The sequence below is a fragment of the Streptomyces sp. NBC_00388 genome, from assembly GCF_036061255.1.
Classification (GTDB): domain Bacteria; phylum Actinomycetota; class Actinomycetes; order Streptomycetales; family Streptomycetaceae; genus Streptomyces.
This window is the reverse complement of sequence record NZ_CP107948.1, coordinates 4,229,889-4,287,559: the sequence shown is the minus strand read 5'-3', so window position 1 is coordinate 4,287,559 and position 57,671 is coordinate 4,229,889. Positions and strand designations below refer to the sequence as shown.

The following is a 57,671-nucleotide window of genomic DNA, read 5'->3' as shown; positions in this document are numbered from 1 at the left end:
CACCGTGCCGGGCCCCACAGGACCGCAGGGCGTGCCGGGCCCCGTGGGGCCGGCCGGCCCGGTCCGGTCGGTCAACGGCCACACCGAGGCGGCCGTCATCCTCACCGCCGGCGAGGTCGGCGCCCTGGCCACCACCGCAGCCGGGCAGGCAGGCGGGGTCGCCCAGCTCGACGCCAGCGGCAAGGTCCCGCCGGCCCAACTGCCTGACGCCACCGGCGAGGGCGTCACCTCGGTCAACGGCAGGACCGGCGCCGTCACTCTGGCCGCGACCGACGTGGGCGCCCTGACACAGGCCGCCGGAGATGCCCGGTACCTGGCGGTGGATGCCGCGCCCGTCCTCTCCGTCAACGGGCAGACCGGCGCGGTCGCCCTGACGGCAGCCGACCTGTCCGCGGTCTCCGCCGACCAGGCGGTCCTGCTCACCGGCGCCCAGACCATCGCGGGGGCCAAGACGTTCTCCACCGTCCCCGCGGTCGGCGCCGACCCGGCCAACGGCAACCAACTGGTGCGCCGCTCCTACGTGGATGCCGTGGCCTCGTCCGGGGCCTGGACGCCGGCCGCCGTGGGCTTCAAGTCCTGGGCGTTCGACCCGGCGGTGTCCTCCGTGACCAGCCCGCAGTACTGCATCAACGGCACCGTCTACCTGATCGGCGTACCGCTGACGACCGGCGCGACCCTCACCAATGTCGTGTTCTACGTGCCCGGTTACTCGGGCGGCACGCTCGCCGCCACCTCCTACGCGGGTCTCTACAACAGCGCCGGTGCCCGGGTCGGCGTCACCGGCACCCTCGACAAACTGATCACCGCGACCGGGGGTACCACCGTCGTCCTGAAACTGACGACTGCGTACACGGCCGTCGCGGGTAACTACTGGGTGGCGCTGCTGGTCAACGGGCCCGACCCGAAGACCAACGGCCCGGCCTTCATGGTGGGCGCGAGCGTCGGCAACTTCCCGGGCGGCAGCGCGCGGATGCCCGGCGCGTTCGTCCGGCACGCGCGGCTCGCCGCCACCGGACAGACCTCGCTGCCCGCCTCCTTCACCCCGTCCACCATCGTCGCGGACGCCAACGCCATCTGGGCCGCCGTCTCCTGACCGGGAGGCGCCCGCCCCGTACATCCCCCGCCGTGGGCCCGCGCCCCGCGAACTCGCGGGCCCGCGGCCCCCACCACCCGTTTCCCACCCCGAGGAGCTACCGCCATGGCCACTCCGCTCACCGCCGACACCCTGGTCGACGCCCTGACCGCCGAAGGCGTCCGGGTCGTCGAGTACGACGACTGGCGCAACCACAACCGGAACACGAAGGGCGACTGGGGCCCCGTCAACGGCGTCGTCATCCACCACACCGTCACCTCCGGCACGGACAGCTCCGTCGCCTACTGCTACGACGGTGACGCCGACCTGCCCGGCCCGCTCTGCCACGGGGTCATCGCCAAGGACGGCACGGTCCACCTGGTCGGCAACGGCCGGGCCAACCACGCCGGGCGTGGCGACGGCGACGTGCTGACCGCCGTCATCAACGAGACCGCCCTGCCGGTCCCGAACGACGAGGACACCGACGGCAACACCCACTTCTACGGCTTCGAGTGCGTCAACCTCGGTGACGGCTCCGACCCGTGGCCCGAGGCACAGCTGGAGGGCATCGCCCGGGTGGCCGCCGCGATCTGCCGTACGCACGGCTGGCACGCCGCTTCGGTCATCGGCCACCTGGAGTGGACCAGCAGGAAGATCGACCCGAAGGGCTTCAGCATGGCGTCGCTGCGCACGCGGGTGGCCGCCCTGCTTGCGGGTGCGCCGGGCGCGAGCGCCGCGCACTACCAGCCGTTCCCGGGCGCCGCCTTCTTCACGTCCGCGCCCCGCTCCACGATCGTGGCCGCGATGGGCGGCCGACTGGTCGCCGAGGGCTGCTCCGCCTATACCGAAGGCCCGGGCCAGCAGTGGAGCGAGGCGGACCGCGCGTCGTACGCCAAGTGGCAGCGCAAGCTCGGCTACACCGGCACCGACGCCGACGGCTGGCCTGGCACCACCTCGTGGAACGCCCTGAAGGTCCCGTACACCGCCTGACCCCTGCCGGGCCGGGCTCTCTCCCCGTACTGCCGGACGCCCCGTCCTCTCCCGCTGCCCCGTCCGGGCACCCGGCGGGGCGGGGCCGGCCCCGCCCGGCCGCACCATCGCGCGAAAGGCACCTCGCATGACCCCAACCACCATCCGTGCCCTGCGCACGGTCGTCCAGACCGCCGCGGGGCTCGCCATCGCCCTGCCCGCCCTCGTCGACAGCGGCACCCTGCCCCGCTCGCTGCCCTGGGTGGGCGCGGCCCTCGCCGTGTCGGGCCTGCTGTCCCGCGCGATGGCCGTCCCCGCCGTCCAGTCCCTGCTGCCGGCCTGGCTGACCGCGTCCGACGCCGACGTCCGCGAGCCGGCGGCTCCGGTGCACGAAGCCCCGGGCGCGGTACTGCCTCCGGACTTGGGACTGCCGTCGGACTCGGCGGAGACCACCACCTCGGCGCCCGCCCCGGCCGCTCATGTCGCTGACTGACGCGAACGACCCGGTCGCCATCGCCCGCGAACTGGAGCGGCTCAGGGGGACCATGGAGGCGGGCTTCGCCCGCGCCGACGGTTCCCTGGCGCTGCTGGTGCAGCGCAGCGACCAGACCGACCGGCAACTCGCCGACCACGAAAGCCGTCTCGACGCCCTGGAACGCGCCCGCTGGCCACTGACCAGCATCGGCGCCTTCACCGGCGTGGCGGTCGCCACCCTCACGCTGTGGGAGGTCCTGGCCCGCTGACCGACCGCCGCCGCGGACCGCCGTCCTCCCCCGGGACGACGGCGGTCCCCCGCGCGCCTGCCCCTCTCCTCCTCTGCTCCTCTGCTCCTCTGCCCGCGAGCTTCCCTGTTGCCTCTCTGGAGGAATCCGATGGCCACCCCTCTCTCCGCCGACGCTCTCGTCGCGGCTCTCAAGAAGGAAGGCGTCACCGTCGTCGAACACGCCGGCTGGCGCACCCACAACCGCAATGCGAAGGGCGCCTGGGGCCCGGTGAACGGCGTGATGATCCACCACACCGTCACCTCGGGCACCGCTGCCACCGTCTCCCTCTGCTACAACGGCCGCTCCGATCTGCCGGGCCCCCTCTGCCACGGGGTCATCGCCAAGGACGGCACCGTGCACCTGGTCGGCAACGGCCGCGCCAACCACGCCGGGCTTGGCGACGCCGACGTACTGGCCGCCACCGTCGCCGAGAGGAGCACGCTGCCGTCGCCCCGCAGGCAGAGCACCGACGGCAACACCCACTTCTACGGCTTCGAGTGCGAGAACCTCGGCGACGGCCGGGACCCCTGGCCCGAGGCACAGCTCACCGCCATCACGAAGGCGTCGGCCGCGATCTGCCGGGCCCACGGCTGGAGCGCCGCCTCCGTCATCGGGCACAAGGAGTGGACCAGCACCAAGATCGACCCGGTCGGCTTCACCATGGCCTCCCTGCGCACCCGGATCACTTCCCGTCTGGCGTCCGGGGCATCCGCCGGGTCGCCGTCCCCGGGCTCCCCGGGCGCCGCCCACCAGCCGTTCCCGGGCGCGGACTGGTTCAGGAAGAAGCCGAAGTCGGCCATCGTCACCGCGATGGGCAAGCGCCTGGCCGCCGAGGGCTGCTCCGCCTACAGCTCCGGCCCGGGGCCCCAGTGGACCGACGCGGACCGTGCGTCGTATGCGAAGTGGCAACGCAAGCTCGGCTACACCGGCACCGACGCCGACGGCTGGCCTGGCACCACCTCATGGAACGCCCTGAAGGTCCCCGCCTCCCGCTGAGGGTCCGGGGCGGGCCCGGCCGGGGGGTCACGACGCGTCACGCAGCCGGGCCGCCCAAGAGGACAGCGGCCCGGTCTCCCGGTACGGCCCCGCGCCGTCAGAGGGGAGGCCGCCGCGTCGAGGCGGGTACGGGCGGCGGGACGTTCCGGGGCATGAAAAAACCCCAGGTCACGGCGAGTGAGTCCTGGGGTAATTCCGGGCCGCCTTCGGGATTCGAACCCGAGACCTACGCATTACGAGTGCGTTGCTCTGGCCAGCTGAGCTAAGGCGGCACGCTGTCCGGACCATGGTGCGGTCAGCAGCGACGCCAAGTCTACACAGTTTCCCGGGGTGCTCAGGACACCCCCTGCCCGAGCCCGTCTGCGCAGGTCAGGAGCACTTCTTACCGTTCTTCGGCGGTGTGCCGTCCAGAAGGTACTTGTTGATCGCCGTGTCGATGCAGTCGCTGCCGCGCCCGTACGCGGTATGGCCGTCGCCGTCATAGGTGAGCAGCGTGCCGGAGGAGAGCTGGGAGGCCAGGGACTTCGCCCACTTGTACGGGGTCGCCGGGTCCCGGGTCGTGCCGACCACCACGATCGGGCCCGCGCCCTTCGCCGTGATGCGGTGGGCGGTGCCGGTGGCGTGGAGCGGCCAGTACGAGCAGTTCAGGGCCGCCCAGGCGAAGCCGCGGCCGAAGACCGGGGACGCCTTCTCGAAGGACGGCAGCGCCTTGGTGACGGCTGCGGGGCTCTTGAAGGCCGGGGGCAGGTCCAGGCAGTTCACCGCCGCGTTGGCGAACATCAGGTTCGCGTACTTCCCCTTGCTGTCACGCTCGTAGTACGAGTCGGACAGCGCGAGCAGGCCCGCACCGTCACCGGCCATCGCGTGGGTGAGCGCGGTGCGCAGCTGGGGCCAGGACCCCTCGTCGTACATGGCCGAGATCACGCCGGTCGTGGCGAGCGACTCGGTCAGCTTCCGGCTCTGTCCGGTCGGGACCGGCTTGGCGTCCAGACGGGAGAAGAAGGCCTCCAGCCGGTGCGAGGCGTCGGCGGTGGAGGTGGTGCCGAGCGGGCAGTCCTTGTGCTTGACGCAGTCGGCGGCGAACGACTTGAAGGCCGTCTCGAAGCCCGCGGTCTGGTCGCGGTTCATCTGCAGCGACGTCAGCGACGGGTCCATCGCCCCGTCCAGCACGAGGCGGCCCACCCGGCTGGGGAAGAGCCCCGCGTAGGTCGCACCGAGGAAGGTCCCGTAGGAGGCGCCCACGTAGTTCAGCTTCTTGTCCCCGAGGATGCCGCGCAGGATGTCCATGTCACGGGCCGCGTCGGGCGTGGAGACATGCGGAAGGATCTTCGCCGAGTGCTTCTCGCAGCCCTGCGCGAAGCCCTTGAGCGACGAGGTGAGCTTATTGGTCTCGCCCGAGTTGTCCGGGGTCTGGTCGACCTCCGTGTAGGCGTCCATCTGCTTGCCCGTGAGACATTCCACCGGCTCACTGCGGGCCACCCCGCGCGGATCCACGGCCACCATGTCGTAGCGGGCGCGGACCGGCGCCGGGTAGCCGATGCCCGCGTACCCCTGGAGATAGTCGATGGCCGAGCCTCCGGGGCCGCCCGGGTTGACGAGCAGCGATCCGATGCGCTTGCCGGGGCCCGCCGCCTTCTTGCGGGAGACGGCCAGCTTGATGTCGCCGTCCTTGGGCTTCGTGTAGTCGAGCGGCGCCTTCATCGTGGAGCACTGGAATCCGGGCGCACCGCAGGAGCGCCACGTCAGTTTCTGGCCGTAGTACGCGGACAGATCCGCCGACGGCGCGGACTCCGGCGCCCCGCCGGACGCAGAGGCCCCGGCCGCCGCGGGCCCGGCGGACGAGCCACCCGATGAACATCCCGAAACGAGGAGGCCGGCCAGGGCGAGCGCAGTGACCGGGGTGGAGAGCAGACGCCTGAAGTCCATTCCCGGAGCGTAGTCCGGCCCCGGCGGAAGCCCCTCTTTTCCGGCCCGTACGAGTGAGCCGTCAACCCGCACCGCCCTTGCCGGGCCGCCTCAGCGCGTGCCGACCGTGACCGTTGCGCCCGGGGCGGCCCGTCCTGCCCGGGCCCGCCCCGCCGTGCGGAACCGTGCCCGCTTGCCGTTCGTCAGCCCGCGCGCAGCGACACCGTCATCGCCTCGACCGCGAGCAGCGGCGACACGTTCCTGTCCAGCGCCTGGCGGCAGGCGGTGATCGCCTCGATCCGGCGCAGCGTGCTCTCCGGGCTGGAACTCAGCGCGATCCGGTCCAGCGAGTCCCTGACGTCCTCATTGGCGATGGCCACCTTGGAGCCCAGCTGAAGTGCGAGCACGTCCCGGTAGAAGCCGGTGAGATCGGTCAGAGCCAGGTCGAGAGTGTCGCGCTGGGTGCGGGTCGACCGGCGCTTCTGCCGGTCGGCGAGCTCCTTCATCGCCCCTGCCGTGCCGCGGGGCATCCGCCCGCCGGCCGACGCGCCGAGCGCCGCCTTGAGGTCCTCGGTCTCCTTGGTGTCGGTCCCCTCCGCGACCTCCTTGGCGTCCTCGGTCGCCGCGTCGATCAGCTCCTGGGCGGACTTCAGACAGCCGCCGATCTCCTCGACACGCAGCGGCATCCTGAGCACGGCGGCGCGCCGGGCCCTGGCCCGTTCGTCGGTGGCGAGGCGGCGCGCCCTGCCGATGTGCCCCTGGGTCGCACGCGCCGCGTCCATGGCGGCCTGCGGCTCGATGCCGTCCCGGCGGACCAGGATGTCGGCCACCGCCTCCACGGGCGGTGTGCGGAGCGTCAGATGGCGGCAGCGGGAGCGGATGGTGGGCAGCACATCCTCCAGGGAGGGCGCGCAGAGCAGCCACACCGTACGGGGGGCGGGCTCCTCGACGGCCTTGAGCAGCACGTTCCCCGCGCCTTCGGTGAGGCGGTCCGCGTCCTCCATCACGATGACCTGCCAGCGGCCGACCGCCGGGGAGAGCTGGGCACGGCGGACCAGCTCGCGCGTCTCCTTGACACCGATGGAGAGCTGGTCCGTACGGACCACCTCGACATCCGCGTGCGTACCGACGAGGGCGGTGTGGCAGCCCTCGCAGAATCCGCAGCCCGGGATTCCGCCGAGCGCCCGGTCCGGGCTGACGCACTGGAGGGCCGCCGCGAAGGCGCGGGCCGCGGTGGACCTGCCGGAACCGGGCGGGCCGGTGAACAGCCAGGCGTGCGTCATCGTCGACTTCGACATGCCGTCGGTGGAGGCACGCTCGCTGGTGGCGGTGACGAGCGCGTCGGCGTCACGGGCGGCAGCCGCGAGCTGCGTCTGGACGCGGTCCTGCCCCACGAGGTCGTCCCATACGGGCATGCGGTCGCCCCCCTCTCCTGTTTGCCGGCTGCTTCTCGTACCGGCTGCGGCACCGGCTCGTCCGGGCCGGGCGTCCGCGCCGTGCCGTACTGCTCCGGTGTTGCGTGCTGAGTGCTCCGGTACTGCGTGCTGCGTGCTGTGCTCTGGTGTCCTGCTGCGCCGTGGTGGTCGTGCGGTCCGTGGTCCGTTCGGTCCCCATTGTGGCGCAGGGGTCCGACAGTACGGTCCGGGCCGGCGTTCGCACCCTCCGGCGCCGGCGAAAACGCGGCGGGCCCGGAGGACGTCACCGTCCTCCGGGCCCGCGGGGTGAGTCAGCTGCGGCCCTTGCCCCGGCCTCGGCCCCTGTCGTCGTGGTCCTCGTCCTCGTGGTCGGAGCCCAGCAGTTCGTCCGCCAGCGAAGGCAGGTCGTCCAGCGGGGTCTCCTCCGCCCAGTCCGAGCGGCGGCGCGGGCGGTCCGGATCGATCTGCGGCAGCTCGCGGGTGCGCTCGTTCGCGTTCTCCGGCGGTGTCTCCCGTGCCTGCCCCGGCTGCTCGTCCCGGAAGTACCCGGGCGGCACCCGGTCCGCCGGGGTGGCGTCCCTCGCCTCGGCCCCGGTCCGCAACCGGGCCTGCGGCAGGACCGTGGTCTCCTCCGAGTCCGCGGTGGAACCGGCGCTCCCGGCGCCGGACCCCGAGCGTGACCCCTCCGTGGCCTCCGAAGGCCGCGCGGCCCAGGAAGGTCCGGCGGACCGCCCCGTCCGCGAGTCGCCCGAGGACCTGGACCCACCGGGATGACCAGCCGTACCGGTGTCCCCGGGGACCTCCGCGACCTGCGGCATGACGGTCGTCTCTTCGGAATCGGACGCAGGAGGAGTGGACCGCACCTCGACCGGCTGGGTCACCTCGTTGGTGCCCACCAGACGTGTCTCCACCGTCGTCTCGTTGTCGGCAGAGGACCCGGCAGACTCCGCTGCCGCCGCCTTCGCCGCCTCGGCGGCCTCCGTCTCGGCCTGCCTGCGGGCCTCCTCGGCCCTGAGCAGTGCCTGCTCGGCCTTGCGCTGCTTCTCCTTGCGGCGCTCCTCGGCCTCCGCCCGGAGGCGCGCCTCTTCTTCCTTCTGCTTCCGGAGCCGTTCCTGCTCCTGCTCCCGCGCCTGCTCCTCGGCCTCGCGGCGGAGCCGCTCCTCCTCGGCGAGACGCCTGGCCTCCTCGGCCTGCCGGCGTGCCTCCTCGGCCTGGCGCTCTTCCTCACGGCGCCGAGCCTCGTCGAGCTCGCGGCGCTTGCGCTCCTCCTCCTCGGCCCGGAGCTTCGCGAGCTGCGCCTGGCGCTCGCGCTCCAGCCGCTCCTCCTCCGCCTTGCGGGCCGCTTCCTCCTCGGCCTTCCTGCGGGCCTCCTCCTCGGCGGCCTTCCGCGCCTCCTCCTGAGCCTTGATCTCGGCTTCGGAGAGCGGGAGCAGCTGGTCGAGACGGTGGCGTACGACCGTGGTGATCGCGTCCGGTTCCTGTGCCCCGTCCACCACCAGGTAGCGGCCGGGGTCCGCCGCGGCAAGCGTCAGGAACCCGGCCCGTACCCGCTGGTGGAACTCGGCGGGCTCGGACTCCAGCCGGTCGGGTGCCTCAGTGAAGCGTTCCCGCGCGGCTTCCGGGGAGACGTCGAGCAGGACCGTCAGATGCGGTACGAGGCCGCCGGTCGCCCAGCGGTTGATCCGGCCGATCTCCGTCGGGGCCAGTTCACGGCCCGCGCCCTGGTAAGCCACCGACGAGTCGATGTAGCGGTCGGAGATGACGATCGCGCCGCGCTCCAGGGCGGGCAGGACGACCGAGTCGATGTGTTCGGCGCGGTCCGCCGCGTAGAGCAGCGCCTCCGCACGGTTGGAGAGACCCGCCGACGCGACGTCCAGCAGGATCGAGCGCAGCCGCTTGCCGACGGGCGTCGCTCCCGGTTCGCGGGTGACGACGACCTCATGGCCCTTGGCGCGGATCCACTCCGCGAGCGCCTCGACCTGGGTGGACTTGCCGGCCCCGTCGCCCCCTTCGAAGGCGAGGAAGAAGCCGGTCGCCGCAGGGGCCTGTACGGGGTCGGCGCCGCCGCGCAGCGCGTCGCGCAGATCGTGGCGCAGCGGTACGCCCGTACGGTCGTCGGCCTTGACGAGGACGAGCGCCGCCACCGGCAGCAGCAGCGCGCCGACCAGCATCAGGGTGAAGGCCGCCCCGCCATGGGCGAAGACGAAGCTTCCGTTGCCGAGGTGGTGCGGCCCGATCAGGGCGGCGACGAGCGGCGCCACGATCGCGCCCAGCGCGACAGCGACCCGCACGACCGCCTGGAGGTGCCCGGTCATCCGGGGCCGCTTGCTGTCCTCGGTCTCCTGGTCGACCAGCGTGTGCGCGGTGTTCGCCGCGACACCGGCCGCCCAGCCGGCGACCGCGGCGATCAGTACGACGGTCGCGGTGTCCGGGACCAGGCCCATCACCAGCAGCGCCACACCGGTCAGGGTGATCGCGAGGGCGAGCAGCCTGCGGCGGGAGAGGCCAGGGAGGGTCTTGGGTGCGGTGCGGATACCGGCAGCCGTGCCCGCGGTCAGGACCAGGACGAGCAGCGCGAAGGCGACGGGGCCGCCGTCGAGGTCGATGGCGTCCAGTACGGAGACGGCCGCGGCGGACGCGATGGCTGCGGCGATCGCGGCGGACGCCAGGATCAGCAGCGGGATGCTGCCCGTACGGCCCTTGTCGGGGCCGTTGGCACCGGCCGGGCGCCGCAGGCCCTGCAGCGGCGAACGGGCGCGCGGTGTCTGGCCGTCGGGCAGTTCGAGGAAGTACAGCGTCGAAACGGACGCGGCGAAGAGCCCTGCCGCGGCATAGGAGCCCAGCGCCGCCTGGTGCAGTGAGAACCAGTCGATGCCGGATCCCAGCAGCTTGCTGATCAGCGTGGCGACCAGCAGGGCGAGGGCGGCTCCCGGAATGGCGAGGAAGGCCGTACGCAGCGAGAGCCTGCGCAGCGCGTCCAGGTGATCGGGCAGGCCCCGCACCGCGACGCTCTCGGGCGGCGGCTTCGGCAGCAGCGCGGGTGCGGTGCTCTCCTTGGCGACCGTCCAGAAACGTTCCGCGACGCCTGCCACGAAGACCGTGGCCAGGAGGGCGGCGGGCGCCTTGGCCGGTGTCCAGTTGACCCACAGCGGGGCGATGATCAGCAGCGCGACCCGCAGGCCGTCCGCACCGATCATGGTCCAGCGCCGGTCGAGTGGCCCGTTCGGTGCGGTCAGCGCGGCCACCGGGCCGAGCAGTACGGCACCGAAGAGCAAGGTGGCAAGGGCTCGCGCGCCGAATACGGCGGCTACGGCGAAGGCGGCACCTCGGTACCCGCCTCCGAAGGATTCTTGCGAGACCGCCGCCTGCAACGAAAGAAGCAACAGCACGAGAAGGGCGAGGGCATCGCCGATATTGCCGACGAGCTGGGCGCTCCACAACCGCCGGAGCGGGGGGATGCGCAACAGGGCTCGGACGGCGCGCTCGCGTGAGTCTGCGGCTAGTTCGTCGGAGGTGGGGCTCACGACCGTTGGCTGCTCGGCTCGCGTCATCCGACCAGCCTATCCGGAAGGTCCACATCCATGCCGGGCCCCCCGAACATTTGGACGGCAGGTACGCCGCGCCCGTTTCCGCACGTGCCGTACCTGCCGTTCGAATGCGCCGGGGCTCCCGGACTCCGGGTCACCGGGCACCGGTTCGCCCGCCTCACGCGGATCGCCGGCAGCACCGGGCCCCGGTGCCGGGTCCTACTCCTCGGTGGAGGCCTTGGCGCCCGTCTTCTGCGCCGCCTTCTTGGCCGGGGCCTTCTTCGCAGCCGAAGTGGTCTTCTTCGCCGCGGTCTTCTTCGCAGCCGTGGTGGTCTTCTTGGCGGCTGTCTTCTTCGCCGTCGCCTTCTTGGCCGGCGCCTTCTTGGCGGTCTTCTTCTTCGCCGGGCCCTTGGCGCGCTTCTCGGCGAGCAGTTCGTAGCCCCGCTCGGGCGTGATGTCCTCGACGCTGTCGTCGGTCCGCAGCGTCGCGTTCGTCTCGCCGTCCGTGACGTAGGCGCCGAACCGGCCGTCCTTCACGACGACGGGACGCTCACTGACCGGGTCCGTGCCCAGCTCCTTGAGCGGCGGCTTGGCGGCGGCGCGGCCCCGCTGCTTGGGCTGCGCGTAGATCGCCAGCGCCTCGTCGAGCGTGATGCCGAAGAGCTGGTCCTCGGTCTCCAGGGAGCGCGAGTCGGTGCCCTTCTTGAGGTACGGGCCGTACCGGCCGTTCTGCGCGGTGATCTCGACGCCCTCGGCATCAGTACCGACCACCCGGGGCAGGGACATCAGCTTGAGCGCGTCGGCCAGGGTGACGGTGTCCAGGGACATCGACTTGAAGAGCGAGGCGGTCCGCGGCTTCACCGCGTTCTTGCCGGTCTTCGGGGTGCCCTCGGGAAGGATCTCCGTGACGTACGGGCCGTACCGGCCGTCCTTCGCCACGATCTGGTGGCCCGACTCGGGGTCGGCCCCCAGCTCGAAGTCGCCGCTCGGCTTGGCGAGCAGCTCCTCGGCGTACTCGACGGTCAGCTCGTCGGGCGCCATGTCGTCGGGGACGTCCGCGCGCTGGTGGTTCTCGGAGTCCTTCTCGCCCCGCTCGATGTACGGCCCGTACCGGCCGACGCGCAGCACGATGCCCTCACCGACCGGGAAGGACGAGATCTCCCGGGCGTCGATGGCCCCCAGATCGGTGACGAGCTCCTTGAGCCCGCCGAGGTGATCGCCGTCGCCGTTCCCTGCGGCGGCCGCCGCGCCCGCGTCACCCTCGCCGAAGTAGAACCGCCTCAGCCACGGCACGGACTTGGCCTCGCCGCGTGCGATGCCGTCGAGGTCGTCCTCCATCCGTGCGGTGAAGTCGTAGTCGACGAGCCGTCCGAAGTGCTTCTCCAGCAGGTTGACCACGGCGAAGGAGAGGAAGGAGGGAACCAGCGCGGTGCCCTTCTTGAAGACGTAGCCGCGGTCGAGAATCGTGCCGATGATCGACGCGTAGGTCGAAGGACGGCCGATCTCGCGCTCTTCCAGCTCCTTGACCAGCGATGCCTCGGTGTAGCGGGCCGGCGGCTTGGTCGAGTGACCATCGACGGTCATCTCCTGGGCGGAGAGCGCGTCGCCCTCGGCGACCTGCGGCAGCCTGCGCTCGCGGTCGTCCAGCTCGGCGTTCGGGTCGTCGGCGCCCTCGACGTACGCCTTCATGAAGCCGTGGAAGGTGATCGTCTTGCCGGAGGCCGAGAACTCGGCGACCCGGCCGTCGGACGAGGTGCCGGCGATCTTGACGGTGACGGAATTACCGACCGCGTCCTTCATCTGGGAGGCGACGGTCCGCTTCCAGATCAGCTCGTACAGCCGGAACTGGTCGCCGGAGAGCCCGGTCTCGGCCGGTGTGCGGAAGCGGTCGCCCGAGGGACGGATCGCCTCGTGCGCCTCCTGCGCGTTCTTGACCTTCCCTGCGTACGTGCGCGGCTTGTCCGGCAGGTAGTCGCCGCCGTACAACTGCGTGACCTGGGCGCGGGCGGCGCCGATCGCGGTCTCCGAGAGAGTGGTGGAGTCCGTACGCATATAGGTGATGAAGCCGTTCTCGTACAGCTTCTGGGCCACCTGCATGGTCGACTTCGCACCGAATCCCAGCTTGCGACTGGCCTCCTGCTGGAGGGTCGTCGTACGGAACGGGGCGTACGGCGAGCGGCGGTACGGCTTGGACTCCACGGAGCGCACGGAGAAGGACGAGTCGACCAGCGCGGCGGCGAGCGCGCGGGCATTGACCTCGTCGAGGTGCAGGACATCGCTCTTGAGCTGTCCCGTGGAGTTGAAGTCGCGGCCCTGGGCCACCCGGCGGCCGTCCACCGAGTTCAGCCGGGCGACCAGGGTCGACGGGTCGGAGGCGTCACCCTGGCGGCCGGTGGAGAACGTACCGGTCAGGTCCCAGTACTCAGCGGAACGGAAGGCGATGCGTTCGCGTTCCCGTTCGACCACCAGCCGGGTGGCGACGGACTGCACGCGGCCGGCCGAGAGGCGCGGCATGACCTTCTTCCACAGGACCGGGGAGACCTCGTAGCCGTAGAGGCGGTCGAGGATCCGGCGGGTCTCCTGTGCGTCGACCATCCGCTTGTTGAGCTCGCGGGGGCTGGCGACAGCGGCCCTGATCGCTTCCTTGGTGATCTCGTGAAAGACCATCCGGTGGACCGGGACCTTGGGCTTCAGGACCTCCTGGAGGTGCCACGCGATGGCTTCGCCCTCGCGGTCCTCATCGGTGGCGAGGAAGAGCTCGTCGGACTCCGCGAGGAGCTCCTTCAGCTTCTTGACCTGCGCCTTCTTGTCCGCGTTGACGACATAGATGGGCTGGAAGTCGTTGTCGACATCCACCCCGAGGCGCCGCACCTCACCGGTGTACTTGTCCGGCACCTCGGCGGCGCCGTTCGGGAGGTCTCGGATGTGCCCGACGCTCGCCTCGACGACATAACCCGGGCCGAGGTAGCCCTTGATCGTCTTCGCCTTGGCGGGCGACTCGACAATGACGAGTCGGCGGCCGCCGTGTGCGGTCTCGCTGGTCGGGGACAACGTGGCTCTTCTCTCCGGTCGGCACTCGGTGGTCATGCTCGCTGCGGAGTGTGACGGTACATCCCGTCCCCGTGTCAAACGGCGAAAGCCCGCAACGGCCACTGGAACGGTAACCCGACTACCGGCATTTCTGCCGCCCGGATCGGGCCACTGCCCTCCGCCGGGCTCTCCCCGCGCCCCTCCGGCGCCGTCCGGGAGGTGCTCAGCCGCATCCCGGAGCGCCTGCGCCGGGAACAGCCGGGAGCCCGGTCGCGAACCCGTTCGGAAGAGAGGCCGGAGCCTTCGGCGCGGGAGCCTGCCGGACGCCTCCGGCCTGGGGCCGGCCGGGGATCACTGCCCGGGGACCGGACGGGTGCAGCTGCCCGCGGACCGTGTCAGGGGCGGATGGGCGGGGCTCGGAACCGGGTGGGGCTCAGAGGCGGCTGAAGCACCACACCCCCAGGGCGAGCGACACCACACCGAACGCCACCGCCAGGGTGACGGCGCGCGTGGGATCCACCCCCTCCGCCACCGGCGCACGGCGGAAGGTCCGCGCGCCGGTCCACAGCAGGAGCGCACCCCCGAACAGTGCGAAAACCGATCCGGCGAAGACCGCGGGCGCGCTCTCCATATCCGTACCATCCCGTCCCCGAGTTCCAGGACGGTGAGGCTGGCACCCCCGGACGACACCGGCGCGAACGACGGGTGAACGGCGGGCGCGGACGACGGGCGCGGACGACGGGTGAACGGTGGGGCGGACGAGACCGGGGCCCGGCTGCCCGCAGCGGAGCGGGCCGGGGGTCAGACGGCTGCGGGCGGGCCCACCGGGTCGAGGAAGCCTTCCTCGACGAGCAGCCTGATCGACTGCGGGGTGCGGTCCCTGAGCACCACCGGGTCCTCCCCCAGCAACTGCGCGATGGCGTCCAGGATCTGCCCGGCGGAGAGCGTCCCGTCGCACACGCCCGCGAAACCCGCACCCACCGTGTCGACCTTGGTGGCCCTGCGCATGCCGCGGTTCTGCCGGAGGATCACATGCTCGGGGTCCTCGGCGCCCGGCATGCCGACCTGCTCCTGAACCACCTCGGGAGCGAGCCTGAAGTGGCCGGCGAGCAGGGCGGCGTCGTCGTGGTCGCGCAGATACGCCCGGCGCTCGAAGTGCGCCCGCACGGTCTCGCCGAGCGGCTGCTCGACCGGGTGCGGCCACTCCTCCACGACGACCGACGGACGGTCGGATCCCGACTTGTACAGCGTGATCCAGCCGAAGCCGACGGCCTTGGTCCGCCGGGCATCGAACTCGTCGAGCCACGCTTCGTACCGCTCGGCGTAGGTGTCCGGGTCCGTACGGTGGTCGCCGCTGTCGCGCAGCCACAACTCCGCGTACTGCGTGATGTCCTGCACCTCACGCTGCACGATCCACGCGTCGCAGCCGCGCGGGACCCAGGAGCGCAGCCGGTCCTGCCACTCCTCACCCTCCACGTGCTGCCAGTTGGCCAGGAACTGCGCGTATCCGCCGGCGTTCAGCCGTGCGCCCGCCTCCGAGACGAGCGAACGGCAGAGGTCGTCCCCGCCCATCCCGCCGTCCCGGTAGGTCAGCCTCGCGCCGGGCGAGATGACGAACGGCGGGTTGGAGACGATCAGGTCGTACGTCTCCCCCGCCACCGGCGCGAAGAGCGAGCCCTCGCGGAGATCAGCGGCGGGAGCCCCGGAGAGCGCGAGGGTGAGCCGGGTGAAGGCGAGGGCCCTCGGGTTGAGGTCGGTGGCCGTCACGCCCGTCGCGTGCTGCGCGGCGTGCAGGGCCTGGATACCGGAGCCGGTCCCGAGGTCCAGAGCCCGTCCGACTGGCGTACGAACGGTGATCCCCGCGAGCGTCGTGGACGCCCCGCCGACCCCCAGCACCACACCTTCGTCGTGGCTGCCGATGCCACCGGCACCGCCCACGCCGCACCCCGGATCCGAGACGATGAACCAGTCCTGTCCCTCGGGGCCTCCGTACGGCCTGACGTCAACCGTCGCCCGCACGCCGTCGTCCGCACGCACCACCCAGCCGCCTTCGGCACACTCCTCCAGCGGCAGCACGGCCGCCGCCTCCGCGGCGGGGACGTGCTGCTGGAGCAGGAAGAGCCGCACCAGCGTCTCCAGCGGTGACCGGCCGCGCGTGGCGCGCAGAGCCGGCACCGTCTCACCGCGGGCCAGGGCGGCGTACGCCGGGGCACCGAGCAGGTCGAGCAGGCCGTCCGCTGTGAAGGCGGCGGCGAGCAGGGCCTCACGGATCAGGGGCGAGTGGTCGGGCGCGGGAAGACTGGTCGTACTCACCCGTCCATTGTGGCTGCTCCCACCGACAACGCCCGCACCGAGCACCGCGAACAGCGGAAACCGCCGACGACTCGCCACCCGACAGCAGTCGGGGGCAGGTCATCGGCGGTCACCGGCCGGGCGCCCGGGCGGTCCGTCGGCGGCGGTCCGTGCCGCTGCGCTACGCCTTGGAGGGCGCGACCGTGGGAGACGGCGAGGACGTCGCCACCTTGCACGCGTCCTGGCTGAGGAGCGCCTTGCCCGTCTCGCCCGAGAAGAGCTTCTTGTAGGCGGTCTCGTTGATCTTCTTCATGTTCTCGCCGATGCTCTTGAGCCCGTCCGAGAACTTCTGCTGGTCCTTGACGTCCAGCGCGTCGACCTGCTTCTTCAGGCCGGCGTACGCCTTCGAGTTGGTGTTCAGCTCGCTGATGGCGTCCTGCTGGATCTTCTTCCCGTCGTCAACGGGCGGCGGTCCGGCCTTCTTGAGATCGGCGGCGATCGCGGCGTCGGCCGTGGACAGATCCTGGAACGCGGCCGAGTCCGCCTTCTGGATGTCCGCGGGCTTGCCGTCCGCCGCTACAGCGGTGATCTGCTGGTTGGCCTTGTTGATCTTCTTCAGCTGGGGCCCGATGTCGCCGCAGAGCGACTTGGCCCAGTCGTTCGTCTTGTTGCTGCTGTTGTCGCTGCAGCCCGACAACGCGAGTACCAGTACCGCACCGCCGGACAGTGCGGCAGCAAGCTTCTTGTTCACCGGATTGGTCCCTTCCAAGGCTCTCGGCCCCGGAACATACACGCCAAGTGGGCGACATTCGCGTGTCGTGCGCCCGTTTTTACCCGTATTGAAGCCATTTGCACCAAGACGCGGCCGGAGAGACAAGGCTCACGGGCGCAGAACCGCGCGGCGGGGCGCGGAGAAGGGCGGACAGGCCGTCAGTGCGGCCTGCACGCCCTCCGTCTGACAGGGCCTCACCCGGGCGGGCCGACCTGATGGCGCGTTACCGGCGCATGATCAGGACGGCAGGACGGGGCCCGGCGGGGCCTAGGTGACGGCGGCCGGGCCCGCTCCTCCACCGGCCTCACCCGCCCCTCCACCGGCCTCCTCGCCGCCCACGGAGATGCCTCGCCGTTTCGACACGTACACGGCGACGGCGATGACCGCGATGGCGACCGCCGCCACCACGGCCCGGACGGGGGCGCTGGCGTCGTCGCCGTAACCGAACCTCACCACCGCGGGCGCGATCAGCAGCGCCACCAGGTTCATCACCTTGAGCAGCGGATTGATCGCCGGACCCGCCGTGTCCTTGAACGGGTCGCCGACGGTGTCACCGATGACGGTCGCCGCGTGGGCGTCGCTGCCCTTGCCGCCGTGGTGGCCGTCCTCGACGAGCTTCTTCGCGTTGTCCCAGGCGCCACCGGAGTTGGCCAGGAACACAGCCATCAGGGTGCCGGACCCGATCGCGCCCGCCAGGAACGAGCCGAGCGCCCCCACCCCGAGCGTGAAGCCCACCGCGATGGGCGCCATCACCGCGAGCAGCCCCGGCGTCGTCAGCTCGCGCAGGGCGTCCTTGGTGCAGATGTCGACCACGCGGCCGTACTCGGGTTTCTCCGTGTAGTCCATGATCCCGGGGTGCTCGCGGAACTGCCGCCTGACCTCGTGGACCACCGATCCCGCCGACCGGGAGACAGCGTTCACCGCGAGCCCGGAGAAGAGGAAGACGACCGCTGCGCCGAACATCAGGCCCACCAGGTTGTTGGGCTGCGAGATGTCCATACTCAGCCCGAGCCCGCCCGCCTTGGCGTGTACGTCGTCGACGGCCGTGGCCAGCGCGTCGCGGTACGAGCCGAAGAGGGCCGATGCCGCGAGTACCGCCGTCGCGATGGCGATGCCCTTGGTGATGGCCTTGGTGGTGTTGCCGACCGCGTCCAGGTCGGTGAGCACCTGGGCGCCGGCGCCCTCGACGTCGCCGGACATCTCCGCGATGCCCTGCGCGTTGTCGGAGACCGGGCCGAAGGTGTCCATGGCGACGATGACGCCGACAGTGGTGAGGAGTCCGGTCCCCGCGAGCGCCACCGCGAAGAGGGCGAGCATGATCGAAGTGCCCCCGAGCAGGAACGCCCCGTACACGGCGAGCCCGATGAGCAGCGCGGTGTAGACGGCCGATTCGAGCCCGATGGCTACGCCCGCGAGCACCACGGTCGCGGCGCCGGTGAGGGAGGATTTGGCGATGTCCCTGACCGGACGGCGGCTGGTCTCGGTGAAGTACCCGGTCAGCTGCTGAATCAGGGCGGCCAGGACGATGCCGATGGCGACGGCCACCAGGGCGAGCAGCCTCGGATCACCGTCGTGCGCCCTGACGGCCGCGTCGGTGACGCCGTCCAGGCCGGCGTACGACCCTGGCAGATAGCTGTAGACCGCCACGGCCACCAGGACCAGGGAGATCACCGCGGAGATGAAGAATCCGCGGTTGATGGCGGACATTCCGCTGCGGTCGGAGCGCCGCGGGACGACCGCGAAGATGCCGATCATCGCCGTGACCACACCGATCGCCGGAACGATCAGAGGGAAGGCGAGCCCGAAATTCCCGAAGGCGGCCTTGCCCAGGATCAGGGCCGCCACGAGCGTGACGGCGTAGGACTCGAAGAGGTCGGCCGCCATGCCTGCGCAGTCGCCGACGTTGTCGCCCACGTTGTCCGCGATGGTCGCCGCGTTGCGCGGGTCGTCCTCCGGGATCCCCTGCTCCACCTTGCCGACCAGGTCGGCGCCGACATCGGCTGCCTTGGTGAAGATACCGCCGCCGACCCTCATGAACATCGCGATCAGCGCTGCGCCAAGCCCGAAGCCCTCCAGGACCTTGGGGGCATCGGCCGCGTACACGAGGACGACACAGGAAGCACCGAGCAGGCCGAGGCCCACCGTGAACATGCCGACCACACCGCCCGTGCGGAATGCGATCTTCATCGCCCTGTGCGAAACAGTGGTGAGATCCTTTTCCGGCTCGCCCGCACCGGGAGTCGCTTCCCGGGCCGCTGCCGCCACGCGCACATTCGCTCTCACGGCGAGCCGCATGCCGACGTAACCGGTGGTCGCCGAGAAGAACGCGCCGACCAGGAAGAAGACGGAACGCCCGGCGCGCTGGGACCAGTCATCGGCCGGGAGCAGGAAGAGCAGGAAGAACACGACAACGGCGAAGGCGCCGAGTGTGCGCAACTGCCGGCCCAGGTAGGCATTCGCGCCTTCCTGCACGGCTGCCGCGATCTGCTTCATGGAGTCGGTGCCCTCGCCGGCCGCCAGCACCTGACGTACCAGCAGCTGGGCCACGAGCAGGGCCGCCAGCGCCACCACGGCGATGACGATCACGATGATCCGGTTGCCGTCGGTCAGGGCCGCGGCCGCGAGGTATGTGGAGTGTTCGGACTGCTGTGGGTCGAAGATCCCCGCCATTCGTCCTCCTTGACGCTCAAAGCTCAAGATGTGGACGGATTGTAGGGAGCGGATCCTGATCAAAACAGGGCACGGTAAACGGAATTGCGCCTCACATAAATAAACCTGCCCGAGGCGCACAAAGGGCCAGTAATGGGGCAGATGCATTCCATAGGCCGCGCGATGCGTGACGCAATACGGATCAAGGTTCCGGAAAAACAAAAAAGCCCTGCTCAGCAAGGCCAAGGGCGCCGGGGAGCAGAACCGGGGATCGGTGATCAGGGGGAGATCAAGGTGGGCCGGGCCCTGGTGCCCAGCAGACTGGGACGAGAAGCCCGCCGAGGAGACCACACCCCGCCGGCAGAGACCACAGGCAGCAGGTCACCGGTCGGCAGTCGGCAGTCAGCAGTCAGCAGTCAGCAGTCAGCAGTCAGCAGTCAGCAGTCAGCGAAGGGTCCACGGCTGGGGGCACCCGGCCGCGGAAGGGATCTCGCTCACGGCAGTGCTGTTGCCGTCGCCGTCGGCCATGTCATACGGATGACTCCACCGGACTCGCCGGAGGTGACCTCCACATCGTCCACGAGGCCACTGATGACCGCGAGGCCCATCTCGTCCTCACCGTCAGCAGAAGCATCGAGCGCCGGATCGGCGCCTCCCACGGCCGGAGCGCCGGGCGCCCCGGAATCCGCGGAAGCCGCACCACCGGTACTGGGCACCTCGTCCCCGACCTCGATGGAGAAAGACTTCTCCTCCTCGATCAGGACGACGCGGACGGGGGCCACAATGCCGTTGCCACGGTGGAGACCCACCGCACGGGAACACGCCTCGCCGACCGCGAGTCTCACTTCGTCCAGCACAGCCTCATCCACCCCGGCCCTGCGTGCCACGGCGGCCGCCACCAGGCGGGCCGTCCTCACATGTTCGGGCTGGGCGCTGAAACGGAGTTCAACGGTGGCCATGCGATCCCCCTCAGACGTACGGGCGTGCTTCTCGGGGGGACCGGGCTGGAAGCCCGGTACCCCTGCGTTCTTCCTCCGGAGCCGTCAGTCCGTTGCCGCGACGGCGTCATCGACCGTGGTGTGGATCGGGAACACCTTGGTCAGACCGGTGATACGGAAGATCTTGAGAATGCGCTCCTGGTTGCAGACCAGGCGCAGCGAGCCCTCATGGGCACGCACACGCTTCAGGCCGCCTACGAGCACGCCGAGTCCGGTGGAGTCGAGGAAGTCCACGCCCTCCATGTCGACGACCAGGTGATAACTGCCGTCGTTCACCAACTCGACCAACTGCTCGCGCAGCTTGGGCGCGGTATATACATCAATCTCGCCACCGACCTCGACGACCGTACGGTCGCCACCAGGCCCGGACACATTGCGAGTCGACAGGGACAGGTCCACGGATCCTCCAGCACCTTGCTATCGAGCGGCCGCCCCCTGTGGTCACCCCGGCGGAGCCAGGGAACGGATCGCCAGCCGCGATGGCATTCAATCACTTACCAGCAGGCATGCACGACGCCTTGAGCCCATTGTCCGTCATGCCAGTGACACACTCGGTACCGATGGCCAAGATTCACCGCTCCAGGCGACCCACCGTGGACACGGGTGCACGACCCGATCCACGGCAGATACTCGACCGTCTCTCCGCAGGGCAGAGCCGGACTTCGCGTATCACTCATACGGAGCACCTGCCCCCGCGTGCGGGTCGCCATGCCGTCTGGCCCGATCGCATCCGACCGGAAGTGATCGCGGCCATTCAGGCACGCGGCATCGAACATCCATGGGCCCATCAGGCCACAGCTGCCGAACACGCGCTCGACGGCGAATCTGTGATCATCGCCACGGGCACCGCTTCGGGAAAGTCGCTCGCGTACCTCGCGCCGGTGCTCTCGGCACTCCTCGACGGGTCCGAGGCGCCCAACGGGCGGGGCGCCACCGCCCTCTACCTCGCCCCCACCAAGGCCCTCGCCGCCGACCAGCGACGGTCCTTCCGAGAGCTCGCCGCGCCTCTCGGCCACGGCATCAGACCGGCCGTGTACGACGGGGACACACCCGTCGAAGAGCGTGAATGGGTACGTCAGTTCGCCAACTACGTCCTCACCAATCCGGACATGCTGCACCGCGGGATCCTGCCCTCCCATCCGCGCTGGGCCTCATTCCTGCGCGCTCTGAAGTACGTGGTCATCGACGAGTGCCACACCTACCGAGGCGTCTTCGGCTCGCACGTGGCCCAGGTGGTGCGCAGGCTGCGCCGCCTCTGCGCCCGCTACGGCTCCGACCCCGTCTTCCTTCTCGCGTCGGCCACTGCTGCGGAGCCTGCCGTGACCGCGGGCCGCCTCACCGGCCTCCCCGTGCACGAGGTGGCCGACGACGCCTCGCCCCGAGGCGAGCTGGTCTTCGCCCTCTGGGAGCCGCCGCTCACCGAACTCCATGGCGAGCAGGGCGCCCCGGTACGCCGAACCGCCACTGCCGAGACCGCCGACCTCCTCACCGACCTGACCGTGCAGGGTGTCCGCTCGGTCGCCTTCGTACGGTCCCGGCGCGGCGCGGAGCTGATCTCCGTCATCGCCCAGGAACGCCTCGCCGAGGTCGACCGCTCGCTGGTCCCCAGGGTCGCCGCCTACCGGGGCGGGTATCTCCCCGAGGAGCGGCGCGCCATCGAAGCCGCCCTGCACTCCGGCGAGCTGCTCGGCCTCGCTGCCACCACCGCCCTGGAGCTCGGCATCGACGTGTCGGGGCTGGACGCCGTCGTCATCGCCGGCTACCCCGGCACCCGGGCATCCCTCTGGCAGCAGGCCGGCCGTGCCGGCCGCTCGGGTGGCGGCGCGCTCGCTGTCCTGGTGGCCCGTGACGATCCGCTGGACACCTACCTCGTCCATCACCCCGAGGCCCTCTTCCAGCAGCCGGTGGAATCCACCGTCCTGGACCCGGACAACCCGTATGTCCTCGCCCCCCATCTGTGCGCGGCCGCGGCGGAACTGCCGCTCACGGCATCCGATCTGGAACTCTTCGGTCCGGCGGCCGCCGGGCTCATGCCGCAGCTGGAGGCCGCGAAACTGCTGCGCCGGCGCGGGAAGTCCTGGTACTGGACCAGACGGGAGCGGGCCGCCGACCTGACCGATATCCGCGGCGAGGGCGGTCGCCCCGTCCAGATCGTCGAGGCAGGGACCGGCCGCCTGCTCGGCACCGTCGATGAAGCCTCCTCCCACACCACCGTTCACGACGGCGCCGTCCACCTCCACCAGGGCCGCACCTATGTGGTGAAGCACCTGGATCTGGAGGATTCCGCCGCCCTCGTCGAGGAGGCCTCGCCCCCGTACTCGACCACCGCGCGGGACACCACCGCCATCTCCGTCCTGGAGACCGACACGGAGATCCCGTGGGGCACCGGCCGGCTCTGCTACGGGTCCGTCGAGGTCACCAACCAGGTCGTCTCCTTCCTCCGCCGCAGGCTCATCACCGGCGAGGTGCTCGGCGAGTCGAAACTCGACCTGCCGCCCCGCACCCTGCGTACCCGAGCCGTGTGGTGGACGGTCACCGAGGACCAGCTCGATGCCGCACGGGTCAACCCGGAACAACTGGCGGGCGCCCTGCACGCCGCGGAACACGCCTCGATCGGCATGCTGCCGCTCTTCGCCACCTGCGACCGCTGGGACATCGGAGGCGTCTCCATCCCGTTGCACCCGGACACCCTGCTGCCGACGGTCTTCGTGTACGACGGCCACCCCGGCGGGGCCGGCTTCGCCGAACGGGCCTTCCACACGGCCCGTGAATGGCTCACTGCGACCCGGGAAGCCATCGCCTCCTGCGAGTGCGAAGCGGGCTGCCCCTCCTGTATCCAGTCCCCGAAATGCGGGAACGGCAACGACCCGCTCCACAAACGGGGCGCCGTGCGCCTCCTCACGGAACTCCTCCGTGAGGCTCCTGCCACCGATTCGCCCGAACGGGGGAATCACGCGGGAACAGCGGACCTCCCGAAGTCGTCAGAAGCACTGGGCCGTCCGGACGCAGCGAAGACATCCGGGACGAGGACGGAGACAGAGCCAGAGACGGGGGCGGAGCCAGATACTGGGGCGGGGCCAGAGACGGGGCCGGGGCCGGAGACAGGGCCAGGGGCTGGGACTGGTACTCATCCCGCGTGAGACCACCCGGCGGCAGACCGTCCGGCAGGAAAGCACCCGGCGGGGAAGACGATGCCGTCCGGCCTTGGGCGCCACCGCCGTGAGCCGCCTCATCCGGCGGGCCGGCCCGGGCTCTGACCTGCGGCGTATACGGGCCGAACTTCGCCTCGGCCGTCACATCGGCGACCTCCCCCCTCACCGCGCACCGCACCAACCGGGCGCCCTGGGCACCGGCGACTCCTGCCGCTGCTGCGCACGCCGTGTCCTGCCCCTCCAGAGCACGGCCCGCGGCGGCCAGGGCAGCCAGATCGGCCACACCGCCCGCGCGGTGCCGGGCCGCCACGCCTTGTCCCATCGCGAGCAGGGCCGCGAAGACCACACAGAGGGAGGCCATCGCCATGGCCACCCACACCGTCGCCGAACCGCGGTCGTGCGGTAGTTGCCTCACCCGCCCCCTCATGTCCCCACCGCCGCGCGATCGGGTCGTGCCGGCGTTTCCTGCTCCGCCGTACCGGCGCCGCCCGTGCCGCTCACCTCGTCCTCGGCGAGCGCCGCCGCTTCTGCCCTGAGTGTCAGCGCGAGGGGGCCGGGACCCGGCGTCGGCGCCTCCACCCGCACCCGCCACAACTCCCCTGCCCGACGGAGCGTGATGCGTGCGCCGGGCGGGGCTGCCGACCGCGCGGCGGAGACCGCAGCGCCCCGCGGCTCCGACCTGGCGGCCGCCCGCGCCCCGGCGCGCGCCGCGTCGACACACTGAATCTGGGCGGCGGCCGTGGTCAGAGCCCAGACCAGCGCCATAGTGAAGAGCACCAGCGCCGGAATCGCCACCGCCGCCTCGGCTGAGACCGAACCCCGGTCGGGCGGCCCCGCCCCCCAGCGGGTCGGCCTCGTACGCGTAGACCGGCCCCGGCCCCCGCCCTGCCCGCTGACGGCCGGGCCCTCTCCCGCATCAGAACTGCGCATGGAGCGCCTTCTCCACCACAGATTGCAGCGCTGCGGCAACAGGCCCGCTGGTGACCACCTTGTAGAGCACCGCCGCGAAGGCACACGCCGCGATCGTGCCCATCGCGTACTCGGATGTGGACATCCCCGCGTCCTTGCCCGACTCGTACCTCAGCAGATGCCACCGCCCCCGCGCCCACCTCCGTACCTCCGGGCCGTACGGCCAAGTCGCCGCTCCGGACCCGCCCGGCCCGTTCAGCAGATTCCGTACGTTCTTCATCTCAACCCCCGTGCTTTCCCGTGCTGTTCGTGCGACCGGTGCAGTCGTCCGGTTCGCTCCTCTAGTCACGCTGCTTTTCGCGTGATCAGGCCCATTCCCTCCGGTTCAGCCCGTTTGCTCAGGCCTGTCGTGCCGTTGGCGGCGATGTTCCGGTCATGGCCCGCGCAGGCCGCCGAGTTCGTCAGCTCCCTTTCAGCGCGCCTGCAAGAGGCGGGTCGCCAGGCCGATCACCACGGGCACCACGCCGACTGCCAGGAATGCCGGCAGGAAGCAGAGGCCGACCGGGCCGGTGATCAGCACGCCTGCCCGGCTCGCTCTGTCCGTGGCGGCCCTGGCCCGCTCGGCCCGGAGACCAGCCGCAAGCCGGGCGACGTTGTCGGCAGCGGGGGCCCCGGTCGCCGAGGCGCGCTCCAGACAGCGGGCCAGGGACGCCGCGCCCGGTATCGAACCGAACCGCCCCCACGCTTCGGCTGGTTCACTGCCGAGGCGCAGCTCCGCGGCTACCCGGGCCAGGACGTCACCGACCGGCCCTCGCAGTGATTCCCCGACCGCCTCGGCCGCTTCGCGGGGCCCCGCACCTGCCGCGATGCACGCGGACAGCAGCTCGGCGGCGAGCGGCAGTTCACGTGTGGAGTCCTTTGCCAGCGCCTCATCGGTCCCGGCCGACGAACGTGTGCGCTGCCATCGCCTGACCCCGTATCCGGCGGCAAGGCCCAGTGCACAGCCGGCCCATCCACCGACCAGGACGGAGCCGGTGGCCACTGCGGCCACTGGGGCGCCCCACCGGGCCGCCCACACCCGGAACTCCGGCCGCCGGGCCGTTTCCGGCACCACGTCCAGCAGGGAGGCGGCCCGCTTGCGCGAGAGCCGTTCATGACGCCGTCCCATCCGGGCAAGACCCAGCCGGGCCGCCACCGCCACGACGCACAGCACCACCCCCAGCCTGTGGACAACCTCGGCCGTCCAGACGCCTCCGCCTCCCGCTCCCCCGGTCATGCGTCCTCCCCGGCCCGCACGATCCGCCCGGCCCAGAAGAACCCCGCCCCCTCCAGCGCCCCGCCCGCGAGGAGACAGCACAGCCCTGCCGGAGTGTGCAGCAACGTCCACAGCGGATCGGCCCCGAGCGCCGTGCCCAGCAGCAGGCCGCCCGCGGGGAGCAATGCGAGGATCAGCACCGTCGCCCGCGCGCCGGCCAGTTCCGCCCTGAGACCGGCCCGCTGGTCACGCTCGGCGCGCAGGGAACCCTCCAGTCCTTCGAGTCCGGCCGCGAGTCCGGCGCCGCCGTCCACCGACACGCGCCAGCACGCGGCCGCACCGAGCAGACCCCCGGCCCCCGGTTCCTGTGCCGCGCGCCGCAACGCCTCCGGCACATCCCCGCCGAACCGTGCCGCCGCCCGCACCGCGGCCTCTGCCGTCCCCAGGGCCCCCGAGCCGCGGCCGGCGGCCAGCAGCGCCTCCCCGGGCTGCTTTCCGGCCCGCAGCTCGGCGGCCACCGCCCCACAGAGCACGATCACCGCGTCGGTACGCGCCAGCCGGTCCCGGGACGCAGCCACGGCCCGCAACCGCCGGCCCACCAGAGGCACCGCCACCGCCCCCATCAGAAGTGGCAGCACCGATCCCCCCAGCACCGCGACGGCGCCTGCCGCCGCCAGGCAGAGCCACTCCGGACGCAGCCGGTCACGCGCCCGCTCACGGAGCGAACCACCCCACGCGAATACGCTGTCCCCCGCAGCGCCCGTGAAGAGCACCCGCCCCCTGCGCAGCGCCCTCTCCCGCACCGCCAGCATCCACAGGGCCGTACCGGCACAGAGCGCGGCCGTGAGGACCAGGGCCGTCATGACAGGGCCCCGATCATGGCCCGCAACCGGGGCCACCCCCGCTCCTCGGTGAAGCCGTCGGCGCCCCAGCGCAGTGCGGGGACGGTCCTCACCAGACCTGTCGCCTCCCGCTCCAGGACATGCACCTCGGCGACCTTGCGCTGCCCGCTCCGCTCCCGTACGAGATGGACCACGACCGCGAGGGCCGCTGCCAGCTGGCTGTGCAGGGCCGCGCGGTCGAGCCCGGCGGCCGTCCCCAGTGCCTCAAGGCGGGCCGGGACATCGGATGCGGCATTCGCGTGGAGAGTCCCGCACCCGCCTTCGTGTCCGGTGTTCAGCGCGGCCAGCAGCTCGGTGACCTCAGCTCCGCGAACCTCACCCACCACCAGCCGGTCCGGCCTCATGCGCAGGGCCTGGCGCACCAGGTCCCGCAGGCTCACGCGGCCCGCGCCCTCCTGATTCGGGGGCCGCGACTCCAGCCGCACCACATGCGGGTGCTCGGGGCGCAGTTCCGACGAGTCCTCGGCCAGCACAATGCGCTCAGCGGCTCCCACCAGCCCCAGCAGGGACGAGAGCAGCGTGGTCTTGCCCGAGCCGGTCCCACCACTGACCAGAAAGGACAGCCGCGCGTCGACCAGCGCCCGCAGCACGGGACCACCGCCCGGCGGGACTGTCCCCGCCGCCACCAGCTCTTCCAGCGAGAAGGCCTTCGGCCGCACCACCCGCAGCGAGAGGCACGTCGATCCGACGGCTACCGGTTCGAGCACCGCGTGCATGCGTGTCCCGTCCGGCAGGCGTGCGTCCACCCAGGGCCTTGCGTCGTCCAGCCTGCGCCCGGCCACCGCCGCCAGCCGCTGTGCCAGCCTGCGGACAGCTGCCGCGTCGGGGAAGACCACGTCGGTCAGTTCGAGACCGGTTCCGCGGTCCACCCACACCCGGTCGGGTGCGGCGACCAGCACATCGGTCACCGCGGGATCGGCGAGCAGGGCGTCGAGCCGCCCCGAGCCCACAAGTTCGGACCGCAGCTCCTCGGCGTGCCCCAGCACCTCGGCGTCCCCCAGCAGCCGCCCCTGGGCGCGCAGCGCCGCTGCCACCCGCGCCGGAGTGGGCTCGGCCCCGCTCTCCGCGAGCCGCTGCCGCACGGCATCCAGCAGTGGCGGCACACCGGTCGATGACGACGGCTCGGCGGATGTGACGGCCGTGTTCACGAGACACCTCGCCCGGACTGCGCCTGCGCCCAGAACGCCGTGCAGAACCTGGCCAGCGGTCCCCGTACGCGACCGCCCGGCGGAGCACCGCCGCTCTGCGCCGCGAGCAGCCCTTCCTCGGAGGGCAGTTCACCCGCAAGGGGCAGCTCCAGTGCCTGAGCGACCCACTCCGCGCCCAGACCCGGCGCGTAAGGGCCGCGGACCACCGCCCGCAGGTCCTGGAGGACCATGCCGACCGTGGAGGCCACCCTGGCGGCGGCTGCGACCGCCCGGAGCTCGCCCGGTACGACAAGGAGCCCGAGATCCAGCTGGGCCAGCGCCTCGGCGACGCCCTCGTCGACCCGCCGGGGCAGATCCACGACGACCACCCCGCCGCCCCTGCGGGCAGCCGCCAGGACGGACCGCATCGCCTCCGGTGCGATCACCACCGCATCGGTCCGGTCCCAGCTGAGGACGCGGAGCCCGTGCAGCTCGGGCAGGGATTCCTGCAGCGCGTTTCCCGCGACCCGCCCTTTGGAACGGGCGAAATCCGGCCAGCGTCTGCCCGGTGCCTGTTCGCCGCCGAGCAGCACGTCGAGCCCGCCGCCCAGTGGGTCACCGTCGATGAGCACGGTGCGCTCTCCGGCCCGGGCGGCGGTCACCGCCAGCGCGCACGCCAGCGTGGATGCCCCCGCACCGCCCCGGCCGCCGATCACCCCTACGGTCAGCGCTTGGTCGGCTTCCCCTTCGGCCACATCCGCGATCCGCTCGACGAGCCAGCTCTCGGCGTCCGGGAGCCGCAGCACGTACTCGGCTCCGATCTCGACGGCCCGCCGCCAGACATCGGGGTCGTCCTGATCCCTTCCCACGAGATACACACCGGGCCTGCGGGTGCTCCCCCGTACCCGGGCGGCAGCGTCGTCCCCGACGAGGATCAGGGGTGCGCCGTCCCAGCCGCCCTTGTACTCGGGCACCCCGTGATGGACCTCCGGCTCGGCGCCGGCGGCGGCGCACAGCCGCAGCAGGTCGTCCAGGAGCACGGCGTCCTCGGTGACGATCAGCGGTCCGCCCCGACGCCTCTCAGCAACGGGCAACCGGTCAGGTGTGATGGATCCAGCCACGATCCCGCCTCCCTCTGGCAGTGATTCCCTGGGTCCGCGAAGTCGCCGCGAACGGCCGCTGACTTCGCGTTGGGAATCACCGTGGAGGGATCCGGGAAATTAAGTGGATCTTGCTCAAAAACTGTGGACAACTCACCGGTTGTGAATATCTTCCCCGCTCTTATCGGTGACTTCCGGAGAGGAGCGCAACGACTACGGAGCGTCACGCGTATCAACAGGTGAGGACCAGCAGCGCCGCCCGGAAGGAGAGTGGGACGGATGAGCGCAGAGGCGTCAACGACGCGGGGGAGTGCCCGAAAACGTGTCCGGACATGCGACGACCCCAGCCGGGGGGGAGAGCTGGGGTCGTCCCCACGTCCGACTCGGGGGGGGAGGAGCCGGACGGGGATAACACGGTCGCGAACGATCCGTGACTTCCATGGTGTACCCGAGAGCCTTCTCAGGCAAACCCACGCGCCGCCGCGTAAGCCGAATGGCGGGCACCTATGCTCTGAGTCGTGGAAAACCACTCGTCACCCCGTACCGCCGCCTTCTTTGACCTCGACAAGACAGTCATCGCCAAGTCGTCGACGCTGACCTTCAGCAAGTCCTTCTATCAAGGCGGCCTGATCAACCGCCGCGCCGTGCTGCGCACCGCGTACGCCCAGTTCGTATTTCTGGCGGGTGGGGCGGACCACGACCAGATGGAGCGCATGCGCGAGTACCTCTCCGCGCTCTGCAAGGGCTGGAACGTCCGGCAGGTGAAGCAGATCGTCGCCGAGACCCTGCACGACCTGATCGACCCGATCATCTACGACGAGGCCGCTTCCCTCATCGAGGAGCACCACACCGCCGGGCGCGATGTAGTGATCGTCTCCACCTCGGGCGCCGAGGTGGTCGAGCCCATCGGCGAGCTCCTGGGCGCCGACCGGGTCGTCGCGACCCGCATGGTGGTGGGCGCCGACGGGTGCTTCACGGGCGAGGTGGAGTACTACGCCTACGGCCCCACCAAGGCGGAGGCAGTGAAGGAGCTCGCCGCCTCCGAGGGGTACGACCTGGCGCGCTGCTACGCGTACAGCGACTCCGTGACCGACATCCCCATGCTGGAGTCGGTCGGCCACCCTCACGCGGTGAATCCTGACCGGGCCCTGCGCCGTGAAGCAGGCGTCCGCGACTGGCCGGTTCTCGTCTTCAACCGGCCGGTTCGACTGAAGAAGCGACTGCCCGCCCTGCGCATGCCACCGCGGCCCGCACTGGTCGCCGCTGCCGCCGTCGGTGCGGCGGCGGCGACGGCCGGTCTCGTCTGGTACGTACACAGGGGTGGCCGGAGCACCCCCAAGGGTGGGGTATTTGTCCAAATTTAAGGCTCGCGGCAAATAACCGGAACAAGGGGTTCCCCTCGCCCCGCCGGCAGGAGTACAAAGGAATCACCGGCCCGCGAGACCAAGGACATCCGAGAGGACGACCTGAAACCGCACAAGGCCCCACGGACCGCGCACGGAAACTGAGTACCCACGCGACGTCGACCCGTCGATTACGGGCCAGCCGCACCAGGCAACCGGGCGAAGCTCCCGGCCTGATGGGCACTATTCGAGGACGCTTGGTAACCCGGTGGACGTGCCAGCGGCGGTACCTCTCGGTACCGCCGCATTCACTTGCCCCGGACCGGGCTCCCGCGCAAACGCCGACAGCCACCTGAACCCGGCCGGCCCGACCCGCGCCGCAGGACTCTAGGCCGCCCCGCGCTGGAGCGCCTCACACACGGCTGTCGATTCCCGCACACCCAGCTCGATGGCGCGGCCGCAGTGCACGATCCAGGCCGCCATCCCCTCCGGGGTCCCCGAGACGTAGCCGTCCAGGGCCGCCACGTAGGCCGCGCGTCCCAGCTCAGCGTGGCCGACCTCGGCAGGGCAGATCGACTTGGGATCAAGGCCACTGTTGATCAGCACGACGCGCTCGGCAGCCCGTGCGACCAGGCCGTTGCAGGAAGTGAAAGGGCGCAGTGCGAGCAGCTCTCCGTGCACCACGGCGGCCGTCACCAGCGCCGGGGCCGCGCTCCCCGCGATGACCAGCTGCGAAAGACCCTCAAGCCTGGCGGACACCTCATCGGCCCCCGGCAGCGGGAGTTCGATCAGCGGCTCGTCGGCCTTCTCGCCCGCCAGCCGGGGCCTGCCGACCGTGTCACCGGAGTCCGCGGCCGCCACCAGATGCAACCGGGCCAGCACGCGCAGCGGCGACTGCCGCCAGATGGACAGCAGTTGACCTGCCTCCGCGGAGAGCCGCAACGCCCCGCCGACCGTGAGCGCCTCGGCGTCGCCACCGAAATCGGTCCGCCGGCGCACCTCCTCCAGCGCCCAGTCAGCACCCGAAAGCGCGGCCGATCCGCGCGAAGCACGCAGCGCCGCCTCACCCGTGACCTCGTTGCTGCGCCGCCGCATCACCCGGTGCCCGTAGACCCGGTCGACGGCTTTGCGTACGGAGTCGACAGCGGCGCCGACACCCGGCAGCCGGCTCAGCGCGGCAAGAGGATCTGAGTGATCTGGAGGGGTCACCGGGGCTCCGGCGGCCGCCTTCCGGGAGAACGCAGTCATAAGAGGCGAGGCTACGCGCCCATAGCAGCCACCCCACCTTGGAGTGGTCTTCTTCACTCACGGCGCGTACGCACCGCGTTCACACCACTACCCTTGGTGAACATGAAGATCGCTTTCGTAGGGAAGGGCGGCAGCGGCAAGACCACGCTGTCCTCTCTCTTCATCCGCCACCTGACCGCCAACGAGGCCCCCGTCCTCGCCGTGGACGCCGACATCAACCAGCACCTCGGTGCCGCGCTCGGCCTCCATGACGTGGAGACCGCCGCCCTGCCGGCGATGGGCGCGAACCTGCCGTTGATCAAGGAGTATCTGCGCGGCTCGAACCCACGGATCTCCTCCGCCGAGACAATGATCAAGACCACTCCACCGGGCGCCGGTTCCCGGCTGCTCCGGGTCCGCGAGGACAACCCGGTGTACGACGCCTGCGCCCGACCCGTCGCACTGGACGACGGCGAGATCCGGCTGATGGCGACAGGGCCTTTCACCGAATCGGATCTCGGTGTGGCTTGCTACCACTCCAAGGTCGGCGCGGTCGAGCTCTGCCTGAACCATCTGGTCGACGGCCCCGAGGAGTTCGTCGTCGTCGACATGACGGCCGGTTCGGACTCCTTCGCCTCAGGGATGTTCACCCGCTTCGACCTGACGTTCCTGGTGGCCGAGCCGACCCGTAAAGGCGTCTCCGTCTACCGCCAGTACAAGGAGTACGCACGGGACTTCGGCGTCGCCCTGAAGGTCGTCGGCAACAAGGTGCGCGACACGGACGACCTGGAGTTCCTGCGTGCCGAGGTCGGTGACGACCTGCTCGTCACCGTCGGGCACTCCGACTGGGTCCGCGCGATGGAGAAGGGCCGGCCGCCGCGCTTCGAGCTGCTGGAAGCGGAGAACAGGCTCGCGCTCCAGTCCCTCCAGGACGCCGCGGAGGACAGCTACGCACACCGCGACTGGGAGCGCTACACGCGTCAGATGGTGCACTTCCACCTGAAGAACGCGGAGAGCTGGGGCAACGCGAGGACGGGGGCCGATCTGGCGTCCCAGGTCGATCCCGCTTTTGTCCTCAGCGAGCGGTACGCAGAGGTCAGCCCCGCTTCTTGACGCGCACTCCGGGAGCGCCCGGAGACGACCGGGGGAGGGTCGGGGCGGGAGGGGCCCGGGCGGGGGGGGCGGGACGGGAGGGGCCGGGGCGGGCGGACAGCTCCCGCCGGCCCCTCCACCGGTGTTCCCTCGCCCCTGGACCCCACCGGCTCCGGCCCTCCCTCCGAGACGTGGCACCTCAGGGTCCGACCCTCCCGAGACGCGAGCCTTGAGGCACGCCCCCCCTGAGGCACGACACCTCAAGGCGCGCCCCCTCTCGCCTCACCCCCGTCGCGATTCGACGGCACCCCACGATTGCCGGCCGCCCCTCCAGCAACCTCAACCGTGAGCTCCGCCAGGGCGCACACCTCCTCCGCCCCGGCCTGCCTGGCCCCGCCCGGATCCGTCCAGCCTCCTCCAGCCCGGCATCCATTCGATCTATTCGAACTGACATACGTATCTGCCTAATCATCACCGCATTGAGTGAATCGTTAGGTCATTTGTCGCTAATGTCTATTCTTGGACTTTACTCTGGATTACGATCTATTTACTGAGAGTTGATGATCCCGCCGCTGCACGCCGTGTCCCACGGCCGCTTCCCCTTTGTTCCGCGTCTGCGCTGCCCTGGAGGAGACGGGAAAATGCCTGCTTGCATCCCCACCCGAACCCAGAACGTTCCTTCCGACTCCTCACCCCCCAACCGGGGGCGGCCCTCGCACGGGCCGCCCCCGCGGGGCCGTCGCCGCTTCCGGATTCCGGGCGCCGACCTGTCCGCCTCGATCACGGTCTTCCTGATCGCGGTCCCCATGTCCCTGGGGCTCGCTGTCGCCATCGGCGCCCCCCTCGAAGCCGGACTGCTCGCAGCGGCCGTCGGAGGCATCGTCGCCGGACTGCTCGGCGGGTCCGCTCTCCAGGTCAGCGGCCCCTCAGCCGGGCTGACCGTGGTGACGGCCGGGCTCATCCAGGACTACGGATGGCGCACCACCTGCGCCATCACCGTCGGGGCGGGCCTGCTCCAGTTGCTCCTGGGCTCGCTGAGGGCCGCCCGCAGTGCGCTCGCCGTCTCGCCTGCCATCGTGCACGGCACCCTCGCCGGCATCGGGGTCGCCATCGCGCTCGCCCAGCTCCATATCGTGCTCGGCGGCACACCACAGAGCTCAGCCGTCGCCAACGCCCTCGCGCTGCCCGGGCAATTCGGGCGAGTGGCCCCCGCGGCGCCGCTGATCGGCCTGCTCACCATCGCCGTCCTGGTGCTGTGGCCCAGGATCCCCGGACGTACGGGGCGGGCGCTGCGCAGGATCCCCGCTGCGCTCGCCTCGGTCGCGGCAGCCACCGCGTTGGCCGCCGTCGCCGCCCCGGGGATCGCCCGTGTCGAGCTCCCCTCCTGGAGTGCGCACGCCCTGCCCGAACTGCCGCACGGCCCGGTGCTCGGGCTGCTCGGCGCCGTGTTCACCGTGATGCTGGTGGCGAGTCTGGAGTCACTGTTGTCAGCGGTGGCCGTGGACAAACTGACCGCAGACCGCCCCGGCGCCACGGGGCGACGCGCCGACCTCGACCGGGAACTGCGCGGCCAGGGAGTCGCCAATACGGTCTCCGGGCTGCTCGGCGGCCTGCCGGTGTCCGGTGGAGCGGTGCGCGGCACGGCGAACGTCAGAGCAGGGGCCACCAGCCGCGCCTCCACCGTGCTGCACGGCGTGTGGATGCTGCTCGCCGCAGGCCTGCTGGTCGGCGTCCTTGAGTGGATGCCACTCGCCGCGCTGGCCGCGCTCGTGATGGTCGTCGGCCTCCAGATGGTGAACTACGCGCACATCCGCAACGTCCACAAGCACCGCGAGTTCCTGGCCTACGGGGCAACCGTCGCCGGCGTGGTGGGCTTCGGAGTACTGGAGGGGGTGGCGGTCGGCATCGCGGTCGCGGTCGGAGTGGCCCTCCACCGGCTGGCCCGTACCCGGATCACCCTCCACGAGGACGACGGCGTGCACCTGCTGCGCGCACGCGGGCAGTTGACCTTCCTGGCAGTGCCCCGCCTGAGCCGGACGCTCGGCCAGATCCCGTCGGGGGCGGACGCGGTGGTGGAGCTGGACGGCTCGTTCATGGATCACGCGGCGTACGAGACGCTGCAGCACTGGCAGGAGGCTCATGTCGTCCAGGGCGGCACGGTCGATGTGACCGGCCGGGGCGGCAGCCGGATAGCCGAGCCCGCGACCGCCACGCACACCTGCTGCCGCCCCTGGACGCCTTGGCGCAACCACCACTGTGAGGACCGGGCGCTCGACTCGGGGAGCCCTGAAAGCCCGTCCCCCGTGGCCGGGCCACCCGAGCCCGGCTCCGGTGCCACGCCTCCCGGTGCCACGCCTCCCGGTGCGGCGTCCCGCTCGGCGACACCCCCTGCCACTGAACATCGAGCCACCACGCCGGAGAAGACGATGTCCGACATCACCACCCCCCATGCCCCCGCGCCCCGTTCGACCTCGCCCCAGAGCGGGCCGTCGGCCGCCACGCCCCAGCGGCCTGGGAGCCGTCAACTGGCCAGTGGCCTGAGTTCGTTCCAGCGTGACACCGCTCCGCTGGTGCGGGACGAACTCGCCCGGCTTGCCAGGGAAGGCCAGCAGCCTTCCCAGCTCTTCCTCACCTGTGCCGATTCCCGTCTGGTGACGAGCATGATCACGTCGAGCGGCCCCGGTGATCTGTTCACCGTGCGGAACGTGGGCAATTTCGTACCGCTGCCAGGGGCAGAGGCTTCCGACGACTCGGTGGCCGCGGCGATCGAGTACGCGGTCGACATCCTGCGGGTCGAGTCGATCACCGTCTGCGGACACTCCGGCTGCGGGGCCATGACTGCCCTTCTCAGCGACGCCGACGGTGCGGCCACCCCCGCCACCGTGCCGGACGCCACCCCCACAGCCGTAGGCACCAGCACCAGCACCACGGCGAACACCCCGCTGAAGCGCTGGTTGCGGCACGGGCAGCCCAGTCTGGACCGGATGCGGAGTCGCCGGCACTCCTGGGCCCGGATCTCCGGGCGCATGCCCGCCGATGAGGTGGAGCAGCTCTGTCTGACCAATGTGATTCAACAGCTGGAGCACTTGCGGGCGCACGAGTCAGTGGCGCGCCGGCTCGCAGACGGCTCACTGGAGCTGCATGGCATGTACTTCCACGTCGGCGAGGCTCAGGCGTATCTGCTCACCGACGCTCTTGAGCAGGACGGGGTCTTCGCCCAGGTGGCTCCCGCCTGACCGTTTCGTCTCCCTGCGGGGCCCCGGTGAATGCGTGTTCGGGAATGCGTGTTCGGCAACTCGACCGTCCGACACTCCAGCGATCAGGTGAATTGCGCCGGATGTACGGGATCGGTGGTTCTACTGATTCCCGACTCTGTCCAAAAATCATGCACTGGAGTGACATGCGCGTCCGTATCGCCCTCACTGCTCTCGGCCTTGCCACCGCAGCCATCGCCGGCACCGCCGGAAGCGCAGCCGCCATCGGCCACGACCACGGCACGACTTCTCTCTCCGGCAATGGCGCAGAGCAGGCCTTCGGCAACTCGTCGACCAACGGGAACATGAGCCCGCAGCTGACCCTGGTCCAGGGCTCCCTGAACAAGCTGTGCGCCGGCGTGCCCGTCAAGGCCAACGTGGGCTCCCTCGTCGGCCTCGTGCCGATCGCGGTCCAGGACGTCCCCGTCCTGTCCTCCCCGCAGAACCAGCAGTGCACCGAGAACTCCACCCAGGCCAAGGGCGACGAGCCGCTCTCCCACCTCATCGACAACATCCCGGTGCTCTCCGGCAACGGCGTCGGCAACGGCTGACATCCGGGCTCATCAGCCACCCGGGCCGTCAGCCACTCGGCCCGCCCGGCACCCGGCTCACCCCGGCACTCCGCCCGGGTCCTCGGAGCTCCCAGGAGCGTCAGTTCCGCGAGGCCCCGGGGTGTCCGCCCACCGCAAGGCAGCCTGCGCCCGGAAAGCAGTCTGGCAGGTTCTCGCGCGAGGGCGGGCGGGCCGCGGGCCCTGCCTGATCTCCGGATGAGCAGGTGCGTCCGGGGCCCGCAGGCCGGGCACCGAGCAACGCCCCGGCCGGGTTCCCCGCCCGGCGGAGGCGCCTTGTGACCGCTGCGCTCCGGGTGGCAGAACGCCCCCGGCGCGGGAGGGATCCCGCGCCGGGGGCGTTCTGCTGCCCGCTCCTGCCCAGGTGAGAACCTAGGGGTCCGGTACGTAGAAGGTGGGCCCTGCCGGGTGTCAGGATTCGGCTGGGGGTTGACCCATTTCCGCGGCCGCCAGACAATCGACCAATACAGATTGGTCTATACCACCCGGGGACGATGCCATGTCGGACAGCGAACGTACCTCACTCTCCAACCTGCTCAAGGAGGAACGGCGTTTCGCGCCGCCTGCCGAGCTGGCCGCGAATGCCAACGTGAAAGCGGCCGCGTATGAGCAGGCGTCAGCGGACAGGCTGGGCTTCTGGGCCGAGCAGGCGCGGCGGCTGACCTGGGCCACCGAGCCCACCGAGACGCTCGACTGGTCGAACCCGCCGTTCGCGAAGTGGTTCGCCGACGGTGAGCTCAACGTCGCGTACAACTGCGTGGACCGGCATGTCGAGGCCGGCAACGGTGACCGCGTCGCGATCCACTTCGAGGGCGAGCCCGGCGACAGCCGGTCGATCACCTACGCGCAGCTCAAGGACGAGGTGTCGCAGGCCGCGAACGCCCTCACCGAGCTGGGTGTCGTGAAGGGCGACCGGGTCGCCGTCTACATGCCGATGATCGCCGAAGCGGTCGTGGCGATGCTCGCCTGCGCCCGGGTCGGCGCCGCGCACTCGGTGGTCTTCGGCGGCTTCTCCGCCGACGCCGTCGCCTCCCGTATCCAGGACGCGGACGCCAAGCTCGTCATCACCGCCGACGGCGGCTACCGGCGCGGCAAGCCGTCCGCGCTCAAGCCCGCGATCGACGAGGCCGTGGCGAAGTGTCCGCAGGTCGAGCACGTCCTCGTCGTGCGGCGCACCGGCCAGGACACCGCGTGGACCGAGGGCCGGGACGTGTGGTGGGACGAGTTCGTGGGGCGCCAGTCCACCGAGCACACCCCCGAGGCGTTCGGCGCCGAGCACCCGCTGTTCATCCTCTACACCTCGGGCACGACGGGGAAGCCGAAGGGCATCCTGCACACCTCGGGCGGCTACCTCACCCAGGCGGCCTACACCCACCACGCGGTCTTCGACCTCAAGCCCGAGAGCGACGTCTACTGGTGCACGGCCGACATCGGCTGGGTGACCGGGCACTCCTACATCACGTACGGGCCGCTGGCCAACGGCGCGACCCAGGTCATCTACGAGGGCACCCCGGACACCCCGCACCAGGGCCGGTTCTGGGAGATCGTCCAGAAGTACGGCGTCTCGATCCTCTACACCGCGCCGACCGCGATCCGTACCTTCATGAAGTGGGGCGACGACATCCCCGCCAAGTTCGACCTGTCGTCGCTGCGGGTCCTGGGATCGGTCGGCGAGCCGATCAACCCCGAGGCCTGGATGTGGTACCGGAAGAACATCGGCGCCGACAGGTGCCCGATCGTGGACACCTGGTGGCAGACCGAGACCGGCGCGATGATGATCGCGCCGCTGCCCGGAGTCACCGAGACCAAGCCGGGCTCCGCGCAGCGTGCGCTGCCGGGCATCGCCGCGACGGTCGTCGACGACGACGGGCGTGAAGTGCCGGACGGAGGCGGCGGCTACCTGGTCCTCACCGAGCCGTGGCCCTCGATGCTCCGCACCGTCTGGGGCGACGACCAGCGCTTCATCGACACCTACTGGTCGCGTTTCCAGGGCAAGTACTTCGCGGGCGACGGGGCGAAGAAGGACACCGACGGCGACCTCTGGCTGCTCGGCCGGGTCGACGACGTGATGCTGGTGTCCGGGCACAACATCTCGACCACCGAGGTCGAGTCCGCGCTCGTCTCGCACCCGGCCGTCGCCGAGGCGGCAGTCGTGGGCGCCGCCGACGCGACGACCGGCCAGTCGATCGTCGCCTTCGTCATCCTGCGCGGCAGCGCACAGGAGTCGGCGGACCTCTCCGCCGAACTGCGCAACCACGTCGGCACGGTCCTCGGACCGATCGCCAAGCCCAAGCGCGTCCTGCCCGTCGCCGAACTGCCCAAGACCCGCTCCGGAAAGATCATGCGACGCCTGCTGCGCGACATCGCGGAGGACCGCGAGCTGGGCGACGTCTCCACGCTGACCGACGCGTCCGTGATGGGCCTGATCCAGACGAAGCTGCCCAGCGCCTCCAGCGAGGACTGAGCCGGAGCCCCGGTTCCACCCCGGGAAACGGGGGCACCTGGCAACGGAGAACGCCGGGCGGGCTGATATGCCCGCCCGGCGTTCTGTCGGTATCGTGACGCGGAGACGATCACCGGACGCCCAGCCCCCTCCGGGCCCAACGCACGGGCCCAACGCACGGGCCCACCGCACGGAGCCGCCGCACGGCGCCCTCCTGCGGCGCCGCCTCCGCCGAAGCGCCCTTCCGGACCGCCCCCGCTCCCCGGGACACGGATGCGGCCACGGACGCGGATACCGCTACGGTGGGCATACGAAAGAGGGAAATGGGTGCGCCGGGAAGTCTGGTCGGCATGTGTTCTGTGCTGCCCACCTGACCGGAGGTCCACCTCGTGGCCGCGCCCGCCCCGAAGCCCAAGCCCCAGCCCGCGTCGCAGTCCGATCCGCAGTCCGGTCCGGAGACCGGGTCGCACCCGCAGCCACGGCCCGAGCCCGGATCGCAGCGCACTCGCGCGTCCTTCCTGGGCCGGCTCCCGCTCCCCGAACGGACCTATCTCGCGGACGCGCTGCGCACCGAGACCGTCGGCGGGCTGCTGCTCCTCGTCGCCGCCATCGTCGCCCTCGTCTGGGCGAACACCCCACTGAGCAGCAGTTACGCCACGGTCAGCCACTTCCATCTGGGCCCGGGCATCTTCGGTCTGCACCTCTCCGTTCAGCACTGGGCGGCCGACGGACTGATCGCCGTCTTCTTCTTCGTCGCGGGGATCGAGCTGAAGCGCGAGATGGTCACCGGGGAGCTGCGCGACCCCAAGGCCGCCGCACTGCCCGTCATCGCGGCGGTGTGCGGGATGGCGGTACCGGCCCTGGTCTACACACTGGTCAACGTCGTCGGCAACGGTTCGCTCGACGGCTGGGCGGTGCCCACCGCCACCGACATCGCCGTCGCACTCGCCGTCCTCGCGGTCATCGGCACCTCGCTCCCCTCCGCGCTGCGCGCCTTCCTGCTCACCCTGGCCGTCGTCGACGACCTCTTCGCCATTCTGATCATCGCGGTGTTCTTCACCAGCGACATCAACATCGCGGCGCTGGGTGGCGCGGTGGCCGGCCTGGTCGTCTTCTGGCTGCTGCTGCGCTTCGACGTGCACGGCTGGTACGTCTACGTCCCCCTCGGGCTGGTCATCTGGGGGCTGATGTACAACAGCGGCGTGCACGCCACCATCGCCGGTGTCGCCATGGGCCTGATGCTCCGCTGCACCCCCCGTGAGGGTGAGAAGCACTCCCCCGGAGAGCACATCGAGCATCTGGTCCGGCCGTTCTCCGCGGGCCTCGCCGTGCCGCTGTTCGCCCTGTTCTCCGCAGGCGTCCTGGTCTCCGGCCGGGCACTCGCCGATGTGTTCAGCAGGCCGGAGACGCTGGGTGTCGTCCTCGGCCTGGTCGTCGGCAAGGCGGTCGGCATCTTCGGCGGTACGTGGCTGACCGCCCGCTTCACCAGGGCCGAGCTCAACAAGGAACTGGCGTGGGCCGATGTACTCGCGGTGGCCTCCCTCGCCGGGATCGGGTTCACCGTCTCGCTGCTCATCGGGGAGCTCGCCTTCACCGACGACCCCTCGACGACCGCCGAGATCAAGGCGTCGGTACTGCTGGGCTCGGTGATCGCCGCCGCGCTCTCCTCCGTCCTCCTCAAGGTGCGCGACCGCCGGTACCGGGCCCTGTGCGACGAGGAGCAGCGCGACGAGGACCACGACGGCATTCCCGACGTCTACGAGGAGGACGACGCCGCGCACCATCTGCGCATGGCTGCCATCCTCGAAGGGAAGGCGGCCGAGCACCGCCGTCTCGCCGAACGGGCGGGGGCAGCAAGCGAGGACGAGGACGGTCCGGCATGATCTGAAGTCAGATCATGGCGCACGGAACGTTTGTGACGATGCCCACGACGATGCCCGCGCGGAGGACCCGTTCGCACGGACGGACGCTCGCGCAAGAGAAGAGGGATTCAGCGATGAGCCACCCCAGCAGCCCTGCCGGCACCGCCGACCGCAGTCTCGGTCAGCTGTTCGCCTCGGCTACCGCCGAGATGTCCGCACTGGTGCACGACGAAATCGCCCTGGCCAAGGCCGAGCTCCGCCAGGACGTCAAGCGGGGGGCGGTCGGCAGCGCCGCGTTCTCGGCGGCCGGGATCGTGCTCCTCTTCTCCCTGCCGATGCTCAGCTTCGCCCTCGCCTACGGCATCCGGACGTGGAGCCACTGGAACATGGCGATCTGCTTCGTCCTGTCCTTCGCCGCGAACGTACTGGTGGCCGGAATCCTCGCTCTGATCGGGACCGTCTTCCTCAAGAAGGCCAAGAAGGGCAAGGGCCCGCAGAAGGTCGTCGCCTCCGCGAAGGAGACGGCCGCCGTCATCCAGGGCGTCAAGCCGCACCCCCGTCCGGCCCTCGACAAGGCGGCCGTCCTGGTGCCTGCGGACACCGTCCCCGCGGTCACCGGCACCTCGTCGGCTGTGGGACGCTCGTCGGCATGACCGCTTCTGCCGAAATGGGCTCTGTCGTACGAATCGACGGGCCCTGGACCCACCGCGATGTCGCCGCCAACGGCGCGCGCTTCCACATCACGGAGGCGGGCGACGGCCCGCTGGTGCTGCTGCTGCACGGTTTCCCGCAGTTCTGGTGGACCTGGCGCCACCAGTTGACCGCGCTCGCCGATGCCGGGTTCCGGGCCGTCGCGATGGATCTGCGGGGCGTCGGGGGCAGCGACCGCACACCCCGCGGGTACGACCCCGCCAATCTGGCCCTCGATGTCACCGGCGTGATCCGCTCACTCGGGGAGCCGGACGCCGCGCTCGTCGGGCACGACCTGGGCGGATACCTGGCGTGGACGGCGGCCGTGATGCGGCCCAAGCTGGTGCGCAGGCTGGCGGTGTCCTCGATGCCGCACCCGCGCCGGTGGCGCTCGGCGATGCTCTCGGACTTCTCGCAGTCCCGCGCCGGCTCGTACGTCTGGGGGTTCCAGCGGCCGTGGCTGCCGGAGCGCCAGCTCGTCGCCGACGACGCCGCGCTCGTCGGTGAGCTGGTCCGCGAGTGGTCCGGGCCGGTCCGGCCGGAGGACGAGGCCGTCGAGACGTACCGGCGCGCCATGTCGATCCCGTCGACCGCGCACTGTTCCATCGAGCCGTACCGGTGGATGGTGCGGTCCCTGGCGCGGCCGGACGGCATCCAGTTCAACCGCCGGATGAAGCGCCCGGTGCGCGTGCCGACACTGCATCTGCACGGGTCACTCGACCCGGTGATGCGCACCCGCAGTGCGGCGGGGTCGGGGCAGTACGTCGAAGCGCCGTACCGCTGGAGGCTGTTCGACGGTCTGGGGCACTTCCCCCAGGAGGAGGACCCCGCGGCGTTCTCCACGGAGCTCATCAACTGGCTGCAGGATCCCGAGCCCGACCGCTGACCTCCGGGCCCGTCCGGTGGCCTCCCCGCCCCGTCCGGTGGCATGACGGTGCGCCCTTCGTACGGCCGTACGGGCCAACCCGGCGCCCGGACTGGGAACGCTTGTCCTACGAACAGCCAAATGCCTGACGCATACGCCAATTGGCTCCATGGGACGCGATTACCGACCATGAGGCACGGGCAAACACGGTGGTATGGGCTGGACGCACGACTACGGTGACGCCGCACGCAACCGCCGCTCGGCCACGGGCCTGAGCACCCACGAGAGGGGCGGATCACACGACCGGGAGGACGATCCACGTCTCGGTATTCCGCGCATCATCCGCCGCCGGGCCCGCTGGGTCTCCGCCCGGTTACGCCACCCCAGGCCGTGAGAGGCACGGGAGCAGGCCTGGCGGACGTCGTGAGCGGACCGGTGGAGCCGTCCGCCAGGGCCACCCGGGCAACGGCTCGCATATCCGGCGGCGCAGGCACGCACACGGCGGCCCGGGCGCTCAGCTCTTCGTGAGGTAGCCGAGGCCCGGATGGACCGCCCGGTACCCGTCGAGCAGCCTGCCCGCGACATTCACGGAATCGACCAGCGGATGCAGGGCGAACGCCCGCACCGCGGCCCGCGCCGACCCGCTCTCCGCAGCTTCCAGCACGGAGCGCTCCACCGCCTTCACCGCTGACACCAGGGCCGCCTCATGGCCCGTCAGCTGTGATACCGGCAGCGGGTGCGGGCCCGTCGCGTCGACCCGGCAGGGGACCTCGATCACGGCGGCCGAGTCGAGCGCGGAGAGCGTACGGCCGCCGCCGGGGGCGCTGCCGTTGGGGACGTTGAGGATGAGGGTGGCGCTCTCGTCCCGTGCGATGGCCCGCATCAGGGCCAGCGCCACGTTCTCGTAACCGCCCGACTCCAGGTCGTCCGCTTCCCGTTCGCCCGCACCCGCGGCCTCGCGGTTCTCCGCCATGTACGTCGCCTCGCGCTCGGCGCGGGTGCGGTCCCAGGCCCGAAGCGCGGGCGTCGCCGGGTGCGCCATCTCGTCGTAGAACCGGGCCTGCTGGTCGTGCAGGAAGGCCCCGCGCGTCTGCTCCGCCTGCTGGTAGGCGGCGACCGTCTCACGGTTGAAGTAGTAGTAGTGCAGGTACTCGTTGGGGACCGAACGGATCGAGCGCAGCCACTCGGCCCCGAAGAGCCGGCCCTCCTCGAAGGAGGTCAGCAGCCGCTCGTCGTCGAACAGCCGGGGCAGGACATCCTGTTCGCCGACGTACAGACCGCGCAGCCAGCCCAGATGGTTCAGCCCCACGTAGTCGAGCCGTGCCGACCGGGGGTCCGCACCGAGGACCCGGGCGACCCGGCGGCCGAGGCCGACCGGTGAGTCGCAGATCCCGATGACCCGGCCGCCGAGGTGGGCGGCCATGGCCTCGGTGACCAGCCCCGCCGGGTTGGTGAAGTTGATGACCCAGGCCTCCGGGGCCAGCCGGGCGACCCGGCGAGCGATGTCGACCGCGACCGGGACCGTGCGGAGGCCGTACGCGATACCGCCCGCGCCGACGGTCTCCTGACCGAGGACGCCCTCGGCCAGCGCCACCCGTTCGTCGGCCGCACGGCCCGCGAGCCCGCCCACCCGGATCGCGGAGAAGACGAAGTCGGCGCCGCGCAGGGCGTCGTCCAGGTCGGTGGTGGTGCGGACCTCGGGCGCATCCGGCACGTCCGCGGCCTGGTCGGCCAGGACGCGCGCCACGGCCGCCAGCCGGGCAGGGTCGAGGTCGTGGAGCGTGAGGTGCGTGACCCGGCCGGCCGCGTGGTCGCGCAGCAGCGCCCCGTGGACCAGCGGTACCCGGAACCCGCCGCCGCCGAGAATCGTGAGCCTCACCGCGTGCCTCCCACTGTCGTCACCGTATGCGCCACCCGCACCGTGTACGTCCGTCCCGCCCTGTGCACCTGTCCCACCCTGTGCACCTGTCCCGCCCGGTACGCCTGCCCCGCCGGGAACGCCTGTTCCGCCGGGCGCCTTCCGCACGGTGTTCCCGCGCCGGGTACGCCTTGCGCCACGGGATTCCCGCGCCGGGTGCGTACCGCGTCCGCCGTCAGCGCCCCGTGCGGCCCCGTGCAGGCGTCACAGCGCGCATCCTTCCGTGTCGACCTGCTGGTTCGCGGTACGGCCCTTCGCGACGTCCTGGCGGACCTCGTCGGCCGAGAGCGCGTACCCGGTGTTGCTGTCATCGAGCGATTTGGCGAAGACCACGCCGTACACCTTGCCGCTGGGGGTCAGCAGCGGTCCGCCCGAGTTGCCCTGGCGGACGGTCGTGTAGAGCGAGTAGACGTCGCGGTTGACCGTCCCGCGGTGGTAGATGTCCGGGCCGCTGGCATTGATCCTGCCGCGGACACGGGCGGAACGGACGTCGTAACCGCCGTTCTCCGGGAAGCCGGCGACGATCGCGCTGTCGTCGCTGTGCGCGTCGTGGTCGGTGTCCGTGAACTTCAGCGCGGGCGCGTGCAGGTCCGGCACGTCCAGGACAGCGATGTCGCGCGCCCAGTCGTAGAGCACGACCTTCGCGTCGTACAGCCTGCCCTCGCCGCCGATCTGCACGGTCGGTTCGCTGACGCCTCCGACGACGTGGGCGTTGGTCATCACCCTGCGGTCGCCGAAGACGAAGCCGGAGCCCTCCAGGACCTTGCTGCAGCCGGTCGCCGTACCGACGACCTTGACGATGGACTTCTTGGCGCTCGTCACGACCGGACTGCTGGCGAGGGCCGGATCGGGCGGCTTGACCTCGGTGATCGGTTCGTTGGCGAACGGGCTGAAGACCTGGGGGAAGCCGTTCTGCGCGAGGACCGATGTGAAGTCCGCGAACCAGGTACTGGCCTGTGACGGCACGACCCGGGAGACCCCGACGAGCACCTTGGAACTGCGGACCTGCTTGCCGAGGGTGGGCAGTGTCGTCCCGGCCAGGGCCGATCCGATCAGCCAGGCGACCAGCAGCATGGCCACCACGTTCACCAGGGCGCCACCGGTGGCGTCGAGGGCGCGCGCCGGTGACCAGGTGATGAAGCGCCGCAGTTTGTTGCCGAGGTGAGTGGTGAGGGCCTGGCCCACCGAGGCGCACACGATCACGATGATCACCGCGATCACGGTGGCCGTCGTGGAGACTTCGGACTTCTCCGTGAGCTCGTCCCAGATGATGGGCAGCGCGTAGACGGCGACGACGCCGCCCCCGAGAAACCCGATCACCGAGAGGATGCCGACGACGAAACCCTGGCGGTAACCGATGACCGCGAACCATACAGCGGCCAGCAGCAGCAGGATGTCCAGCACGTTCACCGTCGGGAGCCTCGCATTTCGTCGCCGGTCACGGTCCGCCGGCCGGTGGTGCGGCCCCCCGGGGAGCCGCAGTGGTTCGCAGCGTCGCCCGAGTGGCCCAGTACGTCGGACACCCTGTCATGCGCGCCAGTCGAGCGGGACCTGTCTGGAGTGGTCCCAGGGCCGTTCCCAGCCGGCGAAGTGCAGAATTCGGTCGATCACTCCGGCGGTGAAACCCCAGACCAGGGCGGATTCGACCAGAAATGCGGGGCCCCGGTGACCTCGCGGGTGGACCGTCGTCACCCGGTTGGCGGGGTCCGTGAGATCCGCCACGGGAACCGTGAAGACCCGGGCCGTCTCGCCGCTGTCCACCGCCCGTACGGGGGTGGGCTCGCGCCACCAGCCGAGCACGGGCGTCACGACGAAACCGCTCACCGGGATGTAGAGCCGGGGCAGCACACCGAAGAGCTGCACGCCCGCCGGTTCGAGGCCGGTCTCCTCCTGGGCCTCGCGCAGCGCGGCGCGCAGCGGGCCCGTGGTCTGCGGGTCGCCGTCCCCCGGGTCGAGGGAGCCGCCGGGGAATGAGGGCTGGCCTGCGTGGGAGCGCAGGCTGGAGGCCCGCTCCATCAGCAGCAGCTCGGGCCCGGCCCGGCCTTCGCCGAAGAGGATCAGGACGGCGGACTGCCGCCCGCTGCCGCTCTCGGGCGGCAGGAACCGGCTGAGCTGCTCGGGGCGCACGGTGTCGGCCGCCCGGGCCACGGGCGTCAGCCACCCGGGCAGCCCGTCCTGCGTCACAGCGACCGGACTCTCCTGAGTCCGGCCCGTGTGTCTCTCTCCAGCGCGCGTCATCGGCACCCCCGCACCTTCCAACGCCTGCGGCGCGCCCGATCGTTCCGCACGGACGGGTGGTTCCCTACGGGCGGGTGGTCCCCTGCGGACGGGTGGCTCCGCACGGGCAGGTCGTCGCGGCGGCCCGCTGTCACCCGGCCCCCAGCGGCGGAGCCGGCTGCCCGGGAAAGTCCGCGGGGGGCTTCAGGCGCTGGCCGGGCTGCCCGCCCTTCTCGTACTTCAGCAGCTTCCGCGCCTTCTCCGGGTCCGTCTCGCCCTCGCCGTACGCGGGGCAGAGCGGGGCGATCGGACAGGCGCCGCAGGCCGGTTTACGGGCATGGCAGATCCGGCGTCCGTGAAAGACCACCCGGTGCGAGAGCATCGTCCAGTCGCTCTCGGGAAAGAGCGCGCAGATCTCCGCCTCGACCTTCTCCGGATCCTGCTGCTCGGTCCACTTCCAGCGGCGCACCAGCCGCCCGAAATGCGTGTCGACGGTGATTCCCGGGACTCCGAAAGCATTACCGAGAACCACATTGGCCGTTTTCCGCCCGACTCCGGGCAGCGAGACCAGATCCTCGATACGGCCAGGCACCTCACCACCGAAATTGTCCCGGAGGGCGGTGGACAGCCCCAGGACCGATTTCGCCTTCGCCCGGAAGAAACCGGTCGGCCGCAGGATCTGCTCCAGCTCCTCCGGGTCCGCTGCCGCCATGTCCTCCGGCGTCGGGAACTTCGCAAAGAGCGCGGGCGTCGTCTGGTTCACCCGGAGGTCGGTGGTCTGGGCGGAGAGAACCGTCGCGACCAGCAGCTCGAAGGCGTTCTCGAAGTCGAGCTCGGGATGGGCGTACGGATAGATCTCGGCCAGCTCGTGGTTGATCCGGTGCGCCCTCCGGACCAGGGCGGCGTGCGACTCGGACCGGGGAATCCTGACGGCCACCACAGCGGGCGCGGGCTTCTCCGAAGCCCCGGCCTTCTTCACCGTCTTCTTCGCGGCTTTCTTGGCGGGCGCGGCTTTCTGGGCGGGCGCAGCCTTCTTGGCGGGCGCGGCTTTCTTGGCAGCCGCGGCTTTCTTGGCAGGCGCCGCCTTCTTCGCAGCCGCCGCTTTCTTGGCGGGCGCAGCCTCCTTGGCAACCGCCGTCGTGCTGACCGGCGCCGCCTTCTTCGCAGGCGCCGCCTTCTTCGCACTCCCGGACTTCTTCGCGGGCGCGGCCTTCCTCGCGGGCGCGGCTCTCGTCGAGGCCGTCTCCGGGCTCTGCTCCGTGGCTTCCTCCGCCGGTCCGGCCGCCTCAGTCATCTCGGTCCCCTTCACCGCTCGCCTCACGTATGCGGCCTTTTTCGCCCGGGTGGGCGACTGTTCGCCCACAGCAGAATTTCGGCTCGGTGGCACCCGTTCAGCCCCCTGACCTTCTGCTCTCACCGGCGATGTGGACACCCGGCCAGCCTAGAGCCAGCCACCGGCATCCACCCCGGTCACAGCCGATTACCAACCCAATCGGCCCCCTCCCGCACAGGCCGCAGCACCGGTACGTCAAACTTGTGACTGATCACACTGATTGACCCGTCCGGCATGATGGGAACCAGCCGGTTCCCTGAGCAGGTCGACAAGGAGAGAACTCGTGGACGACGTTCTGCGGCGCGCCCCGCTCTTCGCGGCGCTCGATGACGAGCAGGCCGCTGAGCTGCGCGCCTCGATGAGTGAGGTGACGCTCGCCCGCGGCGACGCCCTCTTCCACGAGGGCGACCCAGGCGACCGCCTCTATGTGGTCACCGAGGGCAAGGTAAAGCTGCACCGCACTTCCCCCGACGGCCGCGAGAACATGCTGGCGGTCCTCGGCCCCGGCGAGCTGATCGGCGAGCTGTCCCTCTTCGACCCGGGCCCGCGTACCGCCACGGCCTCGGCGCTGACCGAGGTCAAGCTGCTCGGCCTGGGCCACGGCGACCTTCAGCCCTGGCTGAACGTCCGCCCCGAGGTGGCCACGGCGCTGCTGCGCGCGGTCGCCCGCCGGCTGCGCAAGACCAACGACCAGATGTCCGACCTGGTCTTCTCGGACGTCCCCGGCCGGGTGGCCCGCGCGCTCCTCGACCTCTCGCGCCGCTTCGGTGTGCAGTCGGAGGAAGGCATCCACGTCGTCCACGACCTCACGCAGGAAGAGCTGGCCCAGCTGGTCGGCGCCTCCCGCGAGACGGTCAACAAGGCCCTCGCGGACTTCGCCGGACGCGGCTGGCTGCGGCTGGAGGCCCGTGCGGTGATCCTGCTGGACGTGGAGCGCCTCGCGAAGCGGTCCCGCTAGGGACCTCTGCCCGTACCTACGCCGAAGGGGCGCCCCGCCGTCGAGCGGGGGCGCCCCTTCGGCGTACCCGTACGCGTCACGCACCTCGTCCCGGCCCGCGCGGCCCGGCCGGAAGTCCGCTCCGGCCGGCTCCCGGCACCGCGGCGGCACCGCGCCCTCGGCGGCTCAGATCAGCCCGTGCTCCCGCAGGTACTCCAGCTGCGCCCGTACGGAGAGCTCCGCCGCGGGCCAGAGTGACCGGTCGACATCCGCGTACACCTCGGCGACGACCTCCGAAGCCGCAGTGAAGCCGTTCTCGGCCGCCGTCTCCACCTGCGCGAGCCGGTTGGCCCGGTGCGCGAGGTAGAAGTCGATGGCGCCCTGGGCGTCCTCCAGTACGGGCCCGTGCCCCGGGAGCACCGTGTGCACCCCGTCGTCCACCGTCAGCGAGCGCAGCCGCCGGAGCGAGTCCAGGTAGTCGCCGAGCCGTCCGTCCGGATGCGCCACCAGCGTCGTGCCGCGGCCCAGGACCGTGTCGCCCGTCAGCACTGCCCGGTCGGCAGGGAGGTGGAAGGAGAGCGAGTCGCCCGTGTGGCCCGGGGTCGGCACGACCCTCAGTTCCAGGCCGCCGGTGGTGATGACGTCCCCCGCGCCGAGTCCCTCGTCACCGAGCCGCAGCGCGGGGTCCAGCGCCCGTACGGACGTACGCGTCAGCTCGGCGAAGCGCGCCGCGCCCTCCGCGTGGTCGGGGTGGCCGTGTGTCAGGAGCGTGAGCGCGATGCGCCGGCCCGCGCCCGCCGCCGTCGCGACGACGGCCTTCAGATGGGTGTCGTCGAGCGGGCCAGGGTCGATGACGACGGCCAGGTCCGAGTCCGGTTCGGCGATGATCCAGGTGTTGGTGCCGTCGAGGGTCATGGCGGAGGCGTTCGGCGCCAGGACGTTGACCGCCCGTGATGTGGCGGGTCCTGACAGCACTCCGCCCCTGGGCTGGCCCGGGAGGGCTGCGGCGTCACTCACGCGGGGCTCCTGTCGTCCGGACCGCCGTCCCGGGGTCCCGGCCGTTCACTCCGGGGCTCCCGACGCCGGCAGTCGCCGGGTGAACTCATCATGACCCGGCCAGCTCAGCACCAGCTCACCGGCGTCCAGCCGGGCCCGTGCCAGCACCGGTGCGAGGTCCTGTGCCGGTGCTCCCGCCAGGGTCCCGGCCACCGTTCCGTACGGCTGGAGCGAGCGCAGCGTCGCGATCGTCGGGGGCATCATGAGCAGCTCCCCCCTGTCGTACGCCCCGGCGGCCTCCTCAGGACGCACCCAGACCGTGCGGTCGGCCTCGGTGGAGGCGTTGCGGGTGCGCTGGCCGTCCGGCAGCGCGGCCACGAAGAACCAGGTGTCGTACCGCTTCGGCTCGAACTCCGGGGTGATCCAGCGGGCCCACGCACCCAGCAGGTCGGACCGGAGCACCAGCCCCCGCCGGTCCAGGAATTCGGCGAAGGAGAGGGCGCGGTCGACGAGCGCCGCGCGGTCCGCCTCCCAGTCGTCGCCCGAGAGGTCGCCGACGACGGTGGACGCGGTCTCGCCCGCGAGCAGCACCCCGGCCTCCTCGTACGTCTCGCGGACGGCGGCGCAGACGATGGCCTGGGCGGATGCGGCGTCGACGCCGAGCCTGGCGGCCCACACGTCACGCGACGGGCCCGCCCAGCGCACCGCGCGGTCGTCGTCGCGGGGGTCGACACCACCGCCCGGATACGCGTACGCGCCTCCGGCGAAAGCCATGGAGGCGCGTCTGCGCAGCATGTGGACGGCGGGTCCTGCCGCGGTGTCCCGCAGCAGCATGACGGTCGCGGCCCTGCGCGGTGCGACGGCGGTGAGCTCGCCGGCCGCCAGGGCGCGGATACGGTCAGGCCATTCCGGCGGGTACCACTGACCTCGGGACATGGCCGGAGGCTAACCGCTCCCGCGCCGATGTTCGAGGGGGTGAGCCGGGCGAGGATGCGGACCGGTCCGCGGGACGGGCGGAACGCCCGCCCGGCGACGCGGCTCCTCCCCCGCCCCGGGCCCTCGGCCGCCGGGCTCCCAGGCTTTCGAGCGCACAGGCTTTCCAGCCCGGGCCCTCAGGCCTTCAGCTCGACCTGGATCTCCACCTCGACCGGAGCGTCGAGCGGGAGTACCGCCACGCCCACCGCGCTGCGCGCGTGGACACCGCGGTCGCCCAGGACCTCGCCCAGCAACTCACTGGCGCCGTTGAGCACGCCCGGCTGGCCGGTGAAGTCCGGGGCCGAAGCCACGAACCCCACGACCTTCACGACGCGTTCGACACGGTCCAGATCACCGGTGACCGACTTCACGGCCGCCAGCGCGTTCAGCGCGCACGTACGCGCCAGGTCCTTCGCCTCCTCGGCGGTGACCTCGGCGCCGACCTTGCCGACCAGCGGGAGCTTGCCCTCCACCATCGGCAGCTGGCCCGACGTGTACACGTACACACCGGACTGCACGGCCGGCTGGTAAGCGGCCAGCGGCGGAACGACGGCCGGGAGCGTCAGCCCCAGCTCGGTCAGCCGCGCTTCGACGGTCCCGCTCATGCGGACTTCTCGCGCTTGAGGTATGCCACAAGCTGTTCGGGGTTGTTCGGTCCCGGCACGACCTGGACGAGCTCCCAGCCGTCCTCGCCCCAGGTGTCCAGAATCTGCTTCGTCGCGTGCACCAGCAGCGGCACAGTCGCGTATTCCCATTTGGCCATACGGCGACTGTAGCCGCTGTCACTGACTGCCTCGGGCGTACCACCGGGCCCGACTGGTTAGGCTCGAATACGTGAGCAGGCTTCAGGTCGTGAGTGGCAAGGGCGGGACCGGGAAGACCACGGTCGCCGCCGCGCTGGCGCTCGCCCTCGCCACGGAGGGCAAACGCACGCTCCTCGTGGAGGTCGAGGGCCGGCAGGGCATCGCCCAGCTCTTCGAGACGGAGGCGTCCCCGTACGAGGAACGGAAGATCGCCGTGGCGCCCGGCGGCGGGGAGGTGTACGCCCTCGCGATCGACGCCGAACGCGCCCTGCTGGACTACCTCCAGATGTTCTACAAGCTGGGCAGCGCGGGCCGGGCCCTGAAGAAGCTCGGCGCGATCGACTTCGCCACGACCATCGCGCCCGGGGTGCGGGACGTGCTCCTCACCGGCAAGGCCTGCGAAGCCGTACGCCGCAAGAACAAGCAGGGCCGCTTCGCCTACGACCACATCGTCATGGACGCCCCGCCGACCGGCCGCATCACCCGCTTCCTCAACGTCAACGACGAGGTGGCAGGTCTCGCGAAGATCGGCCCGATACACAATCAGGCCCAGGCCGTGATGCGCGTCCTCAAGTCCCCCGAGACCGCCGTGCACCTGGTGACGCTGCTTGAGGAGATGCCCGTGCAGGAGACCGCGGACGGCATCGCCGAGCTGCGCGCCGCCGACCTTCCCGTGGGCAACGTCATCGTGAACATGGTCCGCCCCGCGCTCCTGGACGAGCAGACCGTACGGACCGTGTCAGGCGACCGCCGCAAGGAGGTCGCCAAGGCGCTCACCCGGGCGGGTGTGAGCGGAGCGGCGAAGCTCGTGACCCCGCTGCTGGCCGAGGCCGTCGACCACGCGGAGCGGGTGGAGCTGGAGCGCGAGCAGCGCGCCGTACTGGCGGGGCTTGAGCTGCCCACCTACGAACTCCCGCTGCTCGGCGAGGGGATGGACCTCGGCGGGCTCTATCGGCTGGCGACGGAACTGCGGAGGCACACCACGTCATGAGCCTGGACAGCGTGCCCTTCCTCGACATCGACCCGCTGCTCGACGACCCGGCGACCCGCATCATCGTCTGCTGCGGCTCCGGCGGCGTGGGCAAGACCACGACCGCGGCCGCGCTGGGCGTGCGGGCGGCCGAGCGCGGGCGCAGGGCCGTCGTGCTGACCATCGACCCGGCGCGCAGGCTCGCCCAGTCCATGGGCATCGACTCACTCGACAACATCCCGCGCCGGGTGCCGGGCATCAAGGCCACCGGCGACGGTGAACTGCACGCCATGATGCTGGACATGAAGCGGACGTTCGACGAGATCGTCGAGGCGCACGCGGACGCCGAGCGGGCCGGCGCCATCCTGAACAACCCCTTCTACCAGTCGCTCTCCGCCGGCTTCGCCGGGACGCAGGAGTACATGGCGATGGAGAAGCTGGGCCAGCTGCGCGCCCGCGACGAGTGGGACCTGATCGTCGTGGACACCCCGCCGTCGCGCTCCGCGCTCGACTTCCTCGACGCGCCGAAACGGCTCGGGTCGTTCCTCGACGGCAGGTTCATCCGGCTGCTGATGGCGCCGGCGAAGGCCGGCGGCCGGGCCGGGATGAAGTTCCTCAACGTCGGCATGTCGATGATGACCGGGACTCTCGGCAAGCTGCTCGGCGGGCAGTTCCTGCGCGACGTGCAGACGTTCGTCACGGCGATGGACACCATGTTCGGCGGCTTCCGCACCCGCGCCGACGCCACGTACCGGCTGCTCCAGGCGCCCGGCACCGCCTTCCTGGTGGTCGCCGCGCCGGAACGGGACGCGCTGCGGGAGGCCGCCTACTTCGTGGAGCGGCTGGCAGCGGACGGGATGCCGCTGGCCGGTCTCGTACTCAACAGGGTGCACGGAAGCGGGGCGGCGCGGCTCACGGCGGAGCGGGCGCTGGCCGCCGCGGAAAATCTTGACGACAGCGGCATTGTGGATCAGGAGGCCGGGAATGAAGAGCTTCGTGACTCCACGGACCCCTCCCCCGAGCCCGGAACCGCGGAGCGCACAGAGCATGCGGATACGTCAGGGACGCACCCCGGGAAACCGCCTGCCGCATCCCCGGGGACACACGCGGGCACCACAGACGCAGACACCACACACGCGGACACACCCGTGGCCACAGAGGCGGATGCCCGACCGGGCTCCGCGCAGGACGCCGGGACACGGGCGAGGACCGGAGAGCCCGCCGAGTCATCCCCGGAGGCCGACACGCAGGACGCCATGCCGGAGCCGACGGTCGACGCACTGACCGCCGGTCTGCTCCGACTGCACGCCGAACGCATGCAGGTACTCGCGCGTGAGCAGCGCACCCGTGACCGCTTCACCGCGCTCCACCCCGAGGTGGCCGTGGCCGAGGTGGCCGCACTGCCCGGTGATGTCCACGACCTGGCAGGGCTCCGGGCCATCGGTGATCGCCTCGCGACCGGTCGTTCACCGGCCTGAGAGCGGCCCTCCGCACGAGGACGCCCGGCATCTGCGCAGCGCGCACCCGCCTCATGGGGTCTCCCCCATGGCGCATGCGTCCGCCGCGCGGGGGACGTCGTCCCACGGCGGCGCGTGTCCGTACGCCATGCCCTACCCCACGGCGGCGTACGTCTCCTCGAACGCTTCGTCGTCCACGACGATCGCGGGCAGGATGCCCGTGCTCCGCTCGTACTCGGTGCGCGCGGTCTCCAGCAGTCGACGCCACGAGGTGACGGTGGGGCGCCTGCGCAACAGTGCGCGCCGCTCCCGCTCGGTCATGCCACCCCACACGCCGAATTCGACGCGGTTGTCGAGCGCGTCGGCCAGGCACTCCGTACGCACCGGACATCCGGTGCACACCGCCTTGGCCCTGTTCTGCGCTGCCCCTTGTACAAACAGTTCGTCCGGATCGGTAGTGCGGCAGGCTGCCTGCGCACTCCAGTCAGTTACCCAGCCCATCCCGGCGCCGTCCTCTCCCGAAATTCGAGGCTCCCCCACGGCGGCAGCGGCATATTCACCGCTGCCAGTTGAGGACGTTACGGAAGGTGGGCACAGCGCAACACCCCCTTCGGGCCCAATCTTGAATGGTCCGAACGGACTATGCGTACGCGGTAGATCACCCAACGGAGTGAGTGATGGACATTCTTAACAACCCCGACAAAGCGGGGCAGTTCATCCACGCCACATCGGACGCCGGGTTACACATGCGGCATATTCGGACGCACATTCACCCCATTCGGGGAGGGTGACATTGCGCCAGGGGGCTTGATACCGGGGGGCACTGCTGTGACAGTTAGGTGCAGCTTAGGCCAAGGCATATCCGCGTGTCCGGCGAATGAAGCTGCTCCTCCCCCACCACGTAGGCTGCCCTCATGCCAAAGAAGCGCTCCGGCGGGGGTCTCACCACGACCCAGCAGGCCGCCAAATTCCTCGGTGTCGCCGCGCTCTCCGGAGCTGTACTGGCAGGCATCGCCCTGCCGGCAGCCGGGGCGCTGGGGCTCGCGGCCAAGGGCACCGTCAAGGGTTTCGACGACATCCCGGCCAGCCTCAAGACCCCTCCGCTCAGCCAGCGGACCACGATCCTGGACGCCGACAACAACCAGATCGCGTCGGTCTACGAACGCGACCGCACGGTGGTGAAGCTCCAGGACATCTCGCCGTACATGCAGAAGGCGCTCGTCGCGATCGAGGACGCGCGCTTCTACCAGCACGGCGCGATCGACGTGAAGGGCGTGGCGCGCGCGCTCAACCGCAACGCGCAGGAAGGCGGCGCGGCCCAGGGCGCTTCGACCCTCACGCAGCAGTACGTCAAGAACGTCTTCGTCGAGGAGGCGGGCGACGACCCGACCAAGGTCGCGCAGGCCCAGCAGAAGAGCCTCGGCCGCAAGGTCCGCGAGCTCAAGTACGCGATCCAGGTCGAGGAGTCGCTCGGCAAGAAGAAGATCCTGGAGAACTACCTCAACATCACGTTCTTCGGCGAGCAGGCGTACGGCGTCGAGGCGGCGTCGCAGCGGTACTTCTCCAAGTCCGCCAAGGACCTGACGATCGGCGAGTCCGCGCTGCTGGCCGGGCTGGTCCAGTCCCCGAGCCGCTACGACCCGATCAACGACATGGAAGAGGCCACCAAGCGGCGCAACACGGTGCTGCAGCGTATGGCCGATGTCCATGACATCTCGCAGCCGGAGGCCGACAAGGCGATGGCCGAGCCGATCAAGCTGAAGGTGACCCGGCCCAAGAGCGGGTGCATCACCGCGGTCAAGGGCGCGGGCTTCTTCTGCGACTACGTCCGCAAGGTGTTCCTGACGGACCCGGCCTTCGGCAAGACCAAGGAAGCGCGCCAGAAGCTCTGGTCCGTCGGCGGACTGACCGTCAAGACCACACTGGACCCCAAGGCGCAGGCGTCCTCCAACGTCGCGGCCACCTCCCGGGTCAACAAGGACGACAAGATCGCGGACGCGGTGGTGCAGGTCCAGCCGGGCACCGGCAAGATCCTCGCGATGGCGCAGTCCCGTCCGTACGGCCTGGATCCGTCGAAGCACGAGACGGTGCTGAACCTCTCGGTCGACAACAAGATGGGCGGCACGTACGCGGGCTTCCAGGTGGGCTCCACGTTCAAGCCGATCACCGCGGCCGCCGCGCTGGAGAAGGGCATCAGCCCGTCGCAGAGCTTCACGACGGGCTCCAAGATCTCCCTGCCCGGCACGAGCTTCCGTACCTGCCAGAACCAGCCGGCCGACTCCAGCCCCTGGTCCGTGCAGAACGAGCTCACGTCGGAGAAGGGCACGTTCGACATGACCAGTGCGCTGGGCAAGTCGATCAACACGTACTTCGCACGCCTGGAGCAGAAGGCCGGGCTCTGCGAGACGATCACCATGGCGGACAAGGTCGGCTACATCCGCGGCAACAACAAGCCGCTTCAGGCCGTGCCCTCCACCACCCTCGGCGGTCAGGAGTCGACTCCGCTGGCGATGGCCTCGGTGTACGCCACCTTCGCCAACCGCGGCACGTACTGCTCGCCGATCGCCGTCGAGTCGGTGACCGCGCCGGGCGGCAAGCAGATCCCTGTGCCGAAGTCGTCCTGCTCCTCGGCGATGAGCGAGCACACCGCCGACACGGTCAACCAGATGCTCAAGGGTGTGGTCGCGGACGGCACCGGTAAGCAGGCCGGGCTCAGCGACCGGGACAACGCGGGCAAGACGGGTACCACGGACGAGCGCAAGAACGCCTGGTTCGTCGGCTACACGCCCAACCTCGCCACGGCGGTCTGGGTCGGCAGCGACGGCGCGAGGCAGATCCCGATGACCAACATCAACATCGGCGGCCACTACTACGACGAGGTCTGCGGTGGCTGCCTCCCCGGCCCGATCTGGAAGACGGCGATGACCGGCGCCCTGTCACCGTCGGAGACGCCGTCCTTCAACCAGGTGGACGTCCCGCGCGGCCACTCCAGCGGCGGCAAGAGCGGCGGGGACCACAACGCCGGCGACCAGGGGAACGGCGGGACGGACGGCGGCGGCAACGGCGACGGTGACGGTGACGGTGGTACGAACGGCGGTGACCAGGGGAACGGCGGCGGCCAGCCCGGAACCGGCGGCATCTCGTTCCCGCCGGGCTTCATCGGCGGGAACAACGGCCACCACAGGAGGTAGCGCAGGCAGCGCGGCCGACCGCGGTCACGCCGGCCCGGCGCCCGGAGCGGGCAGGGCCGCGGAGATGCGGCAGGCGCGGTGACGTGCGGAGGGGCGCCCGGTGGGTTCACCGGGCGCCCCTCCTCTTCGGGTCGGGGGGTCTCGCCTCTCCCGGCCGGTGCACCAGCCACACAGCACAAGCGCCAGGAGACGCTGAGGGGTGGCGGGGTGCTGGGGGCGGCGGGGTACTGGGGGCGGCGGGGTGCTGGGGGTGCTGCGGGCGCACTCCGCCGCGGAAGCCGCCGCCCCGGCCCGGCCCCTCAGCCGAGCAGGCGCTTCTTCACCTCTGCGGCGACCCGGCCGCCGTCGGCGAGCCCGGCCACCTTCGGGTTGACGATCTTCATGACGGCGCCCATGGCCCGCGGCCCCTCGGCGCCCGCGGCCTTCGCCTCGCTGACAGCCTGAGTGACGATCTCGCCCAGCTCGTCGTCGCTGAGCTGCTTCGGCAGGTACGTGGCGAGCAGCTCGCCCTCCGCCTTCTCCCGCGCTGCGCTCTCGGCGCGGCCACCCTGCTCGAAGGCGTCGGCCGCCTCGCGGCGCTTCTTCGCCTCCTTGGCGATCACCTTCAGTACCTCGTCGTCGGTCAGCTCGCGTGCCGACGTGCCCGACACCTCTTCCTTCGTGATCGCGGAGAGGGTCAGCCGGAGCGTCGATGA

General features: G+C 71.0%; 46 protein-coding genes, 1 tRNA gene and 1 pseudogene (2 of these 48 cut by a window edge). 19 read left to right on the top strand and 29 right to left on the bottom strand.

What is annotated here, in order from left to right:
- From OG917_RS19220 to OG917_RS19200, 5 genes are all read left to right on the top strand, one after another.
- Positions 1–1,093, top strand: the 3' portion of a protein-coding gene (locus tag OG917_RS19220) for a phage tail protein (protein ID WP_328318841.1). It extends 356 nt beyond the left edge of the window; 1,093 of the gene's 1,449 nt are visible here — the last part of the coding sequence; the start codon falls outside the window, past its left edge; it ends in the stop codon at positions 1,091–1,093.
- A gap of 105 nt (positions 1,094–1,198) precedes the next feature.
- Positions 1,199–2,062 (top strand): peptidoglycan-binding protein, encoded by an 864-nt coding sequence (locus OG917_RS19215; RefSeq protein WP_328318840.1) that lies wholly within the window; start codon positions 1,199–1,201, stop codon positions 2,060–2,062.
- Between the two features lie 127 nt (positions 2,063–2,189).
- Positions 2,190–2,534 (top strand): hypothetical protein, encoded by a 345-nt coding sequence (locus OG917_RS19210; RefSeq protein WP_443058984.1) that lies wholly within the window; start codon positions 2,190–2,192, stop codon positions 2,532–2,534.
- Entirely contained in the window at positions 2,521–2,784 is a 264-nt protein-coding gene (locus OG917_RS19205; protein ID WP_328318839.1) for a hypothetical protein, read from the top strand. The genes OG917_RS19210 and OG917_RS19205 overlap by 14 nt, the downstream gene beginning before the upstream one ends.
- 129 nt (positions 2,785–2,913) lie before the next feature.
- Entirely contained in the window at positions 2,914–3,801 is an 888-nt protein-coding gene (locus OG917_RS19200) for a peptidoglycan-binding protein (protein ID WP_328318838.1), read from the top strand.
- 198 nt (positions 3,802–3,999) lie between these two features.
- Here the strand turns inward: OG917_RS19200 and OG917_RS19195 are convergent.
- From OG917_RS19195 to OG917_RS19145, 11 genes are all read right to left on the bottom strand, one after another.
- A tRNA-Thr gene (locus OG917_RS19195) sits at positions 4,000–4,073 on the bottom strand.
- A 97-nt stretch (positions 4,074–4,170) separates the two neighbouring features.
- Positions 4,171–5,727 (bottom strand): alpha/beta hydrolase, encoded by a 1,557-nt coding sequence (locus tag OG917_RS19190; RefSeq protein WP_328318837.1) that lies wholly within the window; start codon positions 5,725–5,727, stop codon positions 4,171–4,173.
- Between the two features lie 182 nt (positions 5,728–5,909).
- Positions 5,910–7,121: a DNA polymerase III subunit delta' gene (locus OG917_RS19185; RefSeq protein ID WP_328318836.1), complete on the bottom strand. Its 1,212-nt coding sequence runs from the start codon at positions 7,119–7,121 to the stop codon at positions 5,910–5,912.
- A gap of 311 nt (positions 7,122–7,432) precedes the next feature.
- The gene (gene tmk / locus OG917_RS19180) at positions 7,433–10,672 is read right to left on the bottom strand and encodes a dTMP kinase (RefSeq protein WP_328318835.1); all 3,240 of its coding nucleotides are present in this window, start codon (positions 10,670–10,672) and stop codon (positions 7,433–7,435) included.
- 195 nt (positions 10,673–10,867) lie between these two features.
- A complete protein-coding gene (gene topA, locus OG917_RS19175) occupies positions 10,868–13,699 on the bottom strand; it encodes a type I DNA topoisomerase (RefSeq protein WP_328318833.1) in 2,832 nt (943 codons plus the stop codon).
- Between the two features lie 412 nt (positions 13,700–14,111).
- Positions 14,112–14,309 (bottom strand): hypothetical protein, encoded by a 198-nt coding sequence (locus OG917_RS19170; RefSeq protein ID WP_328318832.1) that lies wholly within the window; start codon positions 14,307–14,309, stop codon positions 14,112–14,114.
- 170 nt (positions 14,310–14,479) lie between these two features.
- Entirely contained in the window at positions 14,480–15,991 is a 1,512-nt protein-coding gene (locus tag OG917_RS19165; protein ID WP_328318831.1) for a class I SAM-dependent methyltransferase, read from the bottom strand.
- A 160-nt stretch (positions 15,992–16,151) separates the two neighbouring features.
- Positions 16,152–16,721, bottom strand: coding sequence for a small secreted protein (locus OG917_RS19160; RefSeq protein WP_328318830.1), 570 nt, complete (start codon positions 16,719–16,721; stop codon positions 16,152–16,154).
- A gap of 288 nt (positions 16,722–17,009) precedes the next feature.
- Positions 17,010–19,412, bottom strand: a complete 2,403-nt coding sequence (locus OG917_RS19155; RefSeq protein ID WP_328318829.1) for a sodium-translocating pyrophosphatase — start codon at positions 19,410–19,412, stop codon at positions 17,010–17,012.
- A gap of 473 nt (positions 19,413–19,885) precedes the next feature.
- Entirely contained in the window at positions 19,886–20,350 is a 465-nt protein-coding gene (locus OG917_RS19150; protein ID WP_328318828.1) for an ATP-binding protein, read from the bottom strand.
- Positions 20,351–20,434: 84 nt separating this feature from the next.
- The gene (locus OG917_RS19145; RefSeq protein WP_328318827.1) at positions 20,435–20,788 is read right to left on the bottom strand and encodes an STAS domain-containing protein; all 354 of its coding nucleotides are present in this window, start codon (positions 20,786–20,788) and stop codon (positions 20,435–20,437) included.
- Between the two features lie 80 nt (positions 20,789–20,868).
- Between OG917_RS19145 and OG917_RS19140 the strand changes: the two genes are divergently transcribed.
- Positions 20,869–23,529, top strand: coding sequence for a DEAD/DEAH box helicase (locus tag OG917_RS19140; RefSeq protein ID WP_328318826.1), 2,661 nt, complete (start codon positions 20,869–20,871; stop codon positions 23,527–23,529).
- A 157-nt stretch (positions 23,530–23,686) separates the two neighbouring features.
- Here the strand turns inward: OG917_RS19140 and OG917_RS19135 are convergent.
- From OG917_RS19135 to ssd, 7 genes and pseudogenes are all read right to left on the bottom strand, one after another.
- Positions 23,687–23,902, bottom strand: a pseudogene (locus OG917_RS19135) (Rv3654c family TadE-like protein); the annotation flags it as partial.
- A 62-nt stretch (positions 23,903–23,964) separates the two neighbouring features.
- Positions 23,965–24,471 (bottom strand): TadE family type IV pilus minor pilin, encoded by a 507-nt coding sequence (locus OG917_RS19130; RefSeq protein WP_328318825.1) that lies wholly within the window; start codon positions 24,469–24,471, stop codon positions 23,965–23,967.
- On the bottom strand, positions 24,458–24,625 hold the full coding sequence (locus OG917_RS19125) for a DUF4244 domain-containing protein (RefSeq protein WP_328322013.1): 168 nt from the start codon (positions 24,623–24,625) through the stop codon (positions 24,458–24,460). Before OG917_RS19125 ends, OG917_RS19130 begins: the two co-directional genes overlap by 14 nt.
- Before the next feature lie 297 nt (positions 24,626–24,922).
- The gene (locus OG917_RS19120; protein ID WP_328318824.1) at positions 24,923–25,726 is read right to left on the bottom strand and encodes a type II secretion system F family protein; all 804 of its coding nucleotides are present in this window, start codon (positions 25,724–25,726) and stop codon (positions 24,923–24,925) included.
- Positions 25,723–26,568, bottom strand: coding sequence for a type II secretion system F family protein (locus tag OG917_RS19115; protein ID WP_328318823.1), 846 nt, complete (start codon positions 26,566–26,568; stop codon positions 25,723–25,725). Before OG917_RS19115 ends, OG917_RS19120 begins: the two co-directional genes overlap by 4 nt.
- Complete coding sequence (locus OG917_RS19110; RefSeq protein WP_328318822.1) at positions 26,565–27,755, bottom strand: TadA family conjugal transfer-associated ATPase; 1,191 nt, start codon at positions 27,753–27,755, stop codon at positions 26,565–26,567. The genes OG917_RS19115 and OG917_RS19110 overlap by 4 nt, the downstream gene beginning before the upstream one ends.
- The gene (gene ssd / locus OG917_RS19105; protein ID WP_328318821.1) at positions 27,752–28,855 is read right to left on the bottom strand and encodes a septum site-determining protein Ssd; all 1,104 of its coding nucleotides are present in this window, start codon (positions 28,853–28,855) and stop codon (positions 27,752–27,754) included. The genes OG917_RS19110 and ssd overlap by 4 nt, the downstream gene beginning before the upstream one ends.
- 497 nt (positions 28,856–29,352) lie before the next feature.
- Here ssd and OG917_RS19100 point away from each other — a divergent pair, with 497 nt between their 5' ends.
- Complete coding sequence (locus tag OG917_RS19100; protein ID WP_328318820.1) at positions 29,353–30,198, top strand: HAD family hydrolase; 846 nt, start codon at positions 29,353–29,355, stop codon at positions 30,196–30,198.
- 366 nt (positions 30,199–30,564) lie between these two features.
- Here OG917_RS19100 and OG917_RS19095 read toward each other — a convergent pair whose 3' ends face one another.
- A complete protein-coding gene (locus tag OG917_RS19095; RefSeq protein WP_328318819.1) occupies positions 30,565–31,425 on the bottom strand; it encodes an oxidoreductase in 861 nt (286 codons plus the stop codon).
- Between the two features lie 102 nt (positions 31,426–31,527).
- Here OG917_RS19095 and OG917_RS19090 point away from each other — a divergent pair, with 102 nt between their 5' ends.
- The 8 genes from OG917_RS19090 to OG917_RS19055 all read left to right on the top strand — a co-directional run bounded on the left by OG917_RS19090 (position 31,528) and on the right by OG917_RS19055 (position 42,573).
- Positions 31,528–32,517 carry an ATP-binding protein gene (locus OG917_RS19090; RefSeq protein WP_328318818.1) on the top strand — a complete coding sequence of 330 codons (990 nt, stop codon included), beginning with the start codon at positions 31,528–31,530 and terminating at the stop codon, positions 32,515–32,517.
- 620 nt (positions 32,518–33,137) lie between these two features.
- Complete coding sequence (locus tag OG917_RS19085; RefSeq protein ID WP_328318817.1) at positions 33,138–35,732, top strand: SulP family inorganic anion transporter; 2,595 nt, start codon at positions 33,138–33,140, stop codon at positions 35,730–35,732.
- Between the two features lie 164 nt (positions 35,733–35,896).
- A complete protein-coding gene (locus OG917_RS19080) occupies positions 35,897–36,301 on the top strand; it encodes a rodlin (RefSeq protein WP_443059091.1) in 405 nt (134 codons plus the stop codon).
- A 517-nt stretch (positions 36,302–36,818) separates the two neighbouring features.
- On the top strand, positions 36,819–38,783 hold the full coding sequence (gene acs / locus OG917_RS19075) for an acetate--CoA ligase (protein ID WP_328318815.1): 1,965 nt from the start codon (positions 36,819–36,821) through the stop codon (positions 38,781–38,783).
- Positions 38,784–39,280: 497 nt separating this feature from the next.
- Entirely contained in the window at positions 39,281–40,645 is a 1,365-nt protein-coding gene (gene nhaA / locus OG917_RS19070; protein ID WP_328322011.1) for a Na+/H+ antiporter NhaA, read from the top strand.
- Positions 40,646–40,758: 113 nt separating this feature from the next.
- Positions 40,759–41,277, top strand: coding sequence for a phage holin family protein (locus tag OG917_RS19065; RefSeq protein ID WP_328318814.1), 519 nt, complete (start codon positions 40,759–40,761; stop codon positions 41,275–41,277).
- A complete protein-coding gene (locus OG917_RS19060) occupies positions 41,274–42,200 on the top strand; it encodes an alpha/beta fold hydrolase (RefSeq protein WP_328318813.1) in 927 nt (308 codons plus the stop codon). Before OG917_RS19065 ends, OG917_RS19060 begins: the two co-directional genes overlap by 4 nt.
- Before the next feature lie 193 nt (positions 42,201–42,393).
- Positions 42,394–42,573 carry a hypothetical protein gene (locus OG917_RS19055; protein WP_328318812.1) on the top strand — a complete coding sequence of 60 codons (180 nt, stop codon included), beginning with the start codon at positions 42,394–42,396 and terminating at the stop codon, positions 42,571–42,573.
- Positions 42,574–42,693: 120 nt separating this feature from the next.
- Here OG917_RS19055 and OG917_RS19050 read toward each other — a convergent pair whose 3' ends face one another.
- The 4 genes from OG917_RS19050 to nth form a co-directional block, all read right to left on the bottom strand.
- Positions 42,694–44,058 carry a 6-phospho-beta-glucosidase gene (locus OG917_RS19050; RefSeq protein WP_328318811.1) on the bottom strand — a complete coding sequence of 455 codons (1,365 nt, stop codon included), beginning with the start codon at positions 44,056–44,058 and terminating at the stop codon, positions 42,694–42,696.
- A 243-nt stretch (positions 44,059–44,301) separates the two neighbouring features.
- Positions 44,302–45,507 (bottom strand): MarP family serine protease, encoded by a 1,206-nt coding sequence (locus tag OG917_RS19045; RefSeq protein ID WP_328318810.1) that lies wholly within the window; start codon positions 45,505–45,507, stop codon positions 44,302–44,304.
- A gap of 117 nt (positions 45,508–45,624) precedes the next feature.
- Positions 45,625–46,335, bottom strand: coding sequence for an NUDIX hydrolase (locus OG917_RS19040; protein WP_328318809.1), 711 nt, complete (start codon positions 46,333–46,335; stop codon positions 45,625–45,627).
- A gap of 130 nt (positions 46,336–46,465) precedes the next feature.
- Entirely contained in the window at positions 46,466–47,608 is a 1,143-nt protein-coding gene (gene nth, locus OG917_RS19035; RefSeq protein WP_328318808.1) for an endonuclease III, read from the bottom strand.
- Positions 47,609–47,930: 322 nt separating this feature from the next.
- On the opposite strand from nth, the gene OG917_RS19030 reads away from it, so the two are divergent.
- A complete protein-coding gene (locus OG917_RS19030; protein ID WP_164258843.1) occupies positions 47,931–48,605 on the top strand; it encodes a Crp/Fnr family transcriptional regulator in 675 nt (224 codons plus the stop codon).
- 165 nt (positions 48,606–48,770) lie between these two features.
- Here OG917_RS19030 and OG917_RS19025 read toward each other — a convergent pair whose 3' ends face one another.
- The 4 genes from OG917_RS19025 to OG917_RS19010 all read right to left on the bottom strand — a co-directional run bounded on the left by OG917_RS19025 (position 48,771) and on the right by OG917_RS19010 (position 51,318).
- Complete coding sequence (locus OG917_RS19025; RefSeq protein ID WP_328318807.1) at positions 48,771–49,601, bottom strand: MBL fold metallo-hydrolase; 831 nt, start codon at positions 49,599–49,601, stop codon at positions 48,771–48,773.
- A 45-nt stretch (positions 49,602–49,646) separates the two neighbouring features.
- Positions 49,647–50,516: an NUDIX hydrolase gene (locus OG917_RS19020; protein WP_328318806.1), complete on the bottom strand. Its 870-nt coding sequence runs from the start codon at positions 50,514–50,516 to the stop codon at positions 49,647–49,649.
- Between the two features lie 176 nt (positions 50,517–50,692).
- Positions 50,693–51,160, bottom strand: a complete 468-nt coding sequence (locus tag OG917_RS19015) for a RidA family protein (RefSeq protein WP_328318805.1) — start codon at positions 51,158–51,160, stop codon at positions 50,693–50,695.
- On the bottom strand, positions 51,157–51,318 hold the full coding sequence (locus tag OG917_RS19010) for a DUF4177 domain-containing protein (RefSeq protein WP_164258849.1): 162 nt from the start codon (positions 51,316–51,318) through the stop codon (positions 51,157–51,159). The genes OG917_RS19015 and OG917_RS19010 overlap by 4 nt, the downstream gene beginning before the upstream one ends.
- 71 nt (positions 51,319–51,389) lie before the next feature.
- Between OG917_RS19010 and OG917_RS19005 the strand changes: the two genes are divergently transcribed.
- Together OG917_RS19005 and OG917_RS19000 are read left to right on the top strand one after the other, a co-directional pair.
- On the top strand, positions 51,390–52,349 hold the full coding sequence (locus OG917_RS19005) for an ArsA family ATPase (RefSeq protein WP_328318804.1): 960 nt from the start codon (positions 51,390–51,392) through the stop codon (positions 52,347–52,349).
- Positions 52,346–53,806 (top strand): ArsA family ATPase, encoded by a 1,461-nt coding sequence (locus OG917_RS19000; RefSeq protein WP_328318803.1) that lies wholly within the window; start codon positions 52,346–52,348, stop codon positions 53,804–53,806. Before OG917_RS19005 ends, OG917_RS19000 begins: the two co-directional genes overlap by 4 nt.
- A gap of 132 nt (positions 53,807–53,938) precedes the next feature.
- Here OG917_RS19000 and OG917_RS18995 read toward each other — a convergent pair whose 3' ends face one another.
- Complete coding sequence (locus OG917_RS18995) at positions 53,939–54,286, bottom strand: WhiB family transcriptional regulator (protein WP_327296178.1); 348 nt, start codon at positions 54,284–54,286, stop codon at positions 53,939–53,941.
- A 413-nt stretch (positions 54,287–54,699) separates the two neighbouring features.
- On the opposite strand from OG917_RS18995, the gene OG917_RS18990 reads away from it, so the two are divergent.
- A complete protein-coding gene (locus OG917_RS18990; RefSeq protein WP_328318802.1) occupies positions 54,700–56,976 on the top strand; it encodes a transglycosylase domain-containing protein in 2,277 nt (758 codons plus the stop codon).
- A 299-nt stretch (positions 56,977–57,275) separates the two neighbouring features.
- Here OG917_RS18990 and OG917_RS18985 read toward each other — a convergent pair whose 3' ends face one another.
- Positions 57,276–57,671, bottom strand: the 3' portion of a protein-coding gene (locus OG917_RS18985; RefSeq protein ID WP_328318801.1) for a GatB/YqeY domain-containing protein. 69 nt of this gene lie beyond the right edge of the window; the window shows 396 of its 465 coding nt (coding positions 70–465); its start codon lies off the right edge, out of view; its stop codon occupies positions 57,276–57,278.

Excerpts from the sequence above, each read along its gene's own strand:
- OG917_RS19115 (WP_328318823.1), bottom strand. The coding sequence starts at position 26,568 with ATGACGGCCCTGGTCCTCACGGCCGCGCTCTGTGCCGGTACGGCCCTG.
- OG917_RS19210 (WP_443058984.1), top strand. The coding sequence starts at position 2,190 with ATGACCCCAACCACCATCCGTGCCCTGCGCACGGTCGTCCAGACCGCC.
- OG917_RS19130 (WP_328318825.1), bottom strand. The coding sequence starts at position 24,471 with ATGCGCAGTTCTGATGCGGGAGAGGGCCCGGCCGTCAGCGGGCAGGGC.
- OG917_RS19010 (WP_164258849.1), bottom strand. The coding sequence starts at position 51,318 with ATGGCCAAATGGGAATACGCGACTGTGCCGCTGCTGGTGCACGCGACG.
- OG917_RS19020 (WP_328318806.1), bottom strand. The coding sequence starts at position 50,516 with ATGTCCCGAGGTCAGTGGTACCCGCCGGAATGGCCTGACCGTATCCGC.
- nth (WP_328318808.1), bottom strand. The coding sequence starts at position 47,608 with ATGACTGAGGCGGCCGGACCGGCGGAGGAAGCCACGGAGCAGAGCCCG.
- OG917_RS19090 (WP_328318818.1), top strand. The coding sequence starts at position 31,528 with ATGAAGATCGCTTTCGTAGGGAAGGGCGGCAGCGGCAAGACCACGCTG.
- OG917_RS18995 (WP_327296178.1), bottom strand. The coding sequence starts at position 54,286 with ATGGGCTGGGTAACTGACTGGAGTGCGCAGGCAGCCTGCCGCACTACC.
- OG917_RS19040 (WP_328318809.1), bottom strand. The coding sequence starts at position 46,335 with ATGACGCGCGCTGGAGAGAGACACACGGGCCGGACTCAGGAGAGTCCG.
- OG917_RS19120 (WP_328318824.1), bottom strand. The coding sequence starts at position 25,726 with ATGACCGGGGGAGCGGGAGGCGGAGGCGTCTGGACGGCCGAGGTTGTC.
- OG917_RS19095 (WP_328318819.1), bottom strand. The coding sequence starts at position 31,425 with ATGACTGCGTTCTCCCGGAAGGCGGCCGCCGGAGCCCCGGTGACCCCT.
- OG917_RS19155 (WP_328318829.1), bottom strand. The coding sequence starts at position 19,412 with ATGGCGGGGATCTTCGACCCACAGCAGTCCGAACACTCCACATACCTC.
- OG917_RS19055 (WP_328318812.1), top strand. The coding sequence starts at position 42,394 with ATGGGCTGGACGCACGACTACGGTGACGCCGCACGCAACCGCCGCTCG.
- OG917_RS19150 (WP_328318828.1), bottom strand. The coding sequence starts at position 20,350 with ATGGCCACCGTTGAACTCCGTTTCAGCGCCCAGCCCGAACATGTGAGG.
- OG917_RS19200 (WP_328318838.1), top strand. The coding sequence starts at position 2,914 with ATGGCCACCCCTCTCTCCGCCGACGCTCTCGTCGCGGCTCTCAAGAAG.
- OG917_RS19080 (WP_443059091.1), top strand. The coding sequence starts at position 35,897 with ATGCGCGTCCGTATCGCCCTCACTGCTCTCGGCCTTGCCACCGCAGCC.
- OG917_RS19085 (WP_328318817.1), top strand. The coding sequence starts at position 33,138 with ATGCCTGCTTGCATCCCCACCCGAACCCAGAACGTTCCTTCCGACTCC.
- OG917_RS19065 (WP_328318814.1), top strand. The coding sequence starts at position 40,759 with ATGAGCCACCCCAGCAGCCCTGCCGGCACCGCCGACCGCAGTCTCGGT.
- OG917_RS19015 (WP_328318805.1), bottom strand. The coding sequence starts at position 51,160 with ATGAGCGGGACCGTCGAAGCGCGGCTGACCGAGCTGGGGCTGACGCTC.
- acs (WP_328318815.1), top strand. The coding sequence starts at position 36,819 with ATGTCGGACAGCGAACGTACCTCACTCTCCAACCTGCTCAAGGAGGAA.
- OG917_RS19060 (WP_328318813.1), top strand. The coding sequence starts at position 41,274 with ATGACCGCTTCTGCCGAAATGGGCTCTGTCGTACGAATCGACGGGCCC.
- tmk (WP_328318835.1), bottom strand. The coding sequence starts at position 10,672 with ATGACGCGAGCCGAGCAGCCAACGGTCGTGAGCCCCACCTCCGACGAA.
- OG917_RS19170 (WP_328318832.1), bottom strand. The coding sequence starts at position 14,309 with ATGGAGAGCGCGCCCGCGGTCTTCGCCGGATCGGTTTTCGCACTGTTC.
- OG917_RS19205 (WP_328318839.1), top strand. The coding sequence starts at position 2,521 with ATGTCGCTGACTGACGCGAACGACCCGGTCGCCATCGCCCGCGAACTG.
- OG917_RS19215 (WP_328318840.1), top strand. The coding sequence starts at position 1,199 with ATGGCCACTCCGCTCACCGCCGACACCCTGGTCGACGCCCTGACCGCC.
- OG917_RS18990 (WP_328318802.1), top strand. The coding sequence starts at position 54,700 with ATGCCAAAGAAGCGCTCCGGCGGGGGTCTCACCACGACCCAGCAGGCC.
- OG917_RS19190 (WP_328318837.1), bottom strand. The coding sequence starts at position 5,727 with ATGGACTTCAGGCGTCTGCTCTCCACCCCGGTCACTGCGCTCGCCCTG.
- OG917_RS19185 (WP_328318836.1), bottom strand. The coding sequence starts at position 7,121 with ATGCCCGTATGGGACGACCTCGTGGGGCAGGACCGCGTCCAGACGCAG.
- OG917_RS19000 (WP_328318803.1), top strand. The coding sequence starts at position 52,346 with ATGAGCCTGGACAGCGTGCCCTTCCTCGACATCGACCCGCTGCTCGAC.
- OG917_RS19140 (WP_328318826.1), top strand. The coding sequence starts at position 20,869 with ATGGCATTCAATCACTTACCAGCAGGCATGCACGACGCCTTGAGCCCA.